Consider the following 57,671-nt stretch of genomic DNA (forward strand, 5'->3'; position numbering starts at 1 on the left):
GGCGCTCGGCCCGGGCGGCGGGCGGGCGCGGCCGCGGGGGGCGGGGGGGGGGGGGGGCGCCCCCCGCGCGGGGGGGGGGGGGCGCGGGGGGCGGGCCCCGGGCCCCACCCCCACACGTGTTTTGCACGCTACTCCGGGCTGCTGTCGGGCCGGTTCACTTGGGATCGCCCAGCGGACCCTCCGGCCACTCACGGACCCTTCCGGTGCGTGGATCGATGTCGACCTGATGGCCGCTCGCGTTTCTCACTTCCACGCCACCGAGTGCCTTGGAGAGTTCTCCGGCCGCCTTGCAGGCTCCGTGGCAGGTGACCAGTTGGATGGGACCTCCGTGGTAGTTGGGATTCTCTCTGACCAGGTCAGCGATCTGCTGGGGGTGGGTTATCTTGCCGTCGACGATGAATTCCCCCTGCTTGTTGCCGTGGACGATGACGTCGTGGCCGTACGTGCCCTTCGAACGTCGCAAATTCTGGAGTGTGTTCGCGTCGTCGCCGATGGCCGTGGCGGTTTTCGTGTAGCGGACGCTGTCACCGGCCCAGGTGAACGACGAGACGGGCGGAATGCCCATCACGCTCTCCGCCTTGCCTCGCGGAGCCGCCGCTGTCTTGCGCCACCCGGTCAGACCGCCGACGCCGGTGAGGGTGAGTTGCTGGACGAGTTCGTCGGCCGCCTCGGCGTACAGGTCCGCCAGCGCGTCGCAGCCCTGTTGCCGGAGGAGGTACTCGCTGCGGTAGAGGCGGTAGGCGGGACGGATGGGCAGGTACTTGTCGACGAAGGCACCGGCGCCGCCGTTCTTCCCAGTGACCGCGTCCTTCGCGTCGCCGAGGAACTCGAAGGGCGCCTTGAGCCCTCGGAGGAAGCCCTTCCCGAAGACCCGCGCCCCTTCCTGGAAGCTGTCGACCTTGCCGTTGCCGTCGTCACCCGGCACCGGGGTCAGTCCGCTGGGGTCGGTGTACAGGGTGGGGGCGTTGTCGGCGTAGGCGTACGGCGAGACGTACGGGGTCGACTGGTCCCGCGTGGCCGGGTCGGGGCGGGTGAAGCGGCCGGTGGTGGTGTCGTACTGGCGGGAGTGCAGGTCGAGGTTGCCGGTGCTGGCCTCGTAGCGGGCGCCCGTGTACGACGGGGTGCCGGCGGGGGCGCCGCCGGTGACCGTGCCCAGCACACGGGTGCCGTAGGGGTCGTAGGCCCAACGCTGGTGGAGCGTTCCGGTGCTGCCGGTGACGTCGACCGGGGAGCCTTGGGTGTCGTGGTGATAGAAGAAGAGGTCCGCGCCGCCCGTCCTGGTGGCCGTGGGCTGGCCGAGCGGGTCGTAGCGGTAGGACTGCTTGACCTTCCAGTCGCTGTCGTACTCGGTGGCCAGGATCGGCAGGGCCCCGTTGGGATCCCACTGGGTGCGGCTCGTGACCGTGCCGTCCTTGGCGGCGGTGACCTGGTTGCCGCTCGCGTCGTGGTCGTAGGTGTAGGAGGCGCCCGCGACGGTGGCGGCGGAGATCTGTCCGGCCAGGTCGTAGCCGTAGGTGTCGGCGCCCGCCTTGGTCTGGTTGCCCTCGGCGTCGTAGTCGTAGGCAGTGGTCGTGGTGCCGGTGGTGGCGGAGGTGAGCTGGTCGGCCGCGTCGTAGGTGTAGCTGGTCGCTTCCGTGCCCAGGGTGGAGGTCAGGCGGTTGCCGACCTTGTCGTACGTGTAGGACGTGGCACGGTTGGCGGCGCAGCCGTCGGCCCAGGGCTGGGGGAAGCAGCCGGAGGTGAGGCGTCCGGCCGCGTCGTAGTCCAGGTCCCAGCCGCCGGTGCCGACCCCGGCGCGGGTGACGTCGACGCGAGTGGGCAGGCCCGCCGGGGAGAGGGGGAGCGCGGTCTTGGTGACCGTCGTGTCCCCCTTGGTGGCGGTCACGGCCGTGAGGCGGCCCGCGCGGTCGTAGGCGCGTTCCTCGGTCTCGGTGTTGGGCAGCGCGGACTTGGTGAGCCGGCCCGCCGGGTCCCAGGCGTACGTGGTGGTCTTGCCGTCGGCCGCCATCGTCGCGGTGCGGCCGTCGTTGTCGTAGGTGTACGTGCTGGTGTTGCCGTCGGAGTACTTGCGGGTGAGCATCTGCCCGGCCGCGTCGTAGGTGTAGGCGAAGCCGCGGGTCTTGGTGAGGTTGCCGACGGCGTCGTAGCCGAAGTCCTCGGAGATTTCCGCGTTCGCCCGCGAGACCATGCGGCCGGTCGCGTCGTAGCCGAAGGTCACGTCGGGTGTGGAGTCGGAGTAGTCGACTTTGGTGGGCAGGCCGCGCGGGTCGTAGGTGTGGGTGGTGGTGCCGCGGGGCGTGGTCTTCTCGGCGAGGTTCCCGTCGGCGTCGTACGCGTACGACGTCACGCGTTTCAACGGGTCGGTGACCGACGTGAGTTGACGTGCCGCGTCGTAGCCGTACGTGGTGACGCGGCCCTTCGCGTCGGTGCGCCGGCTGATGTTCCCGGCCTTGTCGTGGCCGTAGGCGGTGACGGCGCCGCCGGGAGCGGTGACCTCGGTCAGCTGGTCCAGCTTGTCGTAGCCGTAGGTGGTGACGCGCCGGTCGGCGTCGGTGCGCCGGGTGACGTTGTCCGCTGCGTCGTAGTCCGTGGTGCTCACGCCACCGAGCGGGTCGGTGACCGTGGTCGGGTTGCCCGCCGGGTCGTAGCCGTAGGTGGTCGTGTACCGGGCGGGGTCGGCGCCGGTGGCGTTGCCGCGGGGGTCGACCGCGGTGGCCTGTCGGCCGTCGCCGTCGTAGGTCCAGCTCGTCCTGTGCCCGAGCGGGGAGGTGCGGCTGAGCAGGTTGCCATCGGCGTCGTAGGCGTAGGTGGTGGTCTTGCCCAGCTGGTCGGTGCCGCTGGTGCGCCGGTTGTTCTTGTCGTAGCCGGAGGTGGTCGTCTTTCCGGCGGCGTCGGTGACCTTGGTGACGTTGTCGTTGGCGTCGTAGGCGTAGCCGGTGGTGCGGCCCAGCGGGTCGGTGACCACGAGCGGCCGGTTGACGGCGTCGTAGGTCGTGCTGGTGGCTGCGCCGGTCGGACCGGTGACCTTGGTGCGGTTGCCCGCCGGGTCGTAGGCGTAACTGGTGGTGTGGGCGGCCGGGTCCGCCCCGGTGGCGTTGCCGCGCGGCGTGACGCTGCGGAGCAGGCGGCCCACCTTGTCGTAGGTGTACGTGGTCTTGCCGCCGACGGCGTCGGTCTCGGAGGATAGACGTCCACCCGCGTCGTAGGTACGCGTGACGGACTTGCCGGACGGGTCGGTGGTCCGGGTCAGGTGACCGGCGTCGTCGTAGGTGAAGGTGGTGGTGTCGCCCGCCGGGTTGCGCGCGGACGTCAGCTGCTCGGCGCCGTCGTAGGTGTAGGTCGTGGTGCGGCCCAGCGGATCGGTGGCCGAGGTGAGCAGGCCCCGCCCGTCGTAGGCGTACTTCGTGGTGTACGCGGCCGGGTCGGCGCCCTCGACATTGCCGCGCGGATCGGTCCTGGACAGGATCCGGCCGGCCTTGTCGTACGTGAACGTGGACTTCTCACCCAGCGGCGTGGTGACCGACGTCCGGTTGCCCGCCGCGTCGTACCCGTACGTCGTGGTCTTGCCGCGCGGCGTCGTCACCGTCGCGAGGGAACCCAGCGGCGTGTGCGTGTAGGTGGTCTTGCCGCCCAACGGGTCGGTCACCGTCAGGAGCTGGTTCGACGCGTTGTACGCGTACGTTGTCTTGTTGCCGCGGCCGTCGGTGGTGCTGGTGATGTTGCCCGCGCCGTCGTAGGCCCAGCTCTCCTTGTATCCGAGCGCGGCGGGCGCGCTGCGGGTGAGCATCCGGCCGGCGCTGTCATACGTCATGCTCGTGGCGTTGCCGCGCTGGTCGGTGATGGTGACGGGCCGCAACTGGCGGTCGTAGTCGTACGTGATGCTCTTGCCGTACGGGTCGAGTGTCTCCATCAGGACGTTGCCGGAGTACACGTCGGTCCACACGCCGCCGTCGGGCGCCGTGGTATGCGCCTGTTTCTTCTTGCCGTCCCAGGTGAACGCGGTGGTCTTGCCGTTCTGATCGGTCTGGGACTTCACACGGCCCGCGCCGTCGTAGGCGTTGGTGACCTTGCCGCCCGCCGGGTCGGTGAGGGACGTCAGGCGCTTGTTCGCGTCGTACGCGTACGACGAGGTCCGGCCCGCCGGGTCGGTCACCGAGGTCAGCAGGCCACCGGTGTACTCGTACGCGACCGAACCCCCGTCGGGCAGCTCCACCTTGGACAGCAGTCCGTCGGCGCCGGTGGTGAAGGTGGTGGTGCGGCCCGCGGCGTCCTTGACGGTGGTGAGCTCGCCGGACGCGTACGTCAGGCTGAGGCCCTTGCCCGCGCGGTCGGTCACGGAGGTGAGTTGGCCGCCGCTGCCGAAGGTGCGCTCAGTGTGGTCCGGGGTGGTGACCGCGTAGGTGCTGCCGCTCTTGGTCAGCTTGGCCGTCGATCCGGCCGGGGCGGTGTACGTGCCGTCGCTGTCCTGTGTGAACACGAACGACGCGCCGTCCGCCGCCCGGTACGTCGCCTTGCCCGTCGCGAGGGTGAGTCTCGCGTCGAAGGGCGTCGCCCAGCCGCGCCCCAGCAGTCCGGTGGCGGTGGAGTCGGAGCGGTAGGTGCGCTCCAGGGCCAGGGGCACACCGGGGCTGACCAGGGAGGCGTCGGTGAGTTGTTGGTAGAACATGCCGGTCGCGGTGTTGACCGGATCGGCGCGGTGTGCCTGCGCGTAGCAGCCGCAGATGCCCGCCTGCGCGCCGGGGATGTCCGGGGTGTAGAACGCCTCCACCAGCGGGGACGTGGTCCCGCCTGGGCTCGACGAGCCGTCGGCGCTGTTCATGAAGACCCAGGCGTAGTACTTCTTCCCGTCCTTCAGGCCGCCGCCCAGCGAGTTGCCCGCCCACCAGAAACACTGGTCGGTGGGGTAGGAGTTGCTCGTCCACCAGTCGTAGCACCAGGCGCCGGTCTCCGGGGTGTCGCCCTTGGGGTCGTCCGTGGCCTTCTTGATCTCCAGCTGGTAGACCGGGGCGCCGCCCTCGTCCATGACGTACAGCCACATCCCGCTGTACGTCGATCCCCGCTTGGGCAGTTTGACCTGGCCGCCGATCGACAGCTTGCCCGGGTACGCGGTGGCCCAGGCCGACACCCACGCCGGGTTCTCGGGCGCCGCGCGGGGGTCGGCCGCGCGGTGCGGTGGGGCGGCGGCCGGGCCGTGCCGCATCCGGCTCGGGTCCGGGCGGCTGTGCGGTGTGCCTTCGGGCTTCCTGTCGGGCGCGTTCATGTAGGCGCGCATCGGCGACAGTTCGTGCTGTTCTTTCGCGACCTGTGCGCGCCGCTCGGCCAGGGTCATGGCCTTGGGCGGCTTGGGCAGATCGGCGGCCGTCCTGGCCTTCTCGGGGGTGACGGACGCGGCCGTGGTGGCCGGCCGGGCCCGGGGCGAGGTTGCCCAGGCCGGGGCGACGCCCGCCACGACCAAGAGGGCCAGGGCCAGGACGGCCGTGACGAGTCTTCGCGCTTGCGTGGAAATGCTGCACCGCCTGTCGAGCAGTTGTGAAGAAGGTCAGCAGTACCTTTGATCCACTGAGTGCCCGAACTAACCCGGTACGGCGGAGACGACTGGAATCCTTCGGTGCCTTGTGGACGGCTTCACCGCATGTCGCCTGAGCACACGATGAAGGCGGCCGATGCGGCCGAATCCTTTGGCGTGAACCCGTACTTGAGTGCCCGGCAGCGGAGGTGAAATCCCCAGGTCCGGGCGGTAGATGAGGGGAAGCGGTGCGGTGACTGGAGGGGGAGGGGGCGCACCCCCGAGGGCCGTATGAGGGTGCCCCGGCTCTTTGGCTGGAGAACCTTGCCGCCAATCCGCAGTCCGCCGGCGCCGCTGTGAGCGGTCGGGTCTCACCGAATGGCGCGCGTCGGCCACATCGACGGCGCACCGCACGATCCGGCGCACCAACTCAGCTTGTTCCTCGACCTGAGCGCAGTCGGGCGCGCAGGACCGCCGCACCGTCCCCCTCAAGGTCCTCGCAGGCCGCTGCGCGGCCTGCCATCCCCATCACCAGCGAGAGCGTTGGCCCACGGAGCACATCCCCCGATCCGGTGGTGAACGGTCCGTCCGTGGCCTCGACCCGCAGGCCCGAGATCGCAGTGTTGCTCGCGACGGTGAAATCGCGGCCGGCGAAGAACCGGGCCACGGCGGTCGTCGTGGCCACCGGGGGTGTCCGCACGAGACCCAATGGACGGCGGATGTCCTCGCTGTGGACGACGATCTCGCCCAGCCAGGCCGCGGTATGTCCTGCTGTCACCACCCGCACCCCCTCACCAGCCCGGCCGGGGTGCCCGGCCGGGCTTGCCCACCACCTCAGCGTGGCTTGGGGGCGGGCTACCGCCACGTCAAGTTCCACCACTCGGCCGACTATGTGAATCACTACGTCTGCGGGCCCAGAACTTCCGCGGCTACACCAACGGAACCACCGGAGCCTGGCTCCGGTCCCACCACTGGCGGCGCACACCAGTTGGCCGGTTGCGCAGACGCTCGCCGAATGGCGGAATCTCTACGTTGGAGGAGGGCCGCCGTTCCGTCCGGTTGTGGTGTGGGTGAGCGATGCGGCGGTGGCGCATAGCCGACCGGGGCGCGTCGGCCATGGATCGGGTACAGCTGTGGCGTTGTTGAGCCACCGGCCCGTCGGCGGGGCCCAGAGCGTTCGCTGGCCAAATCATCACCCCAGATCAGGAGAGATCCCGGCCGGTATGGCGACGGCGCGGCGGGGCGTCCACCCGGCCCGTCTCCGGGGCGTTCGGCGTGCCCGTCCTCGCGTTGGCCGTGTTCTTTGCCGCACAGTTCGGTTTGCGGATGGGTTGCCGGGGCACACGCGGCGGTGCGACATCGGCGGTCGGCCTTGTTGTGTGGCCGACCGGACGAACTGGCTGGGCGGTGACGCAAAAGCACCGGTGGGATACTTTCCGTTCAACCTCAGGGGGTTGCTTGCGGGTGACTCCCCGTGAAGACTGTGGCCGAGTTCCATCGAAACGAAGGTGTTCGTAGGGGCGCATCATGCCGATCGCAGCATGAGACGCGCTGCGATTGCGTACTCTCACACCCGTTTCGAACGGCCGGGACTGGGGGTCCGCTGTCCGTCCAGGAGCTGGGAGGGTCCCGCGTATCCGGTACGCGGGAGGTATCGCCGAGGGGGATGGGTTATGTCGGGTTGGCGCACCGCACGGCTGGGCCGGCCGCGGGGCCGTGGTCGGCCACGCGACCGCCACGGCATCCTGCACCGCATGTACCGCATGTGTTGAAGGCCAGGAGGCCGCCTTGGCGTCGGACTGACGCCGATTGACTGTCCCGTCCTGCCGTACGAGGGCCCCGCGGACCACGTGCCGTTCTCGTCCAAGTCCAGGCAGCAGGTACGGGTAGCAGGTACGGGTTCGGGTCCAGACGACAGTGGCACAGCCGTGCCCGGGGCCGCCCCAGCCTTGGCCGACCCGGCCCACCACACCCCTGTGCGCGTGACTCCACCGTGCCCGCACGCGCCAGCCGCTAGCAAGGGAGACAAGGTGATCAGCAAGCAACCGACCGGCGAGCGACCCCTCTTGGAGGAGTTACCCGACCGCTGGCGGCGCTTACGCGAGACGGGGCCGGTGCGGTACGACGAGACCCAACGCGTCTGGCAGGTGCTTGATCACGAGACCGTCTCCGCCGTGCTCGCCGACCCGGCGACGTACTCCTCGGAGCTCTCCACCCTCGCACCCACCCAGTCCGACTTCGAGACCTTTACCCAAGGGAACTTCGTCGGCATGGACCCCCCGGAACACCGCAAGCTCCGCACCCTGGTGAGCCAGGCGTTCACCCCGCGCGTCGTACAAGGACTTGAGCCCCGCATCGAGGCCGTCTGTGCCCGGCTCCTCGACGCCGTGGCCGACCGCGACCGCTTCGACCTGGTCGACGCGTTGGCCTACCCCTTGCCGATCATCGTGATCGCCGAACTGCTCGGCATCCCCGCGGAAGAGCACCGGCTCTTCCAGGAGTGGGCGAGCGTCCTCTTCGGCGGCGACCAGCTCGGCGAGGCGCCCGACATGGCCGACCTGGAGCGGGCGCTGGAAGCCATCGCCCCCACCGTGCGCGAGATGAACGGCTACATGCTGGAGCACATCCGTGCCCGCCGCGCCCACCCCGGGGACGACCTCACCAGCAGACTCATCGCCGCCGAGGTGGACGGGGTCCACCTCCGCGACCAGGAGATGGTCGGCTTCGTGGCCTTGCTCCTTGTGGCCGGGCACATCACCACGACCGCGCTGTTGGGCAACGCGATCGTCACCTTCGAGAAGTACCCCGAGGCGGATGCCGCGCTGCGCGCCGACCCCACGCGCGTCCCGGCCGCCGTCGAGGAGGTCCTGCGCTGGCTGCCGCCCTTCCCCGAATTGGGCCGCAGGGTCACCCGGCCCGTGGTCCTCGGCGGCCACGAGATTCCCGCCGACACGATGCTGATGGCCCATCTCGGCGCCGCCAACCGGGATCCCGCCCGCTTCGCCGACCCCGACGTCTTCGACGTGACCCGTAGCCACAACCCGCACTTGACCTTCGGGCACGGCATCCACTTCTGTTTCGGCGCGCCGCTGGCCCGGCTGGAAGCGCGGATCGCTCTTCACATGTTGCATGAACGGTTCCGCGAACTGGTGATCCCCTCCTACGAGGACATCGTCCACCAGAACCCGGCCGTCCTCATCGGCGTACGACATCTGCCCGTCGAGGTCGCCAGACCGTAGCCCCCGGCGCGCGCAGCGCCTCCGGCCGGCCCGCACCGCTCGTGCCCGGGCCGGATCGCACACCCGCACATGAGACCCACCAACGGGAGTCCCCTTCTCATGCCGTACACCATCCCCGCCGCTCCGGTCGCCCTCCGGGCGCCGTCGCTGTTGAGCCGTGAGCTGCAAGACCGTCTCGACGGCCTGGCCCGGACCCACCGGGTGCCCGGCGCCCAACTCGCCCTGGACACCGGCAGCGGCGTCGTCGCCGTGCACACCGGCACCGCCGACGTCACCACCGGCAGCCCCTTCACCGCGGACACCGCGGTTCCGCTGGGGTCGCTGACCAAGCCCTTCACCGCCGCGCTCGTCATGCTCCTGGCCGACGACGGCGACCTCGACCTGGACGAGCCGGCCGCCGAGTACCTGGCCGAGCTGGCCGGAACCCCGGACGTGACTGTCCGTCAACTCCTGGTCCACACCGGCGGGTTGCCGACAGGACCCGACTCTGACACCGCTGCCGCGACCACCCCCGCGCGCTACCTGACGGCCGTCTGCACCGCCCGGGACCTGCTGTTCACGCCCGGGACCGACTTCTCCTACTCCAACGCCGGCTACGTCGCCGCCGGACGGCTGGTGGAGACGGTCACCGGCATGCCGTGGACCGAGGCCGTGCGGGTGTTGCTTCTCGAACCCCTCGGTGTCCGGCCCGCGTTCATCGGCGACGCCGCGCCCGTGCGTCCCTTGGCCGCGGGGCACGCCGTCAACACCGCCACCGGGCAGGCCGTCGCCGCCCGGCAGAACCTGGCACCGCTGGAGGCGCCGGCCGGTGCGCTGCTCGCGAGCGCCCTGGACCTGGTCGCCTTCGGCAACGCGCTGACCGGCCGCTCGGACCTGCTGCCGCCCGCCGTCGCCAAGGAGATGCGCCGGGCCGAGACCGCCGCCGATCCGGGGACGCTCGCCGACGGCTGGGGTGCCGGACTCGCCCTGTACCAGCGGGACGGCCGGGTGTGGTGCGGCCACGACGGCAACGCCCAGGGCACGTCCTGCCACCTGCGGGCCGACCCGGAGAGCGGAATCGTGGTGGCCTTCACGGGCAACGCCGGGGGTGCCACCGCTCTCTGGCGCGAGCTCACCGAGGACCTGGCCGGGCTCACCGGCATCCGGGTGCCCGCCGACGCGCTCGCCGCGGACCGGGGCCGTCCCGTCGGCCTGCCCGACTGCGTGGGCACCTACCGCAACGGCACCACGACCTACCGCGTCGCGCCCGGACCTGGCGGCACGCCGGTCCTGTCCGTCGACGGGGACCTGCCCCTCCCGCTGGTCTGCTACGCCGACCTGTCCTGCGATCTGCGCGATCCGGCCACCGGGCGTGTCGAACCCGGCGGCCGGTTCCACCGCGATCCGGCCACCGGCACGATCGACCGGGTGCAGATATCCGGGCGCACCGCGCGCCGCGCCGACGACGGCTGAGCCACGGTCACCGTCGTCGTGGGCTCGGACGGGCGTGGCTTCCGGCCGGGGGACGGCCGTCGGTCGGCACCGGCTCGGCCTTTCTCGGCACGGGCTCGGCCTTGGTCGGCGCGTGTTCGGCTCGGGCGAGGGCTGGGGGGTGCGCCGGTTCCGGTTGCCTCGGGGGCCGGGCGCGGGTTCAGCGCCCGCGCCCGCCTGGGGGCCGGTGCGCGTAGCCGCCTTGCCGCCTTGCCGTGCGGCGCCGGTTCCGGTGGCGGTTCGATGTCGCCGGTCCGGGCCGGCGGGGCACCGTCGCCGGACCACCGCGGTGGTGTCCGGTGGAGCCACCGCCGGGTCACGGTGGCGGCACACCGGTCCGCCGGGCGCCGGTCGGATTCAGTGACTCCGGTTGCTGGGCCGCCGGCCGGGCTCGTAGGTGGGGCCCGGTGGTGGGCCGAGGGTGGGCGGATCGACGGAGCCGGTGGTGGTTGGCGGCTTGGACCGGGCGGCGGGTCGGCCGGCGAGCCGAGCGGTTCCGGCCCTCGGGTCGGGCGGAGCGGTTCCGGTCACCGGGGCTGGTGGCTCGGCCGCCGGGGTCGGTGGTGTGGCTGCCGGACTCGACGGTTCGGCGCCGTCCGGGCCGGGGGTTGGCTGCTGGGCTTGGTGGTTCGGCGAGTCGGCCACTGGGCTCGGTGTCCCGGCTGTCGGGGACGACTGCCGGCCGTCGCTTGGTGGTTGGGCCATCGTGTTCGGCGGTCGGGCCGCCGGTGCGGTGGTCCGGACGTCAGGCCCGGTCGGCTCGGATGCTGTCGGCGGCCGCGGTCACCGGAAGCTCCGGTTCGCCCCGACGGTCCCGGTGGCGTCCCACCCACCGGGACCAGTGGGCGTGCTGTCGGCGGCCGCGGTCACCGGAAGCTCCGGCTCCCTCCGACGGCCCGGTGGTGGCACCACCACCCGGGCCGGTGGGCCGCTCGTCGGCGCCTCGGCCCCGTCACCGGCACCCGCCCATCGGTCACCGCACCACCCTGCCGTACCCCGCTCGCGTCCACTCCCCACAAGGTCAGCCATACGCACCGCCGCACCGCCGCGCCCACCCGGTGTGTCACGTCCGATCCGGCGCACCGACCACGAGGTAAGGCCGGGATCGTCCGCGTGGCCCGCGCCGCATCCCCCCGCTCTCCAGAAGGACTTCACCCATGACGGACCTGCACGACAAGCCCGCACCGGCGTCCTCCCTGCCGCAGGGCGGCCCCACCGCCGACGCATCGGAGAACGCGGAGGCTCCTGCGTATCCGACGCTCGGCGAGCTGTTCACCGCCTGGGTGGCCCGGACCCCGGACGCACCGGCCCTCACCGACGGCCGGCGGACCTGGACGTACCGTGAACTGGCCGACCGTACCGGCCGGTTGGCCGCGCACCTGATAGGCAGGGGTGCAGGCCCTGACCGGGTGGTGGCCCTAGTCCTGCCGCGCTCCATGGAGCTGATCGCGGCGGAGCTGGCCGTCGCCCGGGCGGGCGCCGCCTTCCTGCCCGTGGACCCCGCCTACCCCGCCGAGCGCCGTGCGCTGATGCTCGCCGACGCGGCGCCCGCGCTCACCCTGGACGATCCGCGCCGGGTGGCCGAACTCCTGGACGACGCCGAAGATGCCACGGGGCACCCGGTCGACCCCGGCGCCGACGTCGACCACGCCGCCTACGTCATCTACACCTCGGGTTCCACCGGCACCCCCAAGGGCGTGACGGTGACCCACCGCGGCATCGGCGGCTTCACCGCGGCCGCCGCCGAACGGTACGCGGTGGGCCCCGGCGACCGGGTGCTCCAGTTCTCGTCGCCGAGCTTCGACGCCTCCGTCCTGGAGCTGTTCATCTCCGTCCTGTCCGGCGCCACCCTCGTCGTACCGCCGCACGGGCCCTGGCTGGGCGACGAACTCGCCGCGGTCCTGGACGAGCACCGCATCACCCACGCCCTCATCCCGCCCGCCGCGCTGGCCTCGTTGCCCGACCCCGCACGGGGCGCCGCCCGCCACCTGCGCACGCTGATCGTGGGCGCCGAGGCGTGCTCGGCCGATCTCGTGAACCGCTGGGCACCCGGCCGCCGGATGATCAACTCCTATGGTCCGACCGAGACCACCATCGTCGCCACGTGGACCGGGCCACTCACCGCCGACAGCGGTACGCCGACGATCGGCGGCGCCCTGCCGCATACCCGGGTGTACGTCCTGGACGCCGCGATGCGGCCCGTGGCGCCCGGCGCCGACGGCGAGTTGTTCGTGGGCGGCGACGCGGTGGCCCGCGGCTACCTGGGCCGCCCCGGTCTCACGGCGGCGCGCTTCGTCGCCGATCCCTTCGGCGCGCCGGGAGCGCGTCTGTACCGTACCGGTGACCGGGTGCGGTGGACCGCCGAGGGAGAGCTGGAGTTCCTCGGCCGCCTCGACCGGCAGGTGAAGATCCGCGGCTTCCGGATCGAGCCGGGCGAGATCGAGGCGGCGTTGCGCCGGGCCGGAGATGGCGCCGTCGGCGAGGCCGTGGTCGTCGTACGCGAGGACGTACCGGGTTACCAGCGCCTCGTCGCCTACGTCACCGCGGCACCCCGGACTCCATCCGCCGGCCCCGCTCCGCAGTCCGCCGCGCACCCCCTCGACCCGGCCGCCCTGCGCGCCGCCCTCGGGGCCGTGCTGCCCGGCCACATGGTGCCGTCCGCCATCGTGGTCCTCGACCGGATGCCGCTCACCCCGCAGCACAAGATCGACCGGCGGGCCCTGCCCGCGCCGGAGCGGTCGGTGTCGGCAGGCCACGTGCCGCCGCGCTCGGCCGAGGAACGGGCCCTCGCCGGGATCTGGGCGGATGTCCTGGGCGTCGACGCGGTCGGTGTCACCGACGACTTCTTCGACCTGGGCGGCGAGTCGATCCTTGCCGCCCGTGTGCTCGCCCGCGTCCGGGATGACCTGGGCGTCCGGCTGACCGTGCGGGACGTGTTCACCGCGCGGACCGTCGCCGCGCTCGCGCCCCTGCTCGCCGACCCGTCGGCCGCCGCGCCGCCGGAGCCGATCCCGCCGGCCCCCCGCGAGGGCGCACTGCCGCTGTCCAGCGCGCAGCGGCGGCTGTGGTACCTGGACGACCTGACCGAGGGCGGCACCGAGTACAACACCGGCGTCTCGCTCAGGCTGCGCGGCGCCCTGGACCCGGACGCGCTGCACCGCTCCCTGCGCCGTCTCGCTGGCCGGCACGACTCCCTGCGCACCACGTTCCCCACGGTCGACGGCCAGGGCGTCCAGCGTGTCGCCCCGGAGCCGGACGTACCCCTGCGGACGGCCGATCTCACCGGCGTACCCGACGCGCGCCGCGCCGAGGCCGCCGATGAGCTGCTCACCGCCGAGCTGGGCCGCCCGTTCGACCTGACGGCAGGACCGCTCACCCGGGCGCTGCTCGTCCGGCTCGCCGCCGAGGACCACGTGCTGCTCCTGGCCCAGCACCACATCGTCACCGACGGCTGGTCGGTCGGCATCCTCACCCGTGAGCTCGCCGCCCTCTACCACGCGGAGGCCACCGGTGAGCCGGACGGACTGACGCGACCCGCCGTCCAGTACCCGGACTTCGCGGTCTGGGAGCGCCGGCAGCGGGCCGGGGACGCGGACACCGCCGATCTGGCCTACTGGAAGCGGCACTTGGCGGACCTCCCGCACCTGGAGCTGCCCACGGACCGGCCGCGTCCCGCCGTGCGCACCACCGTCGGTGCGACCCACCGGCACGTGCTGCCGGCGGAGTTGACGTCCCGGCTGCGGCAATTGGCCGCGGGCCGCGGCACCACGGCGTTCACCCTGTTCGCGGGCGCCACCGCGCTGCTGTTCTCCCGCTACTCGGGGCAGCGGGACATCGCGTTCGGCACCGTCACCAATGGCCGCGGCCGCCGGGACCTGGAAGATGTGCCGGGCTTCTTCGCCAACACCGTGGTGCTCCGTGGTGAGGTGGACGAACGGGCGACGGTGGACCGGTTCGTGGAGACGATGCGGACGACGGTCCTTGACGCCTTCGCCCACGACGGGGTTCCGTTCGACCGGGTGGTGGAGGAGCTGGCCCCGCCCCGCGATCCCAGCCGCACCCCGCTGGTGCAGGTGCTCGTCGTACAGCAGACCGCCCCTCCCGTGCTGCCGCTCGCCGGTGGGCTGCGCGTCACCGACCACCCGCTGCCGCGCCCCGCCGCCCGCTTCGACCTGGTCCTGGAGTTCACGCCGGACGCGGACGGCGGCTGTGTGCTGACCGCGGAGTTCAACAAGGATCTGTTCGACGCGGCGACCGTGGCCCGGATGACCGCCCACCTGCACCGGCTCCTTGAGGGCATGGCGGACGGTCCGGGCCGCGCGCTGGCCGAGCTGCCCATGCTCGCGGCCGACGAACAGCGCACGCTGGTGGAGAGCTGGAATCCGCCGGGCCGCGCGGCGCGGGACAACGAGTACGGCACGCTGCCCGCGCTGCTCCACGCTCAGGCGGCCAGGACTCCGGACCGTACCGCCGTCGTCTGCGGCCAGGTCCGCCTCGACTACGCCGAAGTCGCCCGGCGGGCGTCCCGGTTGGCCCGACGGCTCGTCGCGCGCGGCGCGGGGCCCGAGACCCTGGTCGCGCTCTGCCTGCCGCGCTCCGCCGACCTTGTACCCGTGCTGTGGGCGGTGCTCGCCTCGGGCGCCGGCTACCTCCCGGTCGACCCGGCCTATCCCGCGGAGCGGGTCCGCCTCATGCTCGACGACGCCCGTCCCGCCCTCGTCCTCGCCACCCGGGAGACCGTGTCCGCACTGCCCTCGGAGTGCGTACCGCTGCTGCTGGAGGACTGCGTCGGGCCGGGCGTGCCGGACGCCCGGCCGGCCGGTGCCGGGTTGTCCGATGCCGCGCAGGCCGATGCCGGGGGGACTGACGCCGGGCTGGCCGAGGCTGGATCGTCCCATGCCGGGCTGGCTGATGCGGGGCTGGCTGATGCCGGGCTGACCAACGCCGGCTTGTCCGATGCCGCCCAGGCCGATGCCGGCCTGGCCGACTCCCCGCTCACCGACGCCGACCGGATCCGGCCGCTGCTGCCCGACCATCCCGCGTACGTCATCTACACCTCGGGTTCCACCGGCCGTCCCAAGGGCGTGGTGGTCAGCCACCGCAGTGTCGCCGCGCTCGCCGCGTGGGCGGGGGAGCGGTTCGGGCCCGAGGGCCTGGCCCATGTGATCGCCGCCACCTCCCTCAACTTCGACGTCTCGGTGTTCGAACTGATCTGCCCCCTGGTGGCCGGCGGCACCGTCGAGGTGGTCGCCGACCTGCCGGCCCTCGCCGACGGCGCCGGACCCCGGCACGCCACCTTGCTCAGCGGCGTGCCGTCCGTCGTCTCCCGGCTCGTCGCGGGCGGCACGGCACCCCTGGCCGCCGACACCGTCGTCCTGGCCGGCGAGGCCCTGCCCGCGCAGACCGCGCAGGACGTGCGGGCCGCCATGCCCGGCTGCCGGATCGCCAACGTCTACGGCCCCACCGAGGCCACCGTGTACGCCACCGCCTGGTTCGCCGGTGACCGACTGCCGGAGCAGGCCCCGCCCATCGGCGACCCGGTGGCGCTCACCCGTACCTACGTACTGGACACCTCCCTGCGGCCGCAGCCCGTCGGCGTCCCCGGTGAGCTGTACCTCGGGGGCGGCGGCCTGGCCCGCGGCTACCTGAACCGGCCCGGACTGACCGCCGCCCGGTTCGTCGCCGACCCGTTCGGCGCGCCGGGAGAACGCATGTACCGCACCGGCGACCTGGTGCGCCGACGCCCCGACGGCGGGCTCGAATACGTGGGCCGCACGGACCAGCAGGTCAAGGTGCGCGGCTTCCGCATCGAACTGGGCGAGGTGGAGGAGGCGCTGCGCGGCTGCGCGGGCGTGGCCGAGGCGGCGGCCGTCGCCGCCAGTGACGACGACGGCAACCGGCGCCTCGTCGGCTACGTCGTCCCGGCCGCCGGGCAGCGCACCGAACCCGAGGCGGTGCGCCGGGAGCTCGGCCGGACGCTGCCCGACTACATGGTCCCCTCGACCGTCGTCGTACTGGACGCCCTGCCGCTCAACCCCAACGGCAAGGTCGACCGCGGCCGGCTCCCCAGCCCCGGCCCCGCCGTACGCGCGAAACGCCACGTCGCGCCCCGCACGCCCACCGAACGCACCCTCGTCCGAATCCTCGCGGAGGTGCTGCGGGAGGAACGCATCGGCGTCGACGACAACTTCTTCGAACTCGGCGGCGACTCGATCCTCAGCATCCAGGTGGTGGCCCGCGCCCGGCAGGAGGGCCTGCCGCTCACCTCGCGGGACCTCTACCAGCACCAGACCGTGGCCGCCCTCGCCCACCGCGCGGACGCGGCGGAGGGACCGCGCGAAGCCGCGCCCGTACCGGAGGCACCCACCGGCACGGCCCCGCTGACCCCCATCCAGCACTGGCTGTTCGACGCCGTCGGCGCACGCGCCGGTCACTTCTCCCAGGCACTCTCCCTGCGGATGCCCGCCGACCTGGACCCGGCGGCGCTGGAGGACGCGCTGAACGACCTGGTCGCCCACCACGACGCCCTGCGCTCCCGCTTCACCGTCGGCGAGCCGGCGGGCTGGCACATCGACGAGCGGGCCCCCCGCCTCCGCCTGGCCCGCCACACCGGTCCGGACACGGACACCGACACCCCGCACTTCGGGCCGTTCGACCTCGCCCGGGGGCCGCTGCTGCGGGCCGTGCTGCACGACCCCGGCGCGGGCGCGCCCCACGTACTGCACCTCGCCGTACACCATTTGGTGGTCGACGGCGTCTCCTGGCGGCTGCTGCTCGAAGACCTGGACCGCGCCTACCGAGCCCGCCGCGCGGGCGAGGACGGCGCCGCCGCACTGCCCGCGAAGTCCTCGCCGCTACGGCAGTGGGCCCGCCGACTCGACGCCTACGCGGCCACCGGTGGCTTCGACGACGAGCGCTCGTACTGGGCCGAGGCGGTCCCCGCCACCGGGGCCGCCCTGCCCGCCGGACTGACGGGCGGCCGCGGCACCTACGCCGAGCAGAGGTCGCTCACCGTACGCCTCGGCGCCGAGGCGACCGCCGCCCTGCTGCGCACCCTGCCCGACACCTACCGCACCCAGGCCAACGACGTCCTGCTCGGCGCGCTCGGCCGGGCACTGTGCGACTGGAGCGGCCAGGAGCGGGTGGTGGTCGACGTCGAGGGACACGGCCGCGAGGAGCTCTTCGACGAGCTGGACATCAGCCGCACGGTCGGCTGGTTCACGACCCGGCACCCCGTCGCGCTCGCCGTCCCCAAGGGCGCGGGCTGGGACACCGTACTGAAGCAGGTCAAGGAGCAGTTGCGCGCCGTACCCCGCAACGGCCTCGGCCATGACGTGCTGCTCCGGCTCGCCGGTCCCGAGGCGGCGCCGCGCACCGCGGCCGCGCAGATCAGCTTCAACTACCTGGGCCGCATGGACACTCCGGAGGCCCCCGACAGCCTCTACCGGGGCACCGTACGCCCGTTGGAACTGGACGCCGCCCCGACGGCCGAGCGCCCGCACGCCCTGGAGGTAGTCGGCCAACTCGTGGGCGAGGAGTTGGAGTTCACCTGGTTCTACGCCGATGAGTCCGGACGGAAGGACACGGTGGAGGACCTTGCGGGGCGCTTCAATGACGCGCTCAGCGACCTGGCCCGGCACGCCGCCCGGCCGGGCGCCGCGGGCCGTACTCCGTCCGACTTCCCGCTGGCCCGGCTCGACCAGGCCGCCGTGGACCGGATCACCGGCGCGGATCCGGCCTCGGTGGCCGACGTCCTGCCGCTCACGCCCACGCAGGCGGGCATGCTCTTCCACGGCCTGTCCCAGGACGACCGCGGCGTCTACGTCCAGCAGTTGACGTTCGCCCTGGACGGCGTGCCCGACCCGGAGGCCCTCGCAGCGGCCTGGCAGCACGTCACCGACCGCACCGAGGTGCTGCGCGGCCGGGTCGTCTGGCAGGACGTACCCGAACCGCTGCTGGTGGTGCGGCGCCACGCGGCCGTGCCCGTCACCCACCTGGACTGGCGCGACCTGACGGAGGATGAGCGCCGCGCCCGCCTCGACGACCTGCTCGTCCGGGACCGCGCCGACGGCATCGACCTCGGGCGCGCTCCGCTCCAGCGCCTCCTGCTCGCCCGGGTCTCCGACAGCGCCGTACGCGTGGTGTGGTCCTTCCACCACCTGCTCCTCGACGGCTGGAGCATGTTCCAGGTGCTCTCGGACGTCTTCGCCCAGCACGCCGGACCCGACACCGCCGCCCTCCCGCACCGCCCGCCCTACCGGGAGTACGTGTCCTGGCTGCGGCGGCGTGACCGGGAAGCGGCCGAACGGCACTGGCGGGACCGGCTGTCCGGCCTGACCGAGGCCACGCCGCTGCCGTACGACCGCGAGCCGCGCGAGGCCCACCGCGCCGAGTCCACGCACGCGGTCCACGGCACGCTGCCCGCCGCCGACACGCGGGCCCTGGAAGAGCTGGCCCGCACCTCCGGCCTCACCCTCAACACCCTGGTCCAGGGCGCCTGGGCGCTGCTCCTCGCCCGGCAGGCGGGCCGCGACGAGGTGGTGTTCGGCACCACCGTGTCAGGCCGGCCGCCCGAGCTGCCCGGCGCGGAGGCCATGACCGGCCTGTTCATCACCACCCTGCCCACCCGGGTCGGCGTCCCCGGCCACGGCACCCTGCTCGACTGGCTGCGCGCGCTCCAGCAGGACCAGAGCGAGGACCGGCGCTTCGACCATCTGCCGCTCACCCGGATGAAGACGTTCACCCGACTCCCCGAGCGGGTCGGTCTCTTCGACAGCATCGTCGTCTTCGAGAACTACCCGGTGGACGACGACCTCGCCGCCACCCACGGACTGCGCCTCAGCGGCCTGGAAGGCGTCGAGACCACCAACTACCCGCTGAGCCTCACCGCTTACCCGGGAGCGGAGCTGGGCCTGCGCCTCGGCTACGACCCCGAGCTGTTCGACGCCGACACGGCCGGGCGCATGGCCGAGTATCTCACCGTCCTGCTCACCGGCATGACCACCGGTTCGCGGCGCCCGCCCGCCCGGCTGCCGCTGCTCGGCCAGGACCGCCGCGAACAGGTCCTGCGTGCGTGGAACGACACCGCCACCGATCTGCCCGACAGCACCGTCGCCGACCTCTTCGCCGCCCAGATGTGCCGCACTCCCGACGCCGTGGCCCTGGAAGCGGGGGACGAGCGCCTCACCTACCGTGAACTCGACGCCCGTGCCGCCGGGTTGGCGGCGCGGTTGGCGGGGGCCGGGGTCCGTCCGGAACACCCGGTCGGCGTCCTCATGGACCGCTCCGTCGACCTGATCGTCACCCAGCTCGCGCTCGTGCGCACCGGCGGCGTGTACGTGCCACTTGACGGCAGGGCACCGGCCGAGCGCCTGCGCGGGACCCTGGCGGAGGCCGGGGCCGGTCTGCTGCTCACCGATGCCATGTGGGAGGTGACGGCGCGTGAGCTGCTGCCGGACGAGGGCGTTCTGCGTGTTGATGGTGCCGAGGGCGGCTCCGGTCCCGCCGGTCGCACCGGCCCCCTCGGTCCCACCAGCTCCACCAGTCCCGCTCCCAGCCAGGCCCTGCACCCCGACAACGTCCAGTACCTGATGTTCACCTCGGGGTCCACCGGCACCCCCAAGGGCGTCGCCGTACGCCAACGCGACGTCGCCGCGCTCGCCCTCGACCGGGCCTTCGCCGGGCACGACCGGGTCCTCGTGCACTCGCCGCACGCCTTCGACGCCGCCACCTATGAGGTGTGGGTGCCGCTGTTGCGCGGCGGCACCGCCGTGCTCGCCCCGCCCGGTGACCTGGAAGCCGCCCAGGTACGGCACGCGATCACGCAGCAGAGGGTGAGCTGCCTGTGGCTGACCGCGGGTCTGTTCCGACTGCTCGCCCAGGAGGACCCCGGCTGCCTGCGCGGCGCCCGCGAGGTGTGGACGGGCGGCGAGGCCGTGCCCGGCGCGGTGGTGCGCCGGGTCCTCGACGCCTGCCCCGGCCTGACCGTCGTCGACGGCTACGGCCCCACCGAGACCACCACCTTCGCCACCCGCCGCGTCTTCCGCCCCGGCGACCCGCTGCCGGCGGTGCTGCCCATCGGACGCCCGCTCGACAACACCCGCGTGTACGTCCTCGACGGCACCCTCCAGCCGCAGCCGCCGGGCATCCCCGGCGAGCTGTACATCGCGGGCGCGGGTCTCGCCCGGGGCTACGCGGGACGGCCCGGCGCGACCGCCGCCCGCTACCTCGCCGACCCCTACGGCCCGCCCGGCACCCGCATGTACCGCACCGGCGACATCGTGCGCTGGAGCGCCGACGGCGAACTGCACTTCGTCGGCCGCGCGGACGACCAGATCAAGATCCGCGGCTTCCGCGTCGAACCCGCCGAGATCGAGGCCCGGCTCACCGCCCACCCGGCCGTCGCCGAGGCCGTCGTATCCCTGTACGAGGACAGTGGACGCAAGCGGCTCGCCGCGCACCTCGTGCCGGCCGGCGCCGCCGAGCTGCCCTCCGCCGCCGAGTTGCGTGCCCACCTGGCGGCCGGTCTGCCCGACTACATGCTGCCCGCCGCGTTCGTCACCGTGCCCGAGCTGCCCCTGACGGCCAACGGCAAGGTCGACCGGCGGCGGCTGCCCGCACCCGACTGGGCGGCGGGCGGCGAACAGGCCCACCGCGCCCCCCGCACCGAGGCCGAGCGCGTCCTCACCGGGATCTGGGCCGAACTGCTCGGCGTGGCACGGGTCGGCGTGGACGACAACTTCTTCATGCTGGGCGGCGACTCCATCCTCAGCATCCAGGTGGTCTCCCGGGCCCGCGCCGCCGGCCTCGCGCTGAGCCCCCGTGACCTCTTCCGGCACCCCACCGTGGCCGAACTGGCCGCCGCCTCCGACGGCGCCGCGCCCGACATCGCAGGCACCGGACCCGTCACCGGAGCGGCGGAACTCCTGCCGATCCAGCGCTGGTTCCTCGACCCGCGGCCGGCGCACCCCGCCTTCTTCAACCAGTCCGTCGTCATCGAGACGCCCGGCGCCGTCGACCAGGACGCCCTGCGCGCCGCCCTCACCGCCCTGTGGACGCACCACGACGCCCTGCGCGCCCGGTTCCACCTCGACGACGAGGGCGCCTGGCGGCATGACATCGCCGCCGAGGGCCCGGTGCCCGAGCTGCTCCAGGTCCACGACGCGGCGGACGAGGAACGCGCCACCACGGCGGCGCACACCGGACTGTGCCTCGACACCGGCCCGTTGCTGACGGCCCGGCTGTTCACCGCCGACGGCGACCGGCACGCCAGGCTGCTGCTCGTCGCCCACCACCTGGTGGTCGACGGCGTCTCCTGGCGGATCCTGCTCGAAGACCTGGAGACCGCCTACCGGCAGGCCGCCTCCGGTGAACCCGTACGGCTGCCCGCCCGCACCACCTCCGTACGGGAGTGGGCCGCCCGGCTGCGCGACGACGACCGCTTCGCCGGGCAGCTCGGCCACTGGGAGCGCACCGCCCGGGCCTGCGCCGACCCGCTGCCCGTGGACCGCGACGGCGGCAACACCACGGCCGACGTACGCGAGGTCACCGTCCGCCTCGACCGCGCACGCACCGACGGCCTTCTGCGCCGCGTCCCCGGCGTCTACCGCACCCGCGTCGACGACGTGCTGCTCACCGCGCTCGGCCGGGCCTTGAGCGACTGGACCGGACGCGACACCGTCGCCGTCGGCCTGGAGGGGCACGGCCGTGAGGACCAGCTGTTCGAGGACGTCGACCTGTCCCGCACGGTCGGCTGGTTCACCTCGCTCTTCCCCCTCGCCCTGTCCGTCCCGGCCGACTCCTGGGGCACCGCGCTGAAATCGGTGAAGGAGCAGCTGCGGGCCGTACCCGACCGCGGAATCGGCTACGGCGTGCTCCGTCACCTCGTACGCGACGAGAAACTCACCGGCACGCCCGAACCCGGCATCAGCTTCAACTACCTCGGCCGCTTCGACTGGTCCGCCGACGCGGGCACCCTCGTCGCCGGGGTGCCCGGCGGCCTGGGCGGCGCCGAGGCACCGGACACCGAACGGCCGCACCTGCTGGACGTCGTGGCCCGCGTCGAGGACGACCGGCTTGAGATCACCTGGTATTACAGCGCCGGACGGCACCGCGAGGAGACCGTCACCGCGCTGGCCGAGGGAATGCTGCGAGCACTCGGCGACATCGTCGCGCACTGCGCCCTGCCGGACGCGGGCGGCCGAACCCCGTCGGACTTCCCGCTGGCCCGCCTCGACCAGGCCGCCGTGGACCGGATCGCCGGGGACGGCCGGGACGTCGCGGACATCTACCCGCTGACGCCGATGCAGGCCGGCATGCTCTTTCACAGCCTGCTCGACGCCGACAGCGGTACATACGTGAACCAGGTGCAGTTCGTGCTGTCCGGGGTCACCGATCCGCACGCTCTAGGGGAGGCGTGGCAGCACACCGCCGACGCCAACCCGGTGCTCCGCACCCACCTGGTGTGGCAGGAGACCGCGGAACCCCTCCAGGTCGTCCGGCACCGGGCCACCGTGCCCGTCGCCCACCACGACTGGACCGGATGGTCCGCCGAGCGCGGCGCGCGGGAGCTGGACCGCCTGCTCGCCGAGGACCGGGAGACGGGCATCGATCTGGGCGCCGCGCCCCTGATGCGGCTGACGCTGATCCGGCTGGCGGCGGACCGGGTACGGCTGGTGTGGACCTTCCATCACGTCCTGCTCGACGGCTGGAGCGCCGCCCAGGTCTTCGAGGAGGTGTGCGAGCGGTACGCCGCCCTGACCGCGGGGCACCGCCCGCGACTGCCCGAGCGGCGGCCCTTCGCCGACTACCTGCGCTGGCTGTCCGTGCAGGACACCGACCGCGCCGAACGGTACTGGCGCACCACCCTCGCGGGCTTCCAGGCGCCCACCGAACTGCCCCGCGACCGGCGGCCCGCCGAGGCCCACCGCGCCTCCTCCTCCGGATCCGTACGGATGGCACTCGGCGCGGACGTCTCGGCACGGCTGCGGGAGAGCGCCCAACAGGCCGGACTCACCCTCAACACGGTCGTCCAGGGCGCGTGGGCGCTGCTGCTGTCCCGCTACGGCGGCGGCGATGATGTCGTGTTCGGTACGACCGTCTCCGGCCGACCCGCCGACATGCCCGGCGTCACCTCGATGGTCGGCCTGTTCATCAACACCCTGCCGACCCGGGCCCGTGTCGACGGGCGGCGCGCGCTCCTCGACTGGCTGCGCGAACTCCAGGACGCCCAGGCGGAGGCCCGGCGCCACGACTTCGTCTCGCTGGCGCAGGTGCAGTCGTGGAGCGACGTGCCCGGCGGCACCAGCCTGTTCGACTCCATCGTGGTCTTCGAGAACTACCCCTTCGACGAGGGCGCGATGGCCCGGCACGGTCTGGCCATGGAGCCGGAGCGAGACCTGGAACCGACGAACTACCCGCTCAGCGTGGTCGTCGCACCCGGCGAGTCGCTGGCCGTGAACCTGGACTACGACCCGGCCGCCTTCGACGCCACCACGGTGGAGGCGCTCGGCGAGAGCCTGCGCGCCCTGCTGACCGGAATGGCCGACGCGCCGGAGCGCCGCCTGGCCGACCTGGCCCTCCTCGGGCCGGCCGAGGGACGCGACCTGGTGACCCGGTTCGGCGGGCGGGTGGCCGAGGCACCGCACGACACCCTGCCGGAGGCGTTCCGGCGGCAGGCCGAGCGCACCCCCGACGCCCCGGCCGTCCGCCACGCCGACACCCGCCTCAGCTACCGCGAACTCGACGCCCGGTCCAGCAGGCTGGCCCGGCTGCTCATCGCCGCCGGCGCCGGACCCGAGGGCTTCGTCGCCCTCTGCCTGCCCCGCACCGCCGACCTGGTCGTGGCGCTCCTCGCGGTGCTGAAGAGCGGCGCGGCGTACCTGCCGGTCGATCCGCAGTACCCCGCCGAGCGCGTCGCGTTCCTCTTCGAGGACGTACGGCCGGACGCCGTGATCACGGCCGCGGAGACCGCGGGGCGGCTGCCGGAAGGCCCGTACACCCGGATCCTCCTCGACTCGGAGCCCGGCACCGACCTGCCGGAGACACCCATCGGCGACGCCGAACGCCGCGCCACCCTGCTCCCGGCACACCCGGCCTACGTCATCCACACCTCCGGCTCGACCGGCCGCCCCAAGGGAGTGGTCGTCAGCCACGCCTCCGTGCGTGCCCTGACCGACTGGGCGGCGGCCGAGTTCACCGGGCGCGGCCTTGAGCACGTCGTGGCGTCCACCTCGCTCAACTTCGACGTATCGGTGTTCGAGATCTTCTCGCCGCTGCTTGCCGGGGGCTGCGTGGAGATCGTGCGCGACCTGCTGGCCCTCGCCGAACGCCCCGGCCCCTGGCGGGCCGGACTGCTCAGCGCGGTGCCTTCGGCTCTGGACCGGCTGCTCGCCGAGGACGCCGTCCACGTCACCGCGGACACGGTCGTCCTCGCGGGGGAGGGGCTGCCCGCCCGGACCGTCGACCGGGTCCGCGAGGCCGTGGCCGGCGGCCAGGCGTGCCAGGTGCACAACATCTACGGCCCCACCGAAGCCACCGTCTACGCCACCGCCTTCACCTGCGACCCCGCCGACCCCGACCGCGACCCGCCGATCGGCCGACCGCTGGGCGGCGCCCGCGCGTACGTCCTGGACGAGCGGATGCGCCCGGTGCCGCCGGGCGCGCCCGGCGAACTGTTCCTCTCCGGAACCGGCGTCGCCCGCGGCTACCTGCGCCGCCCCGGCCTGACCGCCGCCCGGTTCCTCCCCGACCCGTTCGGCCCGCCCGGCAGCCGCATGTACCGCACCGGTGACCTGGTCCGCTGGACGGGGGCCGGCGATCTCGTCTATCTCGGCCGCGGCGATGACCAGGTGAAGGTGCGGGGCTTCCGCATCGAACTGGGAGAGGTGGAAGCGGCGTTGACCCGCCACCCGGCAGTGGCCGGGGCGGCGGCCCGCGTCGTCGAACACGGCGGGCACCGGCGCTTGATCGGTTACGTGGTCCCCCGCGCGGGGGCGTTGCCGGGCGCCGGAGCAGCGGACACCGACTCCCCGCGGACCTCCCCGATCCCCGCCGCTCACGCGAAGAACCGCCCGGCCACCCTGCCCGACACCGGTGAACTCCGCGCCTTCCTCGCCCGCAGCCTCCCCGACCAGCTGCTGCCCGCCCTCATCGTCCCGCTGGAGCGGCTGCCGCTCGGGGCCACGGGGAAGCTCGACCGACGGGCACTGCCCGTCCCCGAGTGGGCGGGGCCGAGCGCAGGCACGGGTGGGCGGCCGCCGCGTACCGAGGCCGAGCAGACCCTCGCCGCCATCTGGCGCGAGGTGCTCGGCGTACCGGAAGTCGGCGCGGAAGACAACTACTTCACGCTCGGCGGCGACTCCGTCCTCGGCATCCAGATCGTCTCCGCCGCCCGCCGCGCCGGCCTCGCCCTGACCCCCCGGCACCTGTTCACCCACCAGACGCTCGCCGAACTCGCCGCCGTGGCCGAGCCGGTGCCCGACACCGCCACGGCCGCCGCCGAGCAGGGCCCGGTGACCGGTGACGCCCCGCTCACTCCCGTACAGCACTGGCTCCTGGACACCCTCACGGGCGACCCCGCCCACTTCAGCCAGACGGTCTCCTACGAGCTGGCCGCCGACCCCGACGAGGCACTGCTGCGCGCCGCCCTGTCCGCCGTGCTGGAGCACCACGACGCCCTGCGGACGCGCTTCGAGCCGCTCGGCGACGGACGGTGGCGGCAGTACGGCACCCCGCCCGGCGACGTCCATGACGTCCACCTGGAGGTGCACGACCGTACGGCCCCGGACGAGGTGGCCGCCGCCCTGGGCGCCGGCTTCGACCTGGCCGGCGGACCGCTGCTGCGGGCCGCGCTGTGCCGGCCGGGCGACGGCGGGCGGCCGGTGCTGCTGCTCGCCGCCCACCATCTGGTCGTGGACGCCGTGTCCTGGCGTCTTGCCCTGGAGGACCTGGACGCTGCCTACGACGCGCTGCGGGGCGGCGGGCGGCCCGCGTTCGCCCCGAAGAGCACGTCGTTCCGGACGTGGGCGCGGCGGCTCGCCGAGCACACCGAGGCGGGCGGGTTCGACGGTGAACTCGCCCACTGGCGCGGCCTCGACGACGGCGCCGCCGCACTCCCCGCCGACCAGCCCGGCGGCGCGAACACTGTCGCCGACGAGGAGAGCGTGACCGCGGGACTCGACGCAGAGGAGACCCGCCGACTGCTCCAGGACGTGCCGGACGCGTACCGCACCCGCGTCAACGACGTCCTGCTGTGCGCGCTCGGCCGAGTCCTCGCCCGCTGGACCGGACAGGACCGGGTGGCGGTGACCCTGGAGGGACACGGCCGCGAGGAACTGTTCGAGGACACCGACCTCTCCCGGACCGCCGGGTGGTTCACCACCATGTACCCCGTCGCCCTGGACGTGCCCCGCGACGCGGACACCGGCACCGTCCTGAAGGCAGTCAAGGAGAGCCTGCGGGCCGTGCCGCACGGCGGACTCGGCTACGGTGCGCTGCGCTTCCTGCACCCCACGGCCGGCCGCGAGCTGCCCGCCCTGCCGCCGGTCTGCTTCAACTACCTGGGCCGACAGGACCGCACCGGCACACCGGGCGGCCTGCTGCACACGCCCTGCGGCGGTCTGTCCGGCGGCATGGACCACTCGGCGCAGCGGCCCCACCTCCTCGACGTACTCGGTCAAGTAAGCGCGGAGCGACTGGAGTTCACCTGGTCGTACTCCGGTCAGGTGCACCACCGGGAGACCGTCGCCCGGCTGGCGGACGAGCTGACCGACGAACTGCGCGCCATCGTCCGGCACTGCGCCGAGCCCGGCGCCGGTGGCCGCACCCCCGCCGACTTCCCGCTCGCCCCGCTGGACCAGGCGGGCGTCGACCGGCTCGTCGGCGAGGGTGCGGGCGTGGCGGACGTGGTGGACATCTATCCGCTCACGCCCACCCAGACCGGCATGGTGATGCACGGCCTGGACGAGGCGGAGCACGGCCTGTACGTCGAGCAGATCACGTTCGTGGCCGACGGCGCCCACGACGTGCGGACCCTGGCCGCCGCCTGGCAGCACGTCGTCGACCGCACCCCCGTGCTGCGCACCTCCGTCGCGCTGCGCGGCGTACCCGTGCCGCTCCAGGTGGTCCACCGGGACGTGACGCTGCCGGTCACGGAGCACGACTGGAGCACGGTCCCTGCGGACCGGCGCGACGCGGAGCTGGAACGGCTGCTCGCCGACGAGCGGGCCCGGGGCCTCGCCCTGGACCGCGCCCCGCTGCTGCGGCTCGCCCTGGTCAGGCTCGGCCCGGACGCGGTCCGCGTCGTGTGGACCTTCCACCACGTCCTGCTGGACGGCTGGAGCGTCTTCCACGTCCTGTCCGACGTCACGGCCGCGCACGCCGCCCTCACCCATGGCGAACGGCCCCACCTGCCCGAACGCAGGCCGTTCGCGGACTACGCCGCCTGGCTCGCCGCCCGCGAGACCCACCAGGCCCAGGAGCACTGGCGCACCGCCCTGGCCGGCCTGCGCGGCCCCACCCCGCTGCCGTTCGACCGGCGGCCCGCCCCGGACGCCACGGCCCGCTCCGGCACCTGGCTGTCCCAGCGGCTCGACGTCCGACGGACCGGCAGGCTCCAGGAGTTCGCCCGCCGCCACCGCCTCACTCTCAACACCCTCGTGCAGGGCGCCTGGGCGCTGCTCCTCGCGCGGTGGAGCGGGGAACGGGAGGTCTGCTTCGGCACCACCGTCTCCGGTCGGCCCGCCGACCTGCCCGGCGCCGACACCATCACCGGCCTGTTCATCACCACCCTGCCCGCCCGCACCGAGGTCGACGGCGGTGCCGGCTGCGGTCCCTGGCTGCGCGCCTTCCAGGAGGCCCGCGCCGAGGACCGCCGCCACGACCACCTGCCCCTCACCGAGCTGCAAGCGCTCGGCGAACTGCCGCCGGGCACCGCCCTGTTCGACAGCCTGGTGGTCTTCGAGAACTACCCCGTCGGCGACGCGACCGCGGGCGCCCAGGGACTCGCCCTGCGGGACCTGGACGCCCGGGAGGCCACCAACTACCCGCTCACCGTCGTCATTTCGCCCGGCGAGCGGCTGACCGTCGAACTCGGCTACGACCCGCGGTACTTCGAGGAGACCAGCGCCGCATCGCTGGCCGAGCAGCTGCTGCACACTCTGGACGTCCTGGCCGCCTCGGACGGCACCGCCCGCCTGGACGACATCGACGTCCTGCCGCCCGAGCAGCGCGACCGGTCGCTGCGCGGCCCGGCCCGCCCCGCGACCGGCCCGGTGCCCGCCGCCACCCTGCCCGCCCTCGTCGAGGCCGCCGTCGACCGGTGGCCCACCGCGACCGCGCTCGAAACGCTGGAAACGGGCGGGGCGCTCGACGCAGGCGGTGCGGGTGGCGCGCCGCTGAGCCTCACGGAGGCCGATGACCTGGCCAACCGCCTGGCACACCGGCTCATCGCCCGGGGCACCGGCCCCGGTGACCTCATCGCGCTGCTGCTGCCCCGCTCCACGGACATGGTGCTCGCACAGCTCGCGGTGACGAAGGCGGGCGCCGCGTTCCTGCCCGTCGACCCGGCCTACCCGAAGGAGCGCATCGCGCTGATGCTGCGCGACGCCGCCCCCGCCCTCACCCTCGACTCCCAGGAGGTCGCCGACCTGCTGGCCGCCGCACCGGACGGGGTTCCCGGACACCGGCCCACCGACGCCGACCGGACCCGCCCGCTCGGCCTGGACGACCCGGCGTACGTCATCTACACCTCCGGCTCCACCGGCACACCTAAGGGCGTCGTCGTCACCCACCGCGGGCTCGCCGCGTTCAGCGCCGCCGAGGCCGCCCACTACCAAGTCGCCCCGGGGGACCGGGTCCTTGCCTTCGCCACGCCCAGCTTCGACGCCTGCGTACTGGAACTGTGCGCGTCCCTGCCGCACGGCGCCCGGCTCGTCGTACCCCGGCCGGGGCCGCTGCTCGGCGCCGAACTCGCCGACGTACTGCGGGCCGGGCGCATCACGCACACCCTGCTCCCGCCGGCCGCGCTCGCCACGCTGCCGCCCGACACGCCAGGCACACTGCCTGACCTGAAGACCCTGATCGTCGGCGCCGACGCGTGCGGGCCCGAACTCGTCGCCCGCTGGGCGCCGCACCACCGCATGGTCAACTCCTACGGCCCCACCGAGGCCACCGTCGTCGCCACCTGGTCGTCGCCGCTCGCGGCGGACGGCAGCGCACCGCCCATCGGCCGCCCGCTGCCCGCCACCGGCGCCTACGTACTCGATGCCCGCCTGCGGCCGGTTCCCGACGGGGTGACCGGCGAACTGTGGCTCAGCGGACCGGCGTTGGCACGCGGCTACCTCGGCCGACCCGGTCTGACCGCGTCCCGCTTCACCGCCGACCCCTTCGGGCCGCCCGGCACCCGCATGTACCGCACCGGCGACCTGGTGCGCCGCGACAGCGCCGGCGAACTGCACTACCTGGGCCGCACCGACCACCAGCTCAAGCTGCGCGGCCACCGCATCGAGGCGGGCGAGGTCGAGGCGACCCTCGTCCGTCATCCCGGCGTGCTGGACGCCGTGGTGAGCGTACGCGAGGACGAACCGGGCCTGCCGCGCCTGGTCGCGCACCTGCTCACGGCCCCCGACGCGCAGCCGCCGACCCCGGCGGAACTACGGGAACTGGCCGCGCGCTCACTGCCCGGGTACATGGTGCCGTCCGCGTTCGTGGTCCTCGACCGCTTCCCGCTCACCGAGAACGGCAAGACCGACCGGGCCGCCCTGCCCGCCCCCGCACCGGCCGAGGAGCAGGAGCGGCAACGGGAACGGCCCGAGTACGTGGCACCCCGCACCCCCACAGAGGAAGCGGTCGCGGCCATTTGGGAGGAGACCCTCCAGACGGCCGTCGGCGCCGAGGACGACTACTTCCTGCTCGGCGGCGACTCGCTGCGCGCCCTGCTCATCGCCTCCCGCGCCAACGACGCGTTCGCCGTCACGCTCACCCCCCGCGACGTCCTGGTCTCCCGCACCGTCGCCGCCCTGGCGGAGCTGGTGGAGGAGCAGGTCCTGAGCGAACTCGAACAGACCGCGTACGACGAAGACGCCGCGTATGGCGGTTACGACTCCGAAGACGCCGCGTCCGGCGGCCACGACCACGACCACGAACGGTGAGGATCCGACGACCATGACGTCTTCGACCCCTTCGAACTCCGCTTCGGACCCGGCTTCGAACTCGGCCTCGGGCCCCGCATCGCCCTCCGCTCCGGGCTCCGCCGAGTCCGCACGACGGCCCTCCCGGCCCTCCCGACGGGACCGTGCCGAGGCCCTGCCCGAGGAGATGCGGGAGGCGCTGCGGCGGCGGCTCGCAGGTCGGGCGGCCGGCGGTGCCGCTCCGGCCGCCCGGCAGGGCATCCCGCGGGCCGACAGGGACCGCCCGCTGCCGCTCTCCTTCGCGCAGCAGCGGCTGTGGTTCCTGGACCAGCTGCGGCCCGGCGACGCCCGCTACAACAGCGCGGTAGCACTCCGCCTCACGGGCGCGCCGGACCAGGAGGCGCTGGGCGCCGCTCTGGCCGCCGTCGTGGCCCGGCACGAGGCGCTGCGTACCACCTTCGAGGAGACCGATGGCCGCCCGGTGCAGCGCGTGCATCCCGCGGGGCCGGTGCCGCTGCCGGTCCGCGACGCGGGCGACCTCGACAAGGACCTGCTCGCGGAGTACTCCCGGCCCTTCGACCTGCGCAACGGCCCGCTGCTGCGCGCCCTGCTGCTGCGCGAGTCCGCGACCTCCCACGTCCTGTTGCTGACGGCTCATCACATCATCACGGACGGCTGGTCGATGGGCATCGTCCTGGACGAGCTGTGCACGGCCTACGACGCCCTCGCGCAGGGCGCCGAACCCGCCCTGCCGCCGGTGGCCACGCAGTACCCGGACTTCGCGGTGTGGCAGCGCGCCCGCCTCTCGGGCGCCCACCTCGAAGGCGAACTCGCCCACTGGAGACAGCGGTTGGCCGGCGCGGTCGCGCCCGAGCTGCCCCTGGACCGGCCGCGGCGCGGCGAGGAGGCCGGTGAGGGCGCCGTGAGCACCTTCGCCGTCCCGGCCCGCCTGACCGCGCGCCTGCGCGACCTCGCGAGGGAGCAGCACAGCACCCTGCACACCGCCCTGGTCGCCGCCGCCCAGGCCCTGCTGGCCCGCTGGTCCGGCCAGGACGACATCACCGTCGGCTCCCTCACGCCCGGCCGCTCCCGCACCGACCTCGAACGCACCGTCGGGTTCTTCGTGAACACCGTCGTGCTGCGCACCCCGGTGGACGCGTCCGGTTCCTTCCGCGAACTCCTCTCCCGAGCGGCCGAGACGGTGGGCGACGCCTTCGCCCACGGCGACACCCCGTTCGAACGGATCGTGGAGGCGGTGGGCGCGCCCCGCGAGGCCGGCCGCAACCCGCTGTTCGACGTGCTGGTCCTGCTGCACCCCGACCCGCCGGCCGCGACCGCCCCGCGCGGACTCGCCACCGCCCCGGTCACCGTGCCCCGGCACGCGGCCACCTTCGACCTGAGCGTCGAGTTCGTACCGGACGGGGACGGCCTGGCCGGGCTCCTGGAGTACCGCACCGATCTGTTCGACGCGGCCACGGCCGAGCGGATGGCCGGACAGCTGCTACGCCTCCTTGAGGGCGCCTGCGCCGAGCCGGACCGGGCGCTGGGCAGCCTGCCCCTGCTCTCCGAGGAGGAGACCCGCCGCCTCGTCCACGACTGGAACCCCGCCGCGCTCCCCGCCACGGACACCACTTACCCCGAGCTGTTCGAACGCCGGGTGGCGGAGGCCCCCGACGCCCTCGCGCTCGTCGCGGGCGGCGAACGCCTCGACTACGCCACGCTCAACGCCCGCGCCAACCGGCTCGCCCACCACCTGATCGCCCGCGGCGCAGGACCCGAACGGCTGGTCGCGCTGCGGCTGCCGCGCACCGCCGACATGATCGTCGCGATCCTCGCCGTCTGGAAGTCCGGCGCGGGCTACCTCCCCCTGGACCCGGCCCTGCCCGAGGAACGGATCCGGTACCTGTTGGACGACGCCCGCCCGACCCTGGTCCTGGACGAGCCGGCCCTGCGTGCCGTGCCCATGGCCGCCCCGGACGCCGACCCCACCAACACCGACCGACACACCCCCCTGCTGGCGGACCACACCGCGTACGTCATCTACACCTCCGGCTCCACCGGCCGCCCCAAGGGCGTCGCCGTCACCCACCGTGCGGCCGCGCACCTGCTGGCGGCCCACCGCGCCGGGTTCGTCGCCGAGGCGGGCGGCGGGCCGCTGCGGGTCGCGCTCACCGCGTCGTTCTCCTTCGACACCTCCCTCGAAGGCGTTCTCCTCATGGCCGACGGCCACCCGCTGCACCTGGTCGACGAGACCACCCGGATGGACCCGGCGGCGCTGGTCGAGTACGTCGTCGAACACCGCATCGACTTCCTCGACGTCACCCCGTCCTACCTGCGGCAACTGCTGCCCGCCGGACTGCTCACCGACCCCCGGCACCACCCCCGCGTCCTCATGCTCGGCGGCGAGGCGATCGGCCCCGCGCTCTGGCGCGAGCTGGCCGCCCACCCGGACGTGACCGCCCACAACTTCTACGGCCCCACCGAGTGCACGGTCGACGCGCTGTCCTGCCGTATCGACGGCGGAGACCGCCCGCTGGTGGGCCGCCCCCTGCCCGGAGTCCGGGCGTACGTACTCGACGACCGGCTCCGGCCGGTGCCACCCGGCGTCGGCGGCGAGCTGTACCTCGCGGGCGCACAGCTCGCCCGCGGTTACGCCGGAAGGCCGGGGCTGACCGCCGCCCGCTTCCTGCCCGACCCGTTCGGCGGGCCGGGGGAGCGGATGTACCGTACCGGCGACCTGGCCCGCTGGACCGCCGACGGCCGCCTTGACTACCTCGGGCGCGCCGACGACCAGATCAAGGTGCGCGGCCACCGCATCGAGCCCGGCGAGATCGAGGCCGCCCTGCTCGCGCTGCCCGCCGTCACCGCGGCCGCGGTCGTCGCCCTGCCCGACCCGCACGGCCACGCACGCCTCGCCGCCTACGTCGTCCCCGCACCCGACGCGCCCCGGCCCGCCCCCGCCGACCTGCGGGCGGCCCTGCGCGAGGTGCTGCCCGACGCCCTGGTGCCGTCCTCCTTCACCTCCCTTGACGCGCTGCCGCTGACCACCAGCGGCAAGCTGGACCGCCGCGCCCTGCCGACGCCGGAAAACACCGCGGAGGAGCGGGAGTTCGTCGCCCCGCGCACAGCCGACGAAGAGACCCTGGCCGGTATCTGGGCCGAGGTACTCGGGCTCGCCCGGGTGGGTGTCACGGACAACTTCTTCGAGCTGGGCGGCGACTCGATCCTGAGCATCCAGGCCGTCTCCCGCGCCCGCGCCGCGGGCCTGCACATCGGCTCGCAGGACGTCTTCCGCCACCAGACGGTCGCCGACCTGGCCGCAGCCGCGTCCCGCCGCACCACCGCCGTGCCCGCGCCGCGCCGCCCGCACGAGGACGGGCCCGCCCCGCTCACCCCCGTCCAGGAGTGGTTCTTCGCTGCCCACGGGCCGCTGCGGCACTTCGCCATGTCGATGCTGCTCGACCTGCCGTACGACCTCGACGAACACGCCCTGGACCGGGCACTGGACGCCGTGGTGGCCCAACACCCGGCCCTGCGCGCCCGCTTCACCTCCACCGACGGCGCCTGGCGGCAGCACCCCGGCACCGGCCCGGCGACCGGCCTGCTCACCCGCCACGATCCCGAAACGGCGCCCGCCGAGGCCGCCGAAGCGGCCCGCGCCGCCCTCGACCCGGCGACCGGGGCCCTGCTGCGCGCTGCCCTGCTGCGCGGCGGGGAACGGCCGCAACTGTTCCTCACCGCTCACCACTTGGCGGTCGACAGCGTCTCCTGGCGCGTACTGCTCACCGATCTCGAACACGCCTACCGGCAGGCGGCGGCCGGTGAGGACCCCCTCCTGGAGCCCGAGCACACCCCCTTCGCCGACTGGGCGCGGACCCTCACGGAACGGGTCCAGGCCGGCGGCCTCGACGATGACCTGCCCCACTGGACGCGGGAGGCCGCGGCGCCGCGCACCCCGCTCCCCGTCGACCTGCCCGGCACCCCGCTCGCCGGGTCGGTGCGCACTGTCCGTACGCGAGTGGACCGGGACACCACCGAGGCCCTGCTGCGACGGGTGCCGGGCGCGTACCGCACCCAGGTCAACGACGTGCTGCTCAGCGCGCTCGGCCGGGTGCTCGCCGACTGGACGGGCGCCGACCGGGTGACCGTCGCCCTGGAGGGACACGGCCGGGAAGAGGAACTGGACGAGGGCGCCGACCTGTCCCGTACGGTCGGCTGGTTCACCACCCAGTACCCCGTCACCCTCACCCCGGCCGGACCGGACGACTGGGGCACCACCCTCAAATCCGTCAAGGAACGGCTGCGCGCCGTGCCCCGCCGCGGCCTCGGCTACCAGGCGCTCGGCCACCTCGGATCGCCCCGGCCCGAGGCCCGCGCACTCGGTCAACTGCCACTCCCCGACGTGTGCTTCACCTACCACGGCCAGTGGGAGGCGCCCGCCGGCGGCGACTTCGCGCCCGTCGCCGACGTTCCCGGCCGGGACATGGACCCGCACGCGCCGCTGGACCACCTCCTGGACGTGTCCGCCCTGGTGACCGACGGCGAACTGGAGATCACCTGGCACTACAGCGACCAGGTGCACCGCGAGGACACCGTCCGGGACCTGGCCACGGGCATGGCACGGGCGCTCACCGCCATCACCGAGCACTGCGCCCGTCCCGGCGCGGGCGGACGTACGCCCTCCGACTTCCCGCTGGCCCGCCTCGACCAGGCCGGTGTGGACCGGCTCGCCGGTGACGGCCGCGACGGCTGCCACGTCGATGATCTGCTGCCGCTCACCCCGCTCCAGGAAGGCATGCTCTTCCACCGGCTGGTCGGCGGCGACGACGATGTGTACGTGGACCAGGCCGCGCTGCTCCTGGAGGGCGTGAGCGACCCGGACGCCCTCGCCCTGGCCTGGCAGCGGGTCACCGACCGCACTCCCGCCCTGCGCACCTCGGTGGTGTGGGAGGGCGTCCCGGTGCCGCTCCAGGTCGTGCACCGCCGCGTCGAGGTCCCCGTCACCCGACTGGACTGGCGCGAACTGGACGCGGTGGAGCGCGCCGAACGCCTTGACCGGCTGCGCGCCGACGACCTCGCCCGTGGCCTCGACCTCGGCACGGCACCCCTGATGCGGCTCACCCTCATCCGGCTCCCGGATGCCCGGCTGCACCTGCTGTGGACCTCCCACCACCTCATCCTGGACGGCTGGAGCCTGGCCCAGGTGCTCACCGAGGTGTCCGAGGAGTACGCGGCGCTCACCACCGGCACCGAGCCCCGGCCGCCGGCGCGCCGGCCGTTCGGCGACTACGTGCGTTGGCTGGCCGGCCAGGACACCGAGACCGCCCACGCGCACTGGCGGACCGTACTCGACGGGTTCGCGGCCCCCACCCCGCTGCCCGTCGACCGCGTCCGGCGCCCCGGCCACGAGACCCGGTCCGCCGACGTGCACACGTGTGCGCTGTCCGACGACGCCTCCGCCCGCCTCGCCCACACCGCCCGGACGGCCGGGCTCACCCTCGGTACCGTGGTGCAGGGCGCCTGGGCGCTGCTGCTGTCCCGCTACGCCGCCGAACCGGACGTGCTCTTCGGGACCACCGTCTCCGGGCGGCCCGACGACCTGCCCGGCGCCGAGTCGATGGTGGGCATGTTCATCAACACCCTGCCCACCCGCGTCCGCGTGGACGGCGGCCGTACCGCTGCCGCCTGGCTCAGGGACCTCCAGGAGGAACAGGCGCAGGCACGGCGGTTCGCGGCGGTGTCCCTCGCCGAGCTGACCGCGCTGAGCGACGTACCGGCGGGCTCCGCTCTCTTCGACAGCATGGTGGCCTTCGAGAACTACCCCTTCGACGAGGCGCGTTCGGCCACGACGGGGATACGTCTGGTCGACGTCTCCTCCCGCGACGCCACCAACTTCCCGCTGGTGCTGCGGGCCTACCAGGGCGAGCGGTTCGGGTTCGACCTCGCCTACGACCCGGAGCTGTTCGACGCCACGACCGTTCGCGCCCTCGCCGACCGGCTCTGCCTGCTGCTCACCGAGCTGGCCGACGACCCGGACCGGCCCGTGCGCTCCCTCGCCCTCACCACCGCCGAGGAGCGGCGGCGGATGCTCACCGACTGGAACGGCACCGAGGAGGGCAGGCCCGCCGACACGCTGGACGCGCTGTTCGCCGCCCAGGCCGCCCGCACCCCCGACGCCGAGGCGCTCACCTGCGGTGACGAACGGCTCGACTACGCCACCCTGGACGCACGGGCGGGCCGTCTCGCCCACCGCCTCGCGGAACTGGGCGCCGGGCCCGAGACGTTCGTCGCCCTCGCGCTGCCCCGCTCCGCCGACCTCGTCGTGGCCGTCCTCGCCGTCCTCAAGACCGGCGCCGCGTACCTGCCCATCGATCCCCGGCTGCCCGCGGAGCGCGTCCGGCACATGCTCGCCGACGCCGGGCCGGTCGCGCTGGTCACGACCCGGCAGACCACGGTGGCCGACCCGGACGTCCCCCGTCTGCTCCTGGACGACCCGCAGGTGCGCGCCGACCTGGCCCGCCGCCCGGCTACCGGCCCGGCCGGTCGCGCGCTGCCCGACAGCCCCGCCTACGCCATCTACACCTCCGGTTCCACCGGCCACCCCAAGGGCGTGGTCGTGCCGCACGCCAACGTGATCCGGCTGTTCACCCGCACCCGGCACTGGTTCGGCTTCGGAGCCGATGACGTGTGGACGCTGTTCCACTCGTACGCGTTCGACTTCTCGGTGTGGGAGCTGTGGGGGCCGCTGCTGCACGGCGGCCGGCTCGTGATCGTCCCCGAGGACACCGCCCGCTCCCCGGAGGACTTCCTGCGCCTGCTCGCCGACGAGCGGGTCACCGTCCTCAACCAGACGCCGTCAGCGTTCTACCCGCTGATCCGTGCCGACGCCGAACTCCCCGACGTCGGCGACCGGTTGGCGCTGCGCACGGTCATCTTCGGCGGCGAGGCACTGGACGTGGGCAGGCTCGCCGACTGGTACGCCCGCCACCCGGACACCGCGCCCCGCCTGGTGAACATGTACGGCATCACCGAGACCACCGTGCACGTCACCTGCGCGGACCTGGACAGCGGCCTGACCACCCGCTCCGGCGCCGCCGCCAGCCCCATCGGCATCGGGATACCCGACCTGCGGCTCTACGTCCTCGACGAGACCCTCCAGCCGGCGCCGCCGGGCGCCGTGGGTGAACTGTTCGTGGCCGGTGAGGGGTTGGCGCGCGGCTATCTGAACCGGCCCGGACTGACCGCGGCCCGCTTCCTCGCCGATCCCTTCGGCCGGCCGGGCACTCGCATGTACCGCACGGGGGACCGGGCCCGCTGGCGGTCCGACGGCACCCTGGAGTACCTGGGCCGCGCCGACCAGCAGGTCAAGATCCGCGGCTACCGCATCGAACCAGGCGAGATCGAGGCCGCCCTGCACCGCCACCCCGGCGTCGGCGCGGCCGCCGTCGGGGTGTACGAGGACGCGGCCGGCACCCGCCGGCTCGTCGCCCACGTGGTGGGCATCGGACCTGGTACTGGCGCAGGCACCGGAACGGGAACCGGCCATGGCGCCGGCACCAGCGCCGGGATTGCCACCGGCACCGGCCCTGGCGCTGGCGCAGGCACCGGAACGGGGACCGGCCATGGCGCCGGCACCGGCACCGGGCCAGGCAGCAGCATCGGAGCAGGCACGGGAACTCGCACCGGAGCAGGCACAGATACCGCAACCGGCACCGGGAAGCGCGCCGCCCCTCCGTCCGCCGCCGAACTCCGCGCGCACCTCGAAGGGCTGCTGCCCGCGCACATGATCCCGGCCGCCTACGTGCCGATGGCCGCGCTGCCGCTCACCGCCAACGGCAAGCTCGACCGGCGCGCCCTGCCCGCGCCCGGCCCCGACGGCTTCGCGGCCGAGGGCACGCGGACCGCGCCGCGCACCCCCGCCGAGCGGCTCGTCGCCGCCGCGTGGGCGGACGTACTGGACACCGACGAGGTCGGCGCCGACGACGACTTCTTCGCCCTCGGCGGCGACTCCATCCTCGCCGTCCGCGTCACCTCCCGGCTGCGCGCCGCCTTCGGCACGGACGTCTCGCCCCGGTTGCTGTTCACCCACTCCACGCTCCGCGACCTCGCCGCCGCCCTTGGCGACCCGGGCGGCGCGGACACCGCCGACGTCATTCCGGCCACCGCCCCGGACACCCCGGCGCCCCTGTCGTACGCCCAGCAGCGCCTGTGGTTCCTCGACCGGTTCGAGCCGGGCAGCACGGAGTTCACCACCCTGTCCGTGCTGCGGCTGCGCGGCCCGCTGGACCATGCCGCCCTGCGTACCGCCCTGGACGGCCTGGTCGCGCGGCACGAGGCGCTGCGTACCACGTTCACCGAGTACGACGGCCAGGCCAGGCAGCTCGTCCACCCGCCCCAGCCCGTGGACCTGCCGGTGAGGGACCTGCCGGACGACGCCGCTCTGGACGTCCTCGTGGGTCAGATCGCCGCCGCCCCCTTCGACCTGGCCACCGGCCCCCTGCTGCGGGCCCACCTGGCACGCTTCGCCCCCGACGAGCACGTCCTCGTCCTGGCCGTGCACCACATCGTCACCGACGGCTGGTCCATCGGCGTACTGGCCCGTGACCTCGGCGAGTTGTATGCCGCCGCCCTTGAGGACCGCCGCCCGGAGCTGCCCGAGCTGCCCGTCCGCTACAGCGACCACGCGGCCTGGCAGCGTTCCCGCGCCCACCGCGCCGAGGCCGAACTCACGTACTGGCGGCAGGCTTTGGAGGGCGCGACCCCGCTGGAACTGCCCACCGACCGGCCGCGTCCGGCCGTCCGCACCCGCGACGGCGCCCTTCTGACCTTCACCCTGCCCGCCGCGCTCACCGAGCGGCTGCGCGAACGGGCACGGGAGGCCGACGCCACCCTCTACATGACACTGGTGACGGCCTGTCAGGCCCTGCTCGCCCGGTGGGCGGGGCAGGAGGACGTCACCGTCGGCACCGTCACCGCAGGGCGCGAGCGGTCCGAACTGCACGACTTGGTCGGCATGTTCGTCAACACCCTGGTGCTGCGGGCCCGGATCCGTCCCGGCGTGCCCTTCCGGGAGCTGCTCGCCGAGGTGCGCGACACCGTCCTGGACGCGTTCGCTCACCAAGAGGTGCCCTTCGAGCGCGTGGTGGACGCCGTCCAGCCCGAACGGGACACCAGCCGCACTCCGCTGTTCCAGGTCATGGTCGCCCTGCACAACCTCGGCGCCGAACCGCCCCGGCTGCCCGGCCTGACGGCGGAGCCGGTGACCCCGCCGGTGCGCACCGCGACGTACGACCTCGCCTTCGACTTCGTGGAGGGTGAGGACGGACTCACCGGCCACCTGGAGTACAACACCGGCCTGTTCGACACCGACACCGCCGAACGCCTCGCCGCCCGGCTGCGCATCCTCCTTGAGGCCGCCGCCGAGGACCCGGGGCGATGCGTGGACCGGCTGCCGCTGATGACCGGCGACGAGCGGCAGCACGTATTGCGCCAGGGCGAGGGCATCCGCCTGCCTGAGCCGGACGCCACCTTCCCCGCCCTGTTCGAGGCCCAGGCCGCCCGCACCCCGGACCGCACCGCCCTGGCCGCCCGCGACACCACCCTGGACTTCGCCGCGCTGAACCGGCGCGCCAACCGGCTCGCCCACCACCTCATCGCCCAGGGCGCGGGGCCCGAAGACGTGGTCGCCGTCCGGCTGCCCCGCACCAGTGACCTGATGGTGGCCGTGCTCGCCGTCCTCAAGGCGGGCGCCACCCTGCTCTGTCTGGACCCCGAACTCCCTGCGGAGCGGCAGGACTTCCTCCTCGCCGACGCCCGCCCGCACACCCTGCTGGCCGACCTCGACGCGGTCTCCTGGGACCGGCTGCCCGCACATGACCCGACCGACGCCGACCGCGTCCGGCCCCTGCTGCCGGCGAACACCGCCTACATCATCTACACCTCCGGCTCTACCGGCCGCCCCAAGGGCGTCGCCGTCGAACACCGCCACTTGGCCAACCTCTGCCATGACCACCGCGCGGGCCTGCTCGCCCCGCACACCGCCGGCGGACGGCGGCTGCGGGCCGCGCTCAGCGCCTCCTTCTCCTTCGACACCTCCTGGGAAGGACCGCTGCTCCTCGCCCTCGGCCACGAGGTCCACCTCATCGACGAGGACGTACGCCTGGACCCGCGGGCGTTCTGCGCCCACGTCGCCGAACACCGCCTCGACCTGGTCAACGTCACCCCGTCCTACCTGCGTGAACTCACCGCCGCAGGGCTGCTCGCCGCCGACCGCCACCACCCGCGCCTGCTGCTCGTCGGCGGCGAGGCCGTCACCCCCGCCGGGTGGCGCGACATCGTACGCGCCGAACAGGACCTCGGCGTGGCGGTGTACAACATGTACGGGCCCACCGAGACCACCGTCGACGCCGTCTACGGCCGCTGCGCCGACCAGCCGGACCGCCCGGTCATCGGCCGTCCCGGCGGAAACCTGCGCGCCTACGTCCTCGACGCCGCCCTGAGCCCGGTGCCGCCCGGCACGCCCGGTGAGCTGTACCTGGCCGGGGCGCAGGTGGCTCGCGGCTATCTGAACCGGCCAGGACTCACCGCCGCCCGCTTCCTCGCCGACCCGTTCGGGGCGCCCGGCGAGCGGATGTACCGCACCGGCGACCGGGCCCGCTGGGACCGGGGCGGGCTTCTTGAGTTCCTGGGCCGGGTGGACGAGCAGGTCAAGATCCGCGGGTTCCGCATCGAACCCGGCGAGGTGGAGGCCGCCCTCCTGGACCACCCGGACGTCGCCGACGCCGCGGTCGCCGCCCGCGAGAACGCAGGGCGTCTCATGCTCGTCGGCTACGTCGTGCCCGCCGCCGACCGAGTTCCGTCCGCCGACGCCCTGCGCCTCGCGCTGCGCCGCACCCTGCCCGACCACATGGTGCCCGCCGCCTTCGTTCCGCTGACCCGCATCCCGCGCACCACCAGCGGCAAGACGGACCGGCGTGCCCTGCCGGCCCCGCCCGCGCAGCCCGACAGCGGAACGCCCTACGTCGCTCCACGGGCCGGTGCGGAGGAACGCCTTGCCGCGATCTGGGCGGAGGTGCTCGGCGTCGAACGCGTCGGCGCCCGCGACAACTTCTTCGCACTGGGCGGCGACTCCATCCTCAGCATCCAGATCGTCTCCCGCGCCCGGCAGGCCGGCCTTGTCCTCGCCACCAAGGACGTCTTCCGCCACCAGACGGTCGCCGAACTCGCCCTGTGCGTACGGGAGTCCACCCCGAGGCAGGGGGTGGCCGAGGAGCCGGCCGAGGCGCCGCTCACCCCGATCCAGCACTGGTACCTGGACGGCCGCGCACCCGGGCAGCGGCTCCGGTTCACCATGACCCAGCGCCTCGAACTCGCCCGGGACGTCACCGACATGACACTCCGGGCCGCCACCGACGCCCTGGTACGCCACCACGCCGCCCTGCGCACCAGGTTCCGCCACACCGCCGACGGCTGGCGTCAGGACGTGCTGCCCGAGCCGCCGGACGGCGTCTTCACCCGGCACGACGTGGCCGACCTCGACGACGTGGCGCTGGAGGGCGAGGTCCAGCGGCTGACGGACGAGGCGCAGGCCGCCCTCGACCCCACCGCCGGACGGGTCGTCCGCGTACTGTTCTTCGACCGTGGTCCGGGGCGGCCCGGGCAACTGGTCGTCACGGCGCACCACTTGGTCATCGACGGCGTCTCCTGGCGCATCCTGCTGGCCGACCTGGAGACCGCCCACCGGGCGGCGGCAGCCGGACGACCCGTGGAACTGCCTGTTGTCGGCACGTCCTACGGCCACTGGGCCACCCGGCTCGACCGGCACACCCGCTCCGGCGCACTCGACGCCGACCTGCCGTACTGGACACGCACCGGCACGGCACCGGCCGCCCTGCCCGCGGGCCGAACCGGCCCGAACACCCACGGCACCGCCGCCACCCTCACGGTCACCCTGGACGAGCGGACCACCGACGCCCTGCTGCGCGAGGTCCCCCCGACCTACCGCACCCAGGTCAACGACGTCCTGCTCAGCGCCCTCGGCCGCACCCTGGCCCGCTGGTGCGGACGCGACACCGTCCTGCTCGGCGTCGAGGGCCACGGCCGGGAGGAACTGTTCGCGGACGTGGACCTGTCGCGGACCGTCGGCTGGTTCACCGCCGAGTTCCCGCTCGCCCTGCGCGTCGCCCCGGACGACGGCTGGCACGACACGCTCCGCTCGGTGAAGGAACAGCTGCGTGCGGTACCGCTGCACGGCCTGAGCCATGGCGCGCTGCGCCACCTCGTGCCCGACAGCCCGCTCGCCACGGCCCCCGCCCCGCAGGTCGGCTTCAACTACCACGGCCAATGGGACACGGATGCCGCCGGTGGCCTGTTGCGCGGCGCCCTGCCTCCGGTCGGCCGGGACACCGACCCCGACGAGCCCCGGCCCTACCTGCTGGACATCACCGGCGTCGTCCAGGAAGGCCGGCTCGAACTCGGCTGGACGTACCCCGCCGCCGTCTACGACCAGACCACCGTCCAGCGGCTCGCCGAGGACATGCTCGCGGCCCTGCGGGACATCGTGGCGCACTGCGCCCGCCCCGAGGCTGGCGGCCGCACGCCCTCCGACTTCCCCCTCGCCGACCTGGGCCAGGAGCAGCTCGACCGGCTCCTCGGCACCGGCCGGCACGTCGAGGATGTCCTGCCGCTCACCCCGCTCCAGTCCGGCATGCTCTTCCACGGCCTCGTGGACACCGAGCACGCCTACTTCGACCGCACGGCCGTACGGCTGTCCGGTGTCGCCGACCCGCAGGCCTTCGCCGCCGCCTGGCAGCAGGTCACCGACCGCACCCCGGCCCTGCGCACCAGCGTCCACTGGCACGGGCTGCCGCACCCGGTCCAGGTCGTCCACCGCCACGCGGAACTGCCCGTCCGCCACCTCGACTGGCGTGCGCTCACCCCCGCCCAGCGCACTGAGGCCACCGAGCGGCTGCTCGCCGAGGACCGCGCCGCCGGGATGGACCTCGGCACGGCGCCGCTCACCCGGCTCACCCTGGCCGCGCTGCCCCGCGACGAGGTGCTCCTTGTCTGGTCCACCCACCACATCGTCCTCGACGGCTGGAGCACCGGGCAGCTGCTCACCGAGGTGTGCGAACGCTACGCCGCGCTCACCGGCGGCCCCGACCAGGCGCCTCCGCTGCGGCGGCCCTTCGCGGACTTCCTGCACTGGCTGCGCGAGCAGGACGAGGCGGCGGCGGAGCGGCACTGGGCCGACGCCCTCGGCGGGTTCACCGCGCGGACCCCGCTGCCGTACGACCGCACGCCCGCCGAGGCCCACCGCGCCCGCTCCGCCGCGGCCGTCCATCAGGAGCTGGACACCGGGGTCTCGCGGCGGCTGCGGGAGAGTGCCGCCCGCGCCGGAGTAACCGTCAACACGGTGGTGGAGGGCGCCTGGGCGCTGCTCCTCGCCCGCTCCGGCGGACGCGACGACGTGGTCTTCGGCACCACCGTCTCCGGCCGCCCGGCCGAACTGCCCGGTGTCGAAGGCATGATCGGCATGTTCATCAACACGGTGCCGACCCGGGTCCGCGTCACCGCCGGTCCCGTGCTGGCGTGGCTGCGCGACCTCCAGGAACGGCAGAGCGACGCCCGCCGCTTCGACTTCCTCGCCCTGCCCCGCATCCAGGCCGTGAGCGAAGTCCCTGCCGGCGAGGCGCTGTTCGACAGCATGGTGGTGTTCGAGAACTATCCCGTGGACGAGTCGGCGACGGCACGCACCGGCGTCCGGGTCGCGGAGGTGCGCGCCGACGACGCCACCACCTTCCCCTGGTGCCTCCGCGCCCACCTGGCCGAACGGCTCGGCTTCGACCTGGCCTACGACCCCGACCTGTTCGACACCGCCACCGCGGAACGCGCCGCGGGCCGTCTCGCCGGGCTGCTCACCGCCCTCGCCGACGGGTTCGACACCGACCTGGCCGACCTGGACGTGCTCGCTCCCGCCGACCGCGAGCTGCTGGCCGCCTGGAACACCACCGCCCGCCGGACCGCGCCGCGCGGCCCCGTCGACCTGTTCACCGAGCAGGCCCGGCGCACCCCGGACGCGCCCGCGGTCCACGAGGGCGGCCACGCCCTGACGTATGGCCAACTCCACGCCTGGGCACACTCGCTGGCCGACCAACTGCGCGCCGACGGACTGGCCCCCGAGGACCGTGTGGCGCTGCTCCTCGACCGCTCAGCCGAACTGGTCGTCGCCCAGCTCGCGGTGCTCATGGCCGGCGGCGCCTACGTACCCATCGACACCCGTGCCCCCGAGGAGCGCCGCCGCACCCTGCTCACCCAGGCGGGCGCGACCCACCGGCTCACCGCCACGGAGGTGGCGGCGGCCCGCACCGGGACAACGGAGCCGCCGACCTCCGTAGACCTCGACCGGCCGACGCGCGGCACGGAAGCCGCGCAGGAACCGACACCGCCCGCGCGGTCAGGCCCGGCGGCGTGCGCGGCATCGGACGCGGACGGGGCGACGCCCGACCCCGGGACCACGGGCCGTCAGGCACCACAGTCACAGCCCGCCGAAGCGGAGCCCGCGCCGTCCGTCGACCCCGACCGGCTCGCCTACGTGATGTTCACCTCCGGGTCCACCGGGCTGCCCAAAGCCGTCGCCGTGCGGCACCGGGACGTCGCGGCGCTGGCCACCGACAGCCGGTTCGCCGGCGGGGTGTGCGACCGGGTCCTCCTGCACTCGCCCGTGGCGTTCGACGCCGCCACCTTCGAGGTGTGGGCGCCGCTCCTCAACGGCGGCTGCGTGGTCGTGGCCCCGAGCGGCGGTGTCGACGCGGCCTCGCTGCGCGGGCTCGCCGCCGACGGCGGACTGACCGCGCTGTGGCTGACCGCCGGGCTGTTCCGGCTGCTCGCCCAGGACGCGCCCGACTGCTTCCGCGGCCTCGCCGAGCTGTGGACCGGTGGTGACGTCGTACCGGCACAGGCCGTGCGCCGGGTGCTCGACGCCTGCCCCGGCCTGACCGTCGTGGACGGCTACGGACCCACCGAGGCCACGACCTTCGCGACCTCCTTCGCCCTCGGCGACCCGGCGGCCGTGCCGGACACGATCCCCATCGGACAGCCGCTCGACGACATGCGGGTGCTGATCCTCGACGCCCGGCTGCGGCCTGTACCGCCGGGCTGCCCGGGAGAGTTGTACCTGGCCGGTGAGGGCGTCGCCCGGGGCTACCTCGGCCGCCCCGGCGACACCGCCGCCCGCTTCCTCGCCGACCCGCTCGGCCCTCCCGGCACCCGCATGTACCGCACGGGCGACCTGGCCCGGCGGCGCCCGGACGGCACCGTCGAGTTCCTCGGCCGCGCCGACGACCAGGTGAAGATCCGCGGCTTCCGGGTGGAGCCCGGTGAGGTCGAAGCCGCGCTCGCCGCCCACCCGGACGTCGCCGACGTGGCCGTCCTGGCCCGTGAGGACCGCCCCGGCGCCAAGCGGCTCGTCGCCTACGTCGTCGGACCGGCCGGCCGGGACGGCGAGGAACTACGGGAGTTCGCCGCCCGCACCCTGCCCGACTACCTCGTGCCCACCACCGTCGTCCCGCTCGCCGCGCTGCCGCTGAGCCGCAACGGCAAGGTCGACCGGGCCGCCCTGCCCGCACCGGACGCCCTGCCGGGCCGCGAGCGGGTCGAGCCCCGCACCGAGGCCGAGCGCCGCACGGCGGACGTCTTCGGCGAGGTACTGGGCAGCGAACCGCCCGGTGTGGAGGACGACTTCTTCCGGCTCGGCGGCGACTCGATCCTCAGCATCCGGCTCGCCTCCTGCCTCGCCGAGGCCTTCGACACGGACGTCACACCGCGCGCGGTCTTCACCCACCCGACACCGGCCGCCCTGGCCCGCCTCCTCGGCGAGCAGCATGGCGACGGCCGCCCGGCGCTCGTCCCGGTCGCCCGCGACGCGGTCGCGCCGATGTCGCACGCGCAGCAACGCCTCTGGTTCCTGCACGAGTTCGAGCCCGGCGGCGCCGAGTACGTCACCGCGGTCGCCCTGCGGCTGCGCGGCACCCTCGACACCGACGCGCTGCGCGCCGCCCTCGGCGCCGTGGTCGCCCGGCACGAGTCGCTGCGCACCACCTTCGACAGCGTCGACGGACACGGCATCCAGCGCGTCCACCCGCCCCACGACGTGCCGCTGCCCGCGCACGACCTCTCCCGACTCGGCGTGGCCGAGCGGGAGCCCGCCGTGCGCCGCCTGCTCGCCGAGGAACGTATCCGCCCCTTCGACCTGCGCGAGGGCCCACTGCTGCGCGCCGGCCTGCTCCGGCTCGCCGAGGACGACCACGTACTCACCCTCGCCCTGCACCACATCGTCACCGACGGCTGGTCCACCTCCGTCCTGCTCGGCGACCTCGCGCACTTCTACCGAGCGGAACTCGGGGCAGTTACGGCCGTGTTGGCGCCTCTGCCGGTGCAGTACGCCGACTACGCCCACTGGCAGCGCACCACCGGCGACACCGACGCCGCCGAGCACCTCGCCTACTGGAAGGAGCAGCTGGCCGACACCGCACCGATCGAGCTGCCCACCGACCGGCCCCGGCCACCGGTGCGCACCAGTGCTGGTGCGACCACCCGCCTTGTGGTGCCCGCCACGACCGCCCGGCGGCTCACCCGGATCGCCCGGGACCACGGCACCACCCTGTTCACCACGCTCGTGGCCGCCGCGCAGAGCTACCTCGCCCGGATCTCCGGCAGCGAGGACATCACCGTCGGCACCGTCAACGCAGGCCGCGACCGCCCCGAGACGCAGGCCCTCGTCGGCTTCTTCGTCAACACCCTGGTACTGCGCTCCCAGGCGGAAGCCGACCGGCCGTTCACCGCGTTCCTCGGCGACGTACGGCAGACCGTCCTGGACGCCTTCGCCCACCAGAACGTGCCGTTCGAACGGGTCGTGGACGAGGTGCAGCCCGTCCGCGACACCAGCCGCAGCCCGCTCTTCCAGGTCATGGTCGTCCTCCAGAACACCCCGACCGTCGCCCTCGACCTGCCCGGCCTGGAGGTCGCCGACGTAGAACCGGAGTCGGAGCAGGCCGCGTTCGACCTCACCCTGGAGTTCGCCGAGACCGAATCCGGTGAGCTGCACGCCCTGCTCACCTACAACACCGGCCTGTTCGACGCGGCCACGGCCGAACGGATGGCGGGACAGCTCGGGACCTTGCTGCACACCGTCGCCGATGACCCTTGCCGCCCCCTCGGCGCGCTGCCGCTGGCCTCCGACGACGAGCGGGAGAACCTCCTGGCCCAGGGCCGGGGCACCTTCCGCCCGGTGCCCGAAGCCACCCTGCCCGCCCTGTTCGAACGGCAGGCGGCCCGTACCCCGGACGCCGTGGCGCTGATCGACGGCGACCGGGAGCTGACCTACGCCGACGTGGACCGGGCCGCCAACCGGCTGGCCCACCGGCTCGTCCGGGACGGCGTCGGACCCGAGCGCGTCGTGGCCCTCGCGCTGCCGCGCTCGGCGGCGGCCGTGGTGGCGCAGCTCGCCGTCGCCAAGGCCGGCGGGGCCTTCCTGCCCGTGGACCCCGACTACCCGCCGCAGCGGCGGGAGTTCATGGTCCGGGACGCGGGCGCCCACCTGGTCCTCGACGACTCGGCCGAGGTGTGGTCCGCCACCGGGCCGGAGACGGCGCTCACGGACGCCGACCGCACCACCGCGCTCACTCCCGCCCACCCCGCCTACGTCATCTACACCTCCGGTTCCACCGGCACACCCAAGGGCGTCGTGGTCACCCACCGGGGCCTCGCCTCCTTCGCCGAGGCGGCCGCCGAACAGTACGCGGCAGGTCCCGGCGACCGGGTGCTCCAGTTCGCCTCCCCGAGCTTCGACGCGTCCGTGCTCGAACTGTGCGTCTCGCTGCTGAGTGGGGCCGCGCTCGTGACGGGCGAGGAAGGGCCGTTGGTGGGGGAGCGGCTGGCGGAGGTGCTCGCCGAGCGGCGCGTCAGCCATACGCTGATTCCGCCGGCGGCGCTGGCCACGCTGCCGCCGGAGACCGCCGCCGCGCTGCCCCATCTGCGTACCCTCATCGTCGGCGCCGAGGCCTGCCCGGCGGACCTCGTCGACACCTGGGCCCCCGGCCGCCGCATGGTCAACTCCTACGGCCCCACCGAGGCCACCGTCGTCGCCACCTGGACCGGTCCGCTGACCCCGGGCACGGGTACCCCCACCATCGGCCGCCCGTCCGGCAGCACCCGCGTGTACGTACTCGACGCCGCCCTGCGTCCCGTACCGCCCGGCGTGACCGGCGAGCTGTACGTCGCCGGGCCCGGCCTCGCCCGCGGCTACCTGGGCCGGCCGGAACTCACCGCCCAGCGGTTCCTGCCCGACCCGTTCGGCGCGCCGGGGGAGCGGATGTACCGCACCGGGGACCTGGTCCGCTGGACCGCCGACGGCCGACTGCGGTTCGCGGGCCGCGCCGACGACCAGGTCAAGCTGCGCGGCTTCCGGATCGAGCCCGGAGAGATCGAGAGCGCGCTGCGGCGCAGCCCGCTGGTGCGGGACGCGGTGGTGGTCGTCCGCGAGGGAGAGGGACCCGACGCACCGTCCCGGCTCGTCGCCTACGTCGTACCAACACAGCCGCCCACCTCCGACGCCGCCCGCCCCGAAGCCTCCGGGGCCGGCTCCGCGCACACCGAACCCCCCGCAACCGACCCCTCAGGCACCGAACCGCCCGGGCCGACCGCGCTGCCCCTCGGAGAACTCCGCCTGCATCTCGCCAAGTCGCTGCCCCCGCACATGGTGCCGTCCGTCTTCGTGCCGCTCGACCGGCTGCCGCTCACCCCGAACGGCAAGATTGACCGGCGGGCCCTGCCCGCACCCGGGCCGACCCAGGCCGTGGACGGACCGAGGACCGCGCCGCGCACCGACACCGAACGCCGTATCGCCCGCATCTGGGCCGACGTGCTCGGCATCGACGAGGTCGGCGCCGACGACAACTTCTTCGCGCTCGGCGGCGACTCCATCCTGAGCATGCAGGTCGTCTCCCGGTTGCGCCGCGACGGGCTGCACGTGGCGACCCGGGACCTGTTCACGCACCAGACCGTCGCCGAACTCGCCACCGTGGTCCGCACCGCGCCCCGGCGCTCCGCCGACGGCCCGGTGACCGGCGAGGTGCCGCTCACCCCGATCCAGGAGTGGTTCCTGACCACACCCCGCACCGCCCACCACCACTTCAACCAGTCGGCGCTCCTCGAACTCGACGGCCCGCCCGACCCGCAGGCGCTGAGCACCGCGCTCGACGCCCTGCTTGAGCACCACGACGCCCTGCGCATGCGCTTCACCCAAGGCGAGCACGGCTGGCGGCAGTTCAACCCGCCGCCCGCCGCGGGCGTCGGCGCCGACATCCTCGTACGGCACGACCTGACCGGTCTGTCCGCCGGGGACGCCGAGGCGGCGATGGCGAAGGCCGCCGACGAACTCCACGCGAGCTTCGACCTGGCCGGCGGCCCGCACCTGCGGGCGGCCCTGTTCACCGGGGACCCGGACCGGCCCGCGTACCTCCTGCTCGTCGCCCACCACCTGGTGGTGGACGCCGTCTCCTGGCGTGTCCTGCGCGACGACCTGGAGACCGCCTACCGACAGGCCGTCCAAGGCGATCCGGTCGCGCTCGGCGAGCGCGGCACCAGCTTCCGTGAATGGTCCCGCCGTCTGGCCGCGCACGTCGCCGAGGGCGGTCTCGACCACGAACTGCCGCACTGGGAGCGGACGGTGGGCGCCGAGCCCGCCCCGGCGGACCCGGCCGCCGCGACCGGGGACGCACCGGCCGCCACGGTGAGCGTTGAGCTGGACGAGGACGACACCACGGCCCTGCTGCGCTCCGCGCCCACCGCCTACCGCACCCGGGTCAACGACGTACTGCTCGCCGCCCTCGCCCTCGCGCTGGCCCGCTGGACCGGCCACGACCGGGTACGCCTGGACCTGGAGGGCCACGGCAGGGAGGACCTGCTCGACGGCGTCGACCTCTCGCGCACCGTCGGCTGGTTCACCACCGTCTACCCGGTCGCCGTCCAGGTGCCCGATCCGGGCAACCTCGGCCCGGACCGCGACTGGCGGTCCCTGGTCAAGGCGGTCCGCCGCCAGCTGCGCGCCGTGCCCGGCAACGGCATCGGCTACGGCGCCCTGCGCACCTTCGGTCCGCCCGAGGTCCGCGAACGCCTCGGCGCCCAGGCCCACAGTCAGGTGGTGTTCAACTACCTCGGCCAGTGGGACGCCCGCCCCGAGACGGCGGACGGCGGCCTGATCCGCGCCGAACACGGCTCCTTCGGACAGGACCACGACCCGCGGGACCACGGCTCGCACCCGGTGGAGGTGGTGGGCGCGGTGCAGCACGGCCGGCTCGCCTTCACCTGGCACCACCGGCCGGGCCTGCACGACACGGCGGCCGTGCGCAGGGCGGCCGAGGACTTCGCCGAGGCCCTGCGCCACCTCGCCCGGCACGCCCGGGGAGGCCGGTGACGACACCCCGCCTCCGCGAGGCACCGCCGTCCCGGCGGACCGCCCGGCACGGCCCTCGCGCCCCCCGCGCCCCGACCGCCCACCGCCCCCCTGACCGCCCACTGCCCACCCGAACCGGACGACGAAAGAAGACGACATGGACGAGAACACCCGCTACCAGGTGCTGCGCAACGACGAGGAGCAGTACTCGCTCTGGCCCACCGACATCGAGGTGCCTGCGGGCTGGCACGCCGTAGGCAAGGAGGGCACCGAAGCCGAGTGCTCCGCCTACGTCGACGAGGCCTGGACCGACATGCGGCCCAAGAGCCTGCGCGAGCGCATGGAGAACACCCGGGCCTGACCGGCCCGCCGCACCCACACGCCGGGCCGGCCGCATCCGCGCCGGCCCGGCACCCCCCCACGCGTCGCCGTTCCGACGCCCCACCGTCCTCGGCCCACCACGACACGGCAACACTCCCGAGGAGCCCGCCATGACCCCCGTCCTGCGCACCGAACGCCTGGACTTCATCCCGTACCGACCCGAACACGAGGACCACTTCGTCGCGCTGCTGCGGAACGCGGAGGTGTGCCGCTGGATGGGCCAGGACCTCGCGCCCGAACCGCGGCTCCGTGAGGTGTTCCGCGCCATCCTCACCGAGGTCTACCCGCAGCACCGGTTCGACGTGTGGGGCCTGTGGCTGGCGGGCGAGTACGTCGGGCACGCCGAGGTGAAGCCCACCGGCAACGTCGACGGCCATGAACTCGTCACCGCGCTCGCCCCCGCCTACTGGGGGCACGGACTGGGCGGCGAGGCCGTACGCGGCCTGCTCCGGCACGCCGCCGACAACCTCGGGCTCAGCGAGGCGTACGGCATGGTCGGCGCCGAGAACACCGCCAGCCTCGCCCTCTGCCGCCGCCTGGGCTTCCGCCACGTCCGGGACGTCGTCGCCGACGACGGATCCGTCACGAAAATGCTCGTCATCCCGGTCGAGGACCCGAGCGGGACGGCAGCCACCCCTGGCGGTCCGGCGCCCCGAGACGCCCGGAGTACCGGAGGCCCGGTGTGAGCCGGCCGTCCGCCGGTGAGGGTACCGCCGAGACGGCGGACGCCGGCCGTTCACCGGGGCTGTGGCGCAACCGCGACTTCAATCTGTTGTGGACCGGGCAGTGCCTCTCCGACCTCGGCGGCGCCATGGTGGAGCTGGCACTGCCGCTGCTGGTGCTCCAGCAGACCGGGTCCCCGGCCCAGGCCGGGCTCGTCGGAACCGCCGGGCTCGTCACCACCCTGGTGTGCCGGCTGCCGGCCGGTGTCCTCGCCGACCGCCTCGACCGGCGCCGCCTGATGATCACCTGCGATGTGCTCCGCCTCACCGGGTACGCACTGCTCGGCTGGGCAGTGGCGACGGGCGCCGCGAGCCTGCCGGTGATCGTCGCGGTGGTGATCGCCGGTGCCGCCGCCACGGCCGTCTTCAGCACCGCCGAGCACGCGTCGGTGCGCAAGCTGGTCCGCCCCGACCAGCTCACCGCGGCCGTCGCCCGCAACGAGGCGCGCGCGTACGCCGTCTCGCTGACCGGCCCGCCGTTGGGCGGCCTGCTGTTCGGGCTCGGGCGCGCCCTGCCGTTCCTCGGCAACGCGCTGAGCCACCTGCTCTCCCTCGTGGCCGTCGCCTGCATCCGGCGGCCTCTCCAGGAGGTCCGGCGGGAGGCCGCCCCGCCCGTCGCCGTCTCGGCGGCGCAGGGCCTGCGCTTCCTCCTCGGCCATCCCTTCCTGCGCGCCCTGCTGGTGATCGCCGCGCCGCTGAACATGGCCTTCACCGGCATGATCTTCGCGATGACGCTCGCCCTGCTCGACGCGGGTGCCCCTCCGGCCCTGGTGGGTCTCGCCGGAACGATCTTCGCGCTGGGCGGCTTCCTCGGCGCCCTCGTGGCCCCCGCCCTGCAACGGCGGTTGCGGCTGCCCGTCCTGATGAAACTGCTGTGCTGGACGACCGCCGCGCTGATGGCGGTGAGCACGCTCCTCGCGGGCAGTGTGCTCGCCGCCATACCGCTGGCCGCCGCCGTGTTCCTCGGGCCCACGGCGAACGCGGCGCTCTTCGCCCACCAGGCCGCCGTCACACCGGACCACCTGCAAGGCCGCGTGGTCAGTGGCGTACTGCTCGCCGCGGGCTCCGCCGCCGCGCTCGCCCCCGCCCTGGCCGGTGCCCTCCTGGCCCGTTTCGACCCGGCACCGGCCATGCTGGTCTTCCCCGCCCTGGTGGCCGTCGCCGCGGTGACGGCCACTCGCAGCAAAGGCATCCGCGGCATGCCCGACCAGCGGCTCGGGCCTGCTTGAACCGTGCGCCGGCCCGATGCGGGCGGGGTCGGCGGCCGGTCAGGGCAGCGGGCCGCCACGGGCGGTGACCCACAGGTCGTACCACTCCTCGTGGGTGAGGCCGGGCGCACGGCGCACGGCGTCGCGGCAGGCACGGATGCGCTCGGGCCTGCTGGTCCCGATGACCGGCGCGATACGGGCCGGATGCCGCTGGAGCCACCACAGCAGGATCGTCTCCGGTGTCGTGGCCTTGCGGTCGGCGAGGGCGGTGACGAGGCGGGCGGTGGGCGTGTCCTGGCCGTCGGTGTAGCGGCCCTGGGCCAGGGCCCCCCAGGCCTGGAGCCGGATCCCGTGGGCGTGGCAGTACTCGACCGTCCCGTGCGGGAAGCCGTTGCCGGTCGCGGCCTCGGTGTTCACGAGGACACCGGACTCCACCCAGTCCCGGCGGGCCAGGCTCATCTCCAACTGGTCGGCGACCAGGGGCACATCGAGATGGGAGCGCAGCAGCTCGATCTGTGCCGCGCTCATGTTGGACACGCCGAAGCGCCGCACCAGGCCCTGGGCGTGCAGGGAGGTGAGCGCCTCGGCGATCTCCTCCGGGCCGGTCAGCGGATCCGGGCGGTGCAGGAGCAGTACGTCGAGCACGTCGGTGCGGAGCCGGGTGAGGCTCTCCTCGACGCGCCGCACGATGCTCTTGCCCCGCAGGTCGTACATGCCGGGAAGAGCGCCGTCGGCCTGCCGGATGCCGCACTTGGTCTGCAGGACGACGCGCTCCCGCAACCCGGGCGCCCTGGCGAGCACCTCGCCGAAGACCGCCTCGGCCTTGCCGCGCCGGTAGATGTCGGCGTGGTCGAACTCCGTGATGCCGATGTCGAGCGCCGCCTCGACGGCGGCCTCCGCGTGAGCGATGTCCGCGGCGGCGTACGGCTCGTCGTCCCACGTGCCGCCGAGCCCCATGCACCCGTACAACGGCCGGCCCGTGAGCACGTCGGTCTGCGCTGCCATGCGTTCTCCCTTGCTGCTCGGCGACCCGCCTGCTGCTCGGCGCAGCCGGACCCGGCGGCGCGGGACCGAGTCGAACAAGCCGCCGACACGTTTGGCAAGGAGTTTCAGGGCTAGGCGGTCCTGCGGTCCTCGAGCCGCCCGGAGGCGGTCGAGTCGCGTACGACCAGTTCCGGCAGGAAGACGAACTCGCTGTGCGGGGCGGGCGTGCCGCCGATCTCCTCCAGGAGCGTGCGGACCGCGGCCTGGCCCATCGCCTGGACGGGCTGGCGGACGGTGGTCAGCGGGGGATCGGTGAACGCGATCAGCGGCGAGTCGTCGTAGCCGACGACGGAGAGGTCGCGGGGGACCTCAAGGCCCCGCTCGCGGGCGGCGCGGACGGCGCCGAGCGCCATCATGTCGCTGGCGCACACGATCGCGGTGCAGCCCCGGCCGATCAGCGTGGCCGCCGCGGCCTGGCCGCCCTCCAGGGTGTACAGGGAGTGCTCGATGAGCGCGGCGGAGTCCTCGGCCGACATGCCGAGGCGCTCGCGCATGCCGAGCTGGAAGCCCTCGATCTTGCGCAGTACGGGCACGAACCGCCGGGGGCCCACCGCGAGGCCGATCCTGGTGTGGCCGAGCGAGGTCAGGTGCGTGACGGCCAGCCGCGCCGCGGCCCGGTCGTCGGTGGAGACGAAGGGGGCCCGCACCTTGGGCGAGAAGCCGTTGACCAGGACGTAGGGCACGCCCTTGCCGCGAAGCACCTCGTAGCGCTCCATGTCGGCGGTGGTGTCGGCGTGCAGTCCGGAGACGAAGATGATGCCGGAGACGCCGCGGTCCACCAGCATCTCGGTCAGCTCGTCCTCGGTGGAGCCGCCGGGGGTCTGGGTGGCGAGCACGGGGGTGTAGCCCTGGCGGGTCAGGGCCTGGGCGATGACCTGGGCGAGCGCGGGGAAGATCGGATTGTCCAGCTCGGGCGTGATCAGTCCGATCAGACCGGCGCTGCTGCGCTGCCGCAGCCGTGCGGGACGGTCGAAACCGAGCACGTCGAGCGCCGCGAGGACGGATTCCCGGGTGGCCGCGGCGACACCGGGCTTGCCGTTGAGGACACGGCTCACGGTGGCTTCGCTGACCCCCGCCTGCGCTGCGATGTCGACGAGCCGTGCGGTCATGGACTGGACTGTACCTGCCATCCACCTGATTGCCCACCAGCTGCACGGACTTGCGGAAGGCTTCCAGTCCTGCAAGGGACTTGCAGTGGCCCGAGAGGGGCATCGGGGGATAAGAGGCCACCTCAGAGCGGTGTCAAGCGCAGCAATGGCAACCGTAAGGACACGCAGCGGTAACGATGAACAGCGCTTGCAGAAATTTCTCGCAAGGTCTTTCGGCGGCTTTTCAATCCTGTTACGTTCCCTGGCAACCCGGCGCCGCGTCCAGTGCGGCTCACCGGAGGCACCTCTCCCCGAGGTCCCGCCTCCCCTCGTTCTCGGGTTCAGTCGAAGGAGTTCTCATGCGGCGTGGCATAGGGGCCACCGCGCTGGTCGCGGCCCTGACCTTGACGGCGGCAGCGTGCGGTGGTGACGACGGTGACAGCGGCAAGAAGAGCTCGGGCAAGCTCTCCGGCACCGTCACTTTCTGGGACACCTCGAACGACGCCGAGAAGGGGACCTACGAGAAGCTCGCCAAGGGCTTCGAGAAGCTCCACCCCGACGTCAAGGTCGACTACGTGAGCGTCGCGTTCGGCGAGGCCAACGCCAAGTTCAAGAACGCCGCCGGCGGCAACTCCGGGGCTCCCGACGTGATGCGTACCGAGGTCGCCTGGGTCGCCGACTTCGCCAACCTCGGCTACCTCGCCCCGCTGGAGGGCACCGCCGCGCTGGACAAGGCCGACGACTACCTGCCGCAGGCGGCGGCCAGCACCAAGTTCAAGGGCAAGACCTACGCGGTGCCGCAGACCATCGACACCCTGGCTCTCTTCTACAACAAGAAGATGCTCAAGAAGGCCGGTGTCGAGGTGCCGACCACCTTCGACGAGGTGAAGTCCGCCGCGAAGAAGATCAAGTCGAAGACCGGCAAGACCGGTCTCTACCTGCGCGGCGACGACCCGTACTTCTACCTCCCGTACCTCTACGGAGAGGGTGGCGACCTCCTCGACACCAAGAACAAGAAGGTCACGGTCGACGAGCCCGAGGGCGCCGCCGCGTTCAAGGTCATGAAGGACCTCGTCGACTCCGGGGCCGCGACCACCGACGCGAGCGACGGCTACAACAACCAGCTGAACGCCTTCAAGGACGGCGAAGTGGCCATGGCGATCGACGGGCCGTGGTCCATCGAGGGCGCCTTGAAGGGCAAGGAGTTCAAGGGGGACAAGGCCAACCTCGGCGTCGCCCCCGTCCCCGGCGGCAGCGACCGGCAGGCCGCCCCGCAGGGCGGCTGGAACCTCGCGGCCTACGCGGGCTCCGGCAACCTCGACGCGAGCTACGAGTTCATCAAGTACATGAGCTCGGCCAAGGTGCAGCAGCAGACCACCGAGCAGCTCAGCCTGCTGCCCACCCGCACCTCCGTCTACGACGTGAAGTCCGTCAAGGACAACCAGATGGTGCAGTTCTTCAAGCCGGCCGTGGACAAGTCCGTCGAGCGGCCGTGGATCCCCCAGGCCAACTCCCTCTTCGAGCCGATCCGCCTGCAGATGGGGAAGGTGCTCAGCGGCAAGGCCTCGCCGCAGGGCGCGGCGGACGGCGTCGGCGACGCCTACCGCAAGCTCCTCAAGGACTACAAGTAAGCAGCGGAAAGATCCCGAAGATGAGGAGGGCTGACCGCCCCATGGCTGTCGAGAGCGGCCAGTCGGTGGTGAGGGCCGCGGATGCCACGAGCATCCGCGGCCGCGGCCACCGGACCGGCAAGAACCACCGGACCGGCAAGCACCCCGGGCGTCTGCGCCGGGCGCTGTCCACTCACTGGTACGCCTGGGCCATGGTCGCCCCCGTGGTGACCGTGATCGGCGTGATCATCGGCTACCCGCTGGTGCGCGGCCTCTACCTGTCCACGACCGACGCCAACGAGGCGAACGTCGAGCGCACCATCGGTGTCAACCACATCCCGGCGACGTACGAGTCGGTCGGCCTGGACAACTACACCGCCGTCCTCTCCGACGGCGTCTTCTGGGACCGGTTGAGCTGGACCGTCATCTGGACCGTCTCCTGTGTCGCGCTGTCCTTCGCGCTCGGCCTGGCCCTGGCGAACATGCTCAACCGCAAGCTGGCGGGGCGCTCCTTCTACCGGATGGCGCTGATCCTGCCCTGGGCGGTGCCCGCCTTCGTCTCCGTCTTCACCTGGCGGCTGATCTTCAACGAGAAGAGCGGCATCCTGAACAAGCTGCTGGCCGGTGGCGGCATCGACGCCATCCCGTGGCTGAACGACCCCACGTGGGCCAAGATCTCGGTCATCACCGTCAACGTCTGGCTCGGCGTGCCGTTCATGCTGGTGGCCATGCTCGGCGGACTCCAGTCCATCCCCGGCGAGCTGTACGAGGCCGCCGAGATGGACGGCGCGAACGCCTGGCAGCGCTTCCGGCACATCACCC

At 73.8% G+C, this 57,671-nt stretch carries 13 protein-coding genes (1 of these 13 cut by a window edge); 9 read left to right on the top strand and 4 right to left on the bottom strand.

The genetic code is table 11. The annotated features are described in order from the left end of the window. Positions 1-154: 154 nt before the first annotated feature. Together ACF062_RS24880 and ACF062_RS24885 are read right to left on the bottom strand one after the other, a co-directional pair. Positions 155-5,329, bottom strand: coding sequence for a DUF6531 domain-containing protein (locus tag ACF062_RS24880; RefSeq protein WP_392142009.1), 5,175 nt, complete (start codon positions 5,327-5,329; stop codon positions 155-157). Between the two features lie 607 nt (positions 5,330-5,936). Continuing rightward, the gene (locus ACF062_RS24885) at positions 5,937-6,284 is read right to left on the bottom strand and encodes a hypothetical protein (protein ID WP_392141340.1); all 348 of its coding nucleotides are present in this window, start codon (positions 6,282-6,284) and stop codon (positions 5,937-5,939) included. 1,252 nt (positions 6,285-7,536) lie between these two features. On the opposite strand from ACF062_RS24885, the gene ACF062_RS24890 reads away from it, so the two are divergent. The 7 genes from ACF062_RS24890 to ACF062_RS24920 all read left to right on the top strand — a co-directional run bounded on the left by ACF062_RS24890 (position 7,537) and on the right by ACF062_RS24920 (position 53,128). Continuing rightward, entirely contained in the window at positions 7,537-8,745 is a 1,209-nt protein-coding gene (locus tag ACF062_RS24890; RefSeq protein ID WP_392141342.1) for a cytochrome P450, read from the top strand. A gap of 99 nt (positions 8,746-8,844) precedes the next feature. Beyond that, the gene (locus ACF062_RS24895; protein ID WP_392141344.1) at positions 8,845-10,197 is read left to right on the top strand and encodes a serine hydrolase domain-containing protein; all 1,353 of its coding nucleotides are present in this window, start codon (positions 8,845-8,847) and stop codon (positions 10,195-10,197) included. Between the two features lie 1,175 nt (positions 10,198-11,372). After that, positions 11,373-30,365: a non-ribosomal peptide synthase/polyketide synthase gene (locus tag ACF062_RS24900; protein WP_392141346.1), complete on the top strand. Its 18,993-nt coding sequence runs from the start codon at positions 11,373-11,375 to the stop codon at positions 30,363-30,365. A gap of 13 nt (positions 30,366-30,378) precedes the next feature. Further along, positions 30,379-50,817 carry a non-ribosomal peptide synthase/polyketide synthase gene (locus tag ACF062_RS24905; protein ID WP_392141348.1) on the top strand — a complete coding sequence of 6,813 codons (20,439 nt, stop codon included), beginning with the start codon at positions 30,379-30,381 and terminating at the stop codon, positions 50,815-50,817. A gap of 136 nt (positions 50,818-50,953) precedes the next feature. Further along, positions 50,954-51,157 (top strand): MbtH family protein, encoded by a 204-nt coding sequence (locus tag ACF062_RS24910; RefSeq protein WP_392141349.1) that lies wholly within the window; start codon positions 50,954-50,956, stop codon positions 51,155-51,157. Between the two features lie 130 nt (positions 51,158-51,287). Beyond that, positions 51,288-51,863 (top strand): GNAT family N-acetyltransferase, encoded by a 576-nt coding sequence (locus ACF062_RS24915; RefSeq protein ID WP_392141351.1) that lies wholly within the window; start codon positions 51,288-51,290, stop codon positions 51,861-51,863. After that, entirely contained in the window at positions 51,860-53,128 is a 1,269-nt protein-coding gene (locus ACF062_RS24920) for an MFS transporter (RefSeq protein ID WP_392141353.1), read from the top strand. Before ACF062_RS24915 ends, ACF062_RS24920 begins: the two co-directional genes overlap by 4 nt. Positions 53,129-53,167: 39 nt before the next feature. On the opposite strand, the gene ACF062_RS24925 is transcribed toward ACF062_RS24920, so the two are convergent. After that, entirely contained in the window at positions 53,168-54,112 is a 945-nt protein-coding gene (locus ACF062_RS24925) for an aldo/keto reductase family oxidoreductase (protein WP_392141355.1), read from the bottom strand. A gap of 110 nt (positions 54,113-54,222) precedes the next feature. Continuing rightward, positions 54,223-55,260, bottom strand: coding sequence for a LacI family DNA-binding transcriptional regulator (locus tag ACF062_RS24930; RefSeq protein ID WP_392141357.1), 1,038 nt, complete (start codon positions 55,258-55,260; stop codon positions 54,223-54,225). A 338-nt stretch (positions 55,261-55,598) separates the two neighbouring features. Here ACF062_RS24930 and ACF062_RS24935 point away from each other — a divergent pair, with 338 nt between their 5' ends. Together ACF062_RS24935 and ACF062_RS24940 are read left to right on the top strand one after the other, a co-directional pair. After that, positions 55,599-56,870: an extracellular solute-binding protein gene (locus ACF062_RS24935; protein ID WP_392141359.1), complete on the top strand. Its 1,272-nt coding sequence runs from the start codon at positions 55,599-55,601 to the stop codon at positions 56,868-56,870. Between the two features lie 41 nt (positions 56,871-56,911). Then, positions 56,912-57,671, top strand: partial view of a carbohydrate ABC transporter permease gene (locus ACF062_RS24940; RefSeq protein WP_392141361.1) — the 5' portion only. 269 nt of this gene lie beyond the right edge of the window; only the first 760 of its 1,029 coding nucleotides appear in the window; its start codon is at positions 56,912-56,914; the stop codon falls past the right edge of the window.

Source organism: Streptomyces sp. NPDC015345, assembly GCF_043078805.1.
GTDB lineage: Bacteria > Actinomycetota > Actinomycetes > Streptomycetales > Streptomycetaceae > Streptomyces.

What these genes read in the sequence shown, in the direction of transcription:
- ACF062_RS24880 (WP_392142009.1), bottom strand. Translation starts at nt 5,329, where the DNA reads ATGACCCTGGCCGAGCGGCGCGCACAGGTCGCGAAAGAACAGCACGAA.
- ACF062_RS24895 (WP_392141344.1), top strand. Translation starts at nt 8,845, where the DNA reads ATGCCGTACACCATCCCCGCCGCTCCGGTCGCCCTCCGGGCGCCGTCG.
- ACF062_RS24900 (WP_392141346.1), top strand. Translation starts at nt 11,373, where the DNA reads ATGACGGACCTGCACGACAAGCCCGCACCGGCGTCCTCCCTGCCGCAG.
- ACF062_RS24905 (WP_392141348.1), top strand. Translation starts at nt 30,379, where the DNA reads ATGACGTCTTCGACCCCTTCGAACTCCGCTTCGGACCCGGCTTCGAAC.
- ACF062_RS24910 (WP_392141349.1), top strand. Translation starts at nt 50,954, where the DNA reads ATGGACGAGAACACCCGCTACCAGGTGCTGCGCAACGACGAGGAGCAG.
- ACF062_RS24915 (WP_392141351.1), top strand. Translation starts at nt 51,288, where the DNA reads ATGACCCCCGTCCTGCGCACCGAACGCCTGGACTTCATCCCGTACCGA.
- ACF062_RS24925 (WP_392141355.1), bottom strand. Translation starts at nt 54,112, where the DNA reads ATGGCAGCGCAGACCGACGTGCTCACGGGCCGGCCGTTGTACGGGTGC.
- ACF062_RS24930 (WP_392141357.1), bottom strand. Translation starts at nt 55,260, where the DNA reads ATGACCGCACGGCTCGTCGACATCGCAGCGCAGGCGGGGGTCAGCGAA.
- ACF062_RS24935 (WP_392141359.1), top strand. Translation starts at nt 55,599, where the DNA reads ATGCGGCGTGGCATAGGGGCCACCGCGCTGGTCGCGGCCCTGACCTTG.